The following is a 55,879-nucleotide window of genomic DNA, read 5'->3' as shown; positions in this document are numbered from 1 at the left end:
GGCCAGGGCTGGATCTTCCAGCCCTGGCCCGGCGTTCGGGGACGAGACCTTGCCATCCCGAACCCCCACCCACCCGCAGGGGCTACGCCGGCGGAGGCATCTCCAGCCCGTCCGGCGTTTGAGGACGAGGCCCGGAGGGCCGACAGCGGGGGTCTGGGGGCGCAGCCCCCAGGGATGGGACGTGTAGGGGCGGCGGGGGCGAGGGAAGCGGGGTCAGCGCCCGGCGGTGGACATGCGAAGGGCCCCGAACCAACCCGGTCCGGGGCCGACCCAGCGGAGCGCTACGGCAGCTGCGCCGCCCGCGCCTCCCGCCGATTGTCACGGAAGTTGTTCACTCGACGAGCAGTGGCGAACAGCGGAATCACCGCGCCCATCACCAGCTGAAGCGCGCAACCCGTCTGCAGCAGAAGCTGCCCGCTCGGGGCGTCGAAGGCCCACGCGGCCAGCAGCCCCATCGACACGACGATCCAGGACAGCATCGCCACCGCGAGCCGTCCCCGCGGCTTCGGGTACTCGACCCGGCTCACCATCAGCCACGCGGTCCCCAGAATCGCCAGCAGCGTCGCCACGAAGGGCAGCTCCAGCAGCACGATCGAGACCACCGTCAGTGCCCCGAACGGCGAGGGCATGCCCTGGAACATGCCGTTCGGGACGGTCACACACGAGAACCGGGCGAGTCTCAGCACCACCGCCAGCAGAACGACGATCGCGCCGACCGCAGCCACCCGCTCGTGCGCGTCGTTGGCGACCATGCCGTAGACCAGGACGAAGTACGCCGGGGCCAGGCCGAAGCTGATCAGGTCCGAGAGGTTGTCCAGCTCCGCGCCCATGGGGGAGGAGCGGAGCTTCCTCGCCACCAGGCCGTCGAACAGATCGAAGACCGCCGCGCACAGCATCAGGATGACCGCTGTGGCCGCGCTGTTGCGGGCCATGCCCAGATCGTCACCCGAGAGGTGCGGGATCAGGATGCCGGTGGTGGTGAAGTACACCGCCATGAAGCCGCAGGTCGCGTTACCGAGGGTCAGGGTGTCCGCTATCGACAGGCGGAGCGAAAGAGGCATCTCCTCTTCGTCGACCTCGTCGGCCTCGGGCACCCAGCCCGGCTGAGTCTCAGGATCAATCACGGTCAATGCGAGTCACCCCAGCCACGGTCTTCTGCCCGACCTCGACCGCGACCTCCACGCCCTCGGGCAGGTAGATGTCGACACGGGAGCCGAAGCGGATCAGACCGATACGGTCGCCCTGCTCGACCTTCGTGCCCTGCGGGATGTAGGGGACGATGCGACGGGCCACCGCCCCGGCGATCTGGATCATCTCGATGTCGCCGAGTTCGGTGTCGAAATGCCAGACTACGCGCTCGTTGTTCTCGCTCTCCTTGTTGAACGCCGGAACGAACCCGCCCGGGATGTGCTCGACGGACGTGACCGTGCCGGAGAGCGGCGCGCGGTTGACGTGGACGTTGAGCGGGCTCATGAAGATCGCGACGCGGGTGCGGCCGTCCTTCCACGGCATGATGCTCTGCACCACACCGTCGGCGGGCGAGATGACCCGGCCCTGGGCGATCTCGCGCTCGGGGTCGCGGAAGAACCACAGCATGCCCGCCGCGAGCGCGGTGGCGGGTACGGCCACGGCCTTGGCGACGCCGGAGCGGCGTGCGCGGGCCAGGCTGAGGGCTGCGGTGGCGACGGTCGGGAGAAGCCACGGCGATGCTCCGCGCGCGAGGCGTACGCCGGCCCGGCTGTCGCGTGGTGCAGAGGTTTGGCTGTGGGGCATGGATGACCTTCGTAGCGGATGATGCCGCGCTTCGACGGGGGACGGCGGCTTTCCGGGGATCGTACCGGTCGCGGGCCGCAACTGGGCAAGCCAGGAAGCCGAGTCGGCGGCTGAAGAGTGTTGACGGGGTGTGATCTTCTTCTCGAAGAAAACACCCCGAACCCGGACATCTAGCCCTGGAAGCGATACTCTTCGAGCAACCTGCGACCGATGATCATTTTCTGGATCTCGGCGGTACCTTCACCGATAAGCAGCATCGGAGCCTCTCGGTAGAGGCGCTCGATCTCGTACTCCTTGGAGAAGCCGTAGCCGCCGTGGATCCGGAAAGCATCCTCCACGACCTCCTTGCAGTACTCGGAGGCGAGGTACTTCGCCATCCCAGCCTCAAGGTCGTTTCGTTCTCCGGAGTCCTTTTTGCGTGCCGCGTTCACCATCATGGCATGGGCCGCCTCGACCTTGGTACCCATCTCGGCCAGCTTGAACTGGATCGCCTGGTGCTGGGCGATCGGCTTGCCGAAGGTGTGCCGCTGCTGGGCGTACTGGACACCGAGCTCGAACGCACGCTGAGCGACGCCGCAGCCACGCGCCGCCACATTGACGCGCCCGACCTCGACGCCGTCCATCATTTGGTAAAAACCTCGGCCCGTGACGCCGCCGAGTACACGATTGGCCGGAATGCGCAGGCCGTCCATGATGAGCTCGGTCGTGTCGACGCCCTTGTAGCCCATCTTGTCGATCTTGCCGGGGATGGTGAGGCCCGGGCGGACCTCTCCGAAGCCGGGCTCCTTCTCGACGAGGAAGGTCGTCATCGACTTGTGGGGCGCGGTGCCCTCGGGGTGTCCTTCGTCACTTCGGACGAGGACGGCGACCAGAGACGACGTTCCGCCGTTCGTCAGCCACATCTTCTGGCCGTTCAGGACGTACTCCTCGCCGTCCTTCACCGCCTTCGACGTGATGGCCGACACATCGGAGCCGAGGGCCGGCTCCGACATCGAGAAGGCGCCGCGGATGTCGCCGGCCGCCATGCGCGGCAGGAAGTGGTCCTTCTGCTCCTGCGTGCCGTGCTGCTTGAGCATGTACGCCACGATGAAGTGCGTGTTGATGATGCCGGACACCGACATCCAGCCACGGGCGATCTCCTCGACGCACAGGGCGTAGGTGAGGAGCGACTCGCCCAGGCCGCCGTACTCCTCGGGGATCATCAGGCCGAACAGGCCGAGTTCCTTGAGGCCGTCGACGATCGCTTGCGGGTACTCGTCGCGGTGCTCCAGCTCGGTCGCGACCGGGATGATCTCCTTGTCCACGAAGTCGCGGACGGTGGAGAGGATCTCCTGCTGAATGTCCGTCAGACCGGCGGTCTGGGCGAGGCGCGCCATGGCTACTTCTCCTGCTGCTTCAGTTCGGGACGGCCCGGCTGCTCGCCGCCGCGCTCCTTGATGTACGTCTCGGTCGGCACCATGACCTTGCGGCGGAACACGCACACCAGCGTGCCGTCCTGCTTGTAGCCCTTGGTCTCGACGTAGACGATGCCGCGGTCGTTCTTCGACTTGGACGGCCACTTGTCCAGCACCGTCGTCTGGCCGTAGATCGTGTCGCCGTGGAAGGTCGGCGCCACGTGCTTGAGCGACTCGATCTCCAGGTTGGCGATCGCCTTGCCGGAGATGTCCGGCACGCTCATGCCGAGCAGCAGCGAGTAGATGTAGTTGCCGACGACGACGTTCTTGCCGAAGTCCGTCGTCTTCTCCGCATAGTTCGTGTCCATGTGGAGCGGGTGGTGGTTCATGGTGAGGAGACAGAACAGGTGGTCGTCGTACTCCGTGACCGTCTTGCCCGGCCAGTGCTTGTACGTCGCCCCGACCTCGAACTCCTCGTAGGTGCGTCCGAACTGCATCGCGCTCAGGCCTCCGGGATCTCGAACTTGCTGGTGCGCTGCATGCCGGCGGCGCGGCCCTTGCCGGAGATGACCAGGGCCATCTTGCGGCTGGCCTCGTCGATCATCTCGTCGCCGAGCATCGCGGAGCCCTTCTTGCCGCCCGCCTCGGACGTGTAGTAGTCGTACGCGTCCAGGATCAGCTCGGCGTGGTCGTAGTCCTCCTGGGAGGGCGAGAAGATCTCGTTGGACGCCTCGACCTGGCCCGGGTGCAGCACCCACTTGCCGTCGAAACCGAGGGCCGCGGCACGCTGGGCGACCTCGCGGTAGCCGTCGATGTTGCGGATCTGCAGGTAGGGGCCGTCGATCGCCTGGAGGTTGTTGGCGCGGGCGGCCATCAGGATCTTCATCAGGATGTAGTGGTAGGCGTCTGCCGGGTAGCCGGGCGGCTGCTCGCCCACGACCAGCGACTTCATGTTGATGGACGCCATGAAGTCGGCCGGGCCGAAGATGATCGTCTCGACGCGCTGGGAGGCCGTCGCGATCTCGTTGACGTTGTTCAGGCCCTGGGCGTTCTCGATCTGCGCCTCGATGCCGATCTTGCCGACCTCGAAGCCCATCGTCTTCTCGATCTGGGTGAGAAGGAGGTCGAGCGCGACGATCTGCTCGGCCGTCTGCACCTTCGGCAGCATGATGCAGTCGAGGTTCTGCCCGGCGCCCTCGACGACCGTGACGACGTCGCGGTACGTCCACTCGGTCGTCCAGTCGTTGACGCGCACGACCCTCGTCTTGCCCGTCCAGTCGCCCTCGTTGAGGAACTTGACGATGGTGTGCCGCGCCTCGGGCTTGGCGAGCGGGGCGCACGCGTCCTCCAGGTCGAGGAAGACCTGGTCGGCGGGGAGGCCCTGGGCCTTCTCCAGGAAGCGGGGGTTGCTTCCCGGTACGGCGAGGCAGGAGCGCCGCGGGCGAAGGCGGTTGACCTGCGGGGCGGGCGTGGTCATGCGGGGACCTCCAGGGGGTCGAGCTTGTTCGCTTTCCGGATCTCGTCGACGATGCGGCCGATGATTCCGGTGATGTCGAAGTCCTTCGGGGTGAAGACGGCGGCCACTCCGGCGGCCCTGAGCTGCTCGGCGTCACCATTCGGGATGATGCCACCGGCGATCACCGGTATATCTGTGGCACGGGCCACACGGAGCCGTTCCAGCACGTCCGGGACCAGCTGCGCGTGCGAGCCGGAGAGGATCGACAGGCCGACCGCGTGCACGTCCTCCGCGAGGGCCGCGTCCACGATCTGCTCCGGCGTCAGCCGAATGCCCTGGTAGACCACCTCGAAGCCGGCGTCACGCGCGCGCACCGCGATCTGCTCGGCCCCGTTGGAGTGCCCGTCCAGGCCCGGCTTGCCGACCAGGAAGCGCAGCTTGCCGACGCCCATGTCCTTGGCCGTCAGGTCGACCTTGCGGCGGACCTGCGCCAGGGCCGAGCCCTCCTCGGCGGGGATCGCCACCGGCGCCGACGACACCCCGGTCGGCGCCCGGAACTCGCCGAACACCTCGCGCAGCGCCCCGGCCCACTCGCCGGTCGTGACCCCGGCGCGGGCGCACTCCAGGGTGGCCTCCATCAGGTTGGCGGTGCCCTTCGCGGCCTCCTTCAGCTTCTCCAGCGCCTTGCACGGACGCGGGTGGTTGAAGGGCGGCTGGTAGCGGGTGTCGCGCCAGTTCTGAAGGCCCGCGATCACCCGGGCCTCGACCGCGGGGTCGACCGTCTGGATGGCCGTGTCGAGATCGGCGGTCAGCGGGTTCGGCTCGGTGCCCTCGAAGGCGTTGACACCGATGATCTTCTCCTGGCCGGACTCGATCCGGCCCCGGCGCTCGGCGTGCGAGGAGACCAGCTGGGACTTGAGGTAGCCGGACTCGACGGCGGCCATCGCGCCGCCCATCTCCTGGATGCGGTCGATCTCCGCGAGAGAGGCCTCGACCAGCTCGTCCACCTTCGTCTCGATCACCTTCGAGCCCTCGAAGATGTCCTCGTACTCCAGCAGATCGCTCTCGTACGCCAGCACCTGCTGGATCCGCAGCGACCACTGCTGGTCCCAGGGCCGGGGCAGGCCCAGCGCCTCGTTCCAGGCGGGCAGCTGCACGGCACGCGCGCGGGCGTCCTTCGACAGCGTCACGGCCAGCATCTCCAGCACGATCCGCTGGACGTTGTTCTCCGGCTGCGCCTCGGTCAGCCCGAGGGAGTTGACCTGGACGCCGTACCGGAAGCGGCGCTGCTTGGGGTTCTCGATGCCGTAGCGCTCGCGCGTGACCTGGTCCCAGATCCGCCCGAACGCCCGCATCTTGCACATCTCCTCGATGAAGCGGACGCCCGCGTTCACGAAGAAGGAGATACGGGCCACGACGTCCCCGAACTTCTCGGCGGGGACCTGCCCTGAATCGCGCACGGCATCGAGAACCGCTATCGCGGTGGACATCGCGTACGCGATCTCCTGGACCGGCGTGGCGCCCGCCTCCTGCAGGTGGTAGCTGCAGATGTTGATCGGGTTCCACTTCGGGATCTGGGAGACCGTGTACGCGATCATGTCCGTCGTCAGCCGGAGTGAGGGCCCCGGCGGGAAGACGTGCGTCCCCCGCGACAGGTACTCCTTGACGATGTCGTTCTGGGTCGTGCCCTGGAGCTTGGTGATGTCCGCGCCCTGCTCCTCGGCGACGACCTGGTAGAGCGCCAGCAGCCACATGGCGGTGGCGTTGATCGTCATCGAGGTGTTCATCTGCTCCAGGGGGATGTCCTGGAACAGCCGGCGCATGTCACCGAGATGGGCCACCGGCACGCCGACCCGGCCGACCTCGCCGCGGGCGAGGATGTGGTCGGAGTCGTAGCCGGTCTGGGTCGGCAGGTCGAACGCGACCGACAGACCTGTCTGCCCCTTGGCGAGGTTGCGCCGGTACAGCTCGTTGGACGCCTCGGCCGTGGAGTGACCGGCATAGGTCCGCATGAGCCACGGCCGGTCCTTCTCCCGCTTGCCTTCGGCGGGCTGACGCTCAGTCATCTATGACCTCGGGTGTCTCAGATGTCGCGGATCAGATGTTGCGGAAGCGGTTGATGGCGTCGATGTGCTTGGCGCGCATCTCCTCGTCGCGCACGCCGAGACCTTCCTCGGGGGCGAGGCACAGGACGCCGACCTTGCCCTGGTGGAGGTTGCGGTGCACGTCGTAGGCCGCCTGGCCGGTCTCCTCCAGGGAGTAGACCTTCGACAGCGTCGGGTGGATCTTGCCCTTCGCGATGAGCCGGTTGGCCTCCCAGGCCTCGCGGTAGTTGGCGAAGTGCGAGCCGATGATCCGCTTCAGGGACATCCACAGGTAGCGGTTGTCGTACTCGTGCATGTAGCCCGAGGTCGAGGCGCAGGTGGTGATGGTGCCGCCCTTGCGGGTGACGTAGACGCTCGCGCCGAAGGTCTCGCGGCCCGGGTGCTCGAAGACGATGTCGATGTCCTCGCCGCCGGTGAACTCGCGGATGCGCTTGCCGAAGCGCTTCCACTCCTTCGGGTCCTGGGTCCGCTCGTCCTTCCAGAACTTGTAGCCCTCGGCGCTGCGGTCGATGATCGCCTCGGCGCCCATCGAACGGCAGATGTCCGCCTTCTGCTCGCTGGAGACGACGCAGATCGGGTTGGCGCCACCGGCCAGCGCGAACTGCGTGGCGTAGGAGCCGAGGCCACCGCTCGCACCCCAGATCAGGACGTTGTCGCCCTGCTTCATACCGGCGCCGTTGCGGGAGACCAGCTGCCGGTACGCGGTCGAGTTGACCAGACCCGGAGCGGCGGCCTCCTCCCAGCTGAGGTGATCCGGCTTGGGCATCAGCTGGTTGGACTTGACCAGGGCGATCTCGGCGAGGCCGCCGAAGTTGGTCTCGAAGCCCCAGATGCGCTGCTCGGGGTCGAGCATGGTGTCGTTGTGGCCGTCGCTGGACTCCAGCTCGACGGACAGACAGTGGGCGACGACCTCGTCACCGGGCTTCCAGGAGTTGACGCCCGGGCCGGTGCGCAGGACGACGCCCGCGAGGTCGGAGCCGATGATGTGGTACGGCAGGTCGTGGCGCTTGGTCAGCTCACTGAGCCGGCCGTAGCGCTCGAGGAACCCGAAGGTCGACAGGGGCTCGAAGATCGAGGTCCAGACGGAGTTGTAGTTGACCGAGGAGGCCATGACGGCCACCAGGGCCTCGCCCGGTCCGAGCTCCGGAACCGGAACGTCGTCCAGGTGGATCGACTTGCGCGGGTCCTTGTCGCGGGTCTGCAGGCCCGCGAACATCTCCGTCTCGTCCTTGTGCACGGTGATCGCACGGTACGACTCGGGGAGCGGCAGAGCGGCGAAGTCGGCCGGCGTCGATTCCGGCGACTGGATCGCGTCCAGAATGTCCTTCACGGTCACGGTGTTGCCTCCGGCGGTGAGCACCCTGAGGGAGGGGTGCTGAGGGTTACGTCGGTGCTGCTGAGGGTTTGGGTGGGTGCCGTCGGTTCGGCGGATGGTGCTGTTCGGCAGCGCTTTGTGGCGCGGGAGGTTGCCTGTGACGCAGGCGCCGGGCGCGCAGACCCCGGGAGGGGTTTGCGGGGACAGCCGACGTACGAAAGGTCTCTGCACGCCGGCCGCCCGGACTCCTTCAACGTATGGCACGGCGTGTCACGTGGCAAGGCACCGAGTGCCAGAACTTGCCCTCAGATGAAATCTTTACGTAACAAATGAGCGATGATCGATCAAAGCTACCGACGAGTAGGTGCTAATCGGGCGCTTTCGGCCGCCCGCAGACCCTCCAGGGAGCGTCGGTCCCGTGGAGTGGCGTCGGCCACCCCAGGACCCGGCACGCAGTGCCGAAATCAGTTCGCCCGCGCCCCGAAGGAGCGCGGGCGGTGCCGCAGGAGTGGTCAGGCTCCCAGGCCGAGCAGGGCCACTTGCAGCGGCAGTGCGGGCTCCTCGGGCAGAGCCGGGGGCTCTTCGCCGCGGCCCGTGTGCGTGGGCGGGACGGGGCGCAGGCCCTTGATGCCGTCGGCGGCCCACTTGGCGTCGGTCGCGGGGAGGGACAGGGTCATGCGCCGCCCGTCGGCCAACGTGGCTTCGAGCTTGGTCGGGTCGTTCGCCTGCATGGCAACTCACTTCCGTCGCTCAACCATGAAGCGTGTGCTTCGACATGGAGGACGGACGCGCCCGCGCGATAGTTCCGCCTGCGGGGTCTTCCTGAGGTACCTCTGAGGTTTGCTAGGCCCGCTCCTTCAGTGCCTGCTCGATCGTCCGCATCACCTCGTCGAGCGGCGCGTCGGTCCGGGCCACCGTCACCAGCACCTCGCCCTGCGAGGCCACGGAGGCGGGCGTCGTGCGTGGGGCGGTGTCCCGGCCCGCCCCGATGCCCGTGCCGAACGTCCTCCGTACGATCGCGAAGGCGTGGTCGAGCTGCGCCTCCACGTCGCCCTGGCCGCCCGCGCGCAGCCAGCGCCGCAGGACGTGGTTGTGGGCGGTGACCACGGCGGACGCGGCGACCTCCGCGAGCAGCGGGTCGTCGTTGGCGTCGTCGTCGTGCGCGTGCTCGTCGAAGTGGCCGAGGAGATAGCGGGTGAACAGGCGCTCGTAGCGGGCCACCGACGCGATCTCCGCCTCGCGCAGGGTGGGCACCTCGCGGGTCAGCTTGTAGCGGGCGACCGAGATCTCCGGCCGGGCCGCGTACATCCGCATGACTTCCTTGATGCCACGGCACACCGTGTCGAGCGGGTGCTCATGGGCCGGGGCGGCGTTGAGCACCGCCTCGGCGCGGATCAGGGTGTCGTCGTGGTCCGGGAAGATCGCCTCTTCCTTGGAACGGAAGTGGCGGAAGAAGGTACGGCGGGCGACCCCGGCCGCGGCCGCGATCTCGTCGACGGTGGTCGCCTCGTACCCCTTGGTCGCGAACAGCTCCATCGCCGCTGCCGCCAGTTCGCGGCGCATCTTGAGCCGTTGGGCGGCCGCGCGACTGCCGGCGGCACTTTCCGGCGCGTCGGGCGTGGCTGGTGTACGTGAGGACTTGGCGGGCTGGGACATGACCCGAACGTACTGCATGTGCGCAGCTTGATGCGCATGTACGGGGTTTCCCCCGCCCTCGGCGGGCGGGGGAGGGCCGGGTTCGGCGGGCGGGGCCGAGCCGCGCCGGGTGGCCGGAAGCGGGCTGCCGGGGTCCAGCAGCCCGCCCCACTCCTGACCGCTTCTGAACCAGTCCCCCGGCCGCTCAGCGCCGGGCATATTCGCGGAAGCCGCGGCCCGTCTTGCGGCCGAGGCAGCCCGCGGCCACCAGGTGCTCCAGGAGTGGCGCGGGAGCCAGACCCGGGTCGCGGAACTCGCGGTGCAGGACCTTCTCGATCGCCAGGGAGACGTCGAGACCGACGACGTCCAGCAGCTCGAACGGCCCCATCGGGTAGCCGCCGCCCAGCTTCATCGCGGCGTCGATGTCGTCGAGCGTCGCGTAGTGCTCCTCGACCATCTTGATCGCGTTGTTCAGGTACGGGAACAGCAGCGCGTTCACGATGAACCCGGCACGGTCGCCGCAGTCCACGGCGTGCTTCCTGATCCGGGCGCAGACCTCGCGGACCGTGGAGTGGACGTCGTCGGCGGTGAGCACCGTACGGACGACCTCGACCAGCTTCATCGCCGGCGCGGGGTTGAAGAAGTGCATGCCGATGACGTCCTGCGGACGCGAGGTGGCGCGGGCGCAGGCGACGACGGGCAGCGACGAGGTGGTGGTGGCCAGGACCGCGCCCGGCTTGCAGACCTTGTCCAGCGTCGCGAACAGCTGCTGCTTGATCTCCAGGTCCTCGGCGATGGCCTCGACGGCCAGGTCGACGTCGGCGAACGCGTCGTAGGAACCCGCCGCGGTGATCAGGTCCAGGGTCTGCGCGGCGGCCTCGGCGGTCATCCGACCCTTGTCGACAGAGCGCGAAAGCGACTTGCCGATACGGGCCTTCGCGGCCTGCGCCTTCTCCTCGCTGCGGGCGGCCAGCACGACCTCGTACCCGGCCTTGGCGAAGACCTCCGCGATCCCGGACGCCATGGTGCCGGAGCCCGCGACACCGACCGAGCGGACCGTACGGCCGGGGGTGAGGGCGGCGCCGTCCAGCGGCGTCAGCGCGTCCCGCACCACGGTGGCGCTGCCCGGCGCCTCGTACGTGTAGAAGCCGCGGCCCGACTTACGGCCCGTCAGGCCGGCCTCGCTGAGCTGCTTCAGGATCGGCGCGGGGGCGTGCAGCCGGTCACGGGACTCGGCGTACATGGCCTCCAGGACCCGGCGCGCGGTGTCGATGCCGATCAGGTCGAGCAGGGCCAGCGGCCCCATCGGCAGCCCGCAGCCCAGCCGCATCGCGGCGTCGATGTCCTCGCGGGAGGCGTACTTCGCCTCGTACATCGCGGCCGCCTGGTTGAGGTAGCCGAACAGCAGCCCGTCGGCGACGAACCCGGGCCGGTCGCCGACCGCGACGGGCTCCTTGCCGAGGTCCAGGGCGAGGTTGGTGACCGCGGTGACGGCGGCCGGCGCGGTCAGCACGGACGAGACGACCTCGACCAGGCGCATCGCGGGCGCCGGGTTGAAGAAGTGCAGTCCGAGCACGCGCTCGGGGCGGGCCGAGTCGGCGGCCAGCCGCGTGACCGACAGGGCGTTGGTGCCGGTCGCCAGGATCGTCTCGGGGCGCACGATCCCGTCCAGCTCACGGAAGATCTGCTGCTTGATCTCGTACGACTCCGGCGCCACCTCGATGACCAGGTCCGCGTCGGCCGCGGCCCGCAGGTCCGTGAAGGTGCGGACGCGGGCGAGGGCCTCCGTGCGCTCCTGCTCGGTCAGCCGTCCGCGCTCCACGGCACGGGCGGTCGAGGTCTCCAGCGCGGCGACGGCCTTGGCGGCCACGGCCTCGCTGATGTCGATGCCGATGACCTCGCGACCGGCCTTGGCCAGGATCTCGGCGATGCCGGTGCCCATGGTGCCGAGGCCGACGACGGCGACGGTCCTGAGCGGGGACAGAGAGGTGTCGGACGAGGTGTCGGACAGGGGAGTGGCCATCGCGGGACTCCAGGAATGAGGGTGACGACTGGAACGCCCCCGGGCGCGCCGAGCAGGCGCACCGGGTGCGGAGAGGAGTGAGTGCGGGTGTTGTTGCCGGGCTTCTGGCGCACACGCCCGGTTGCCGTCACCGAGCGCGTGCGCACGCGCGGGGGAACGGCGGGTCCGACCGGCCCTGTCCCGGAGCCGAGTCGTACTGAGGTACTCGAAGTACCGAACCGACAACACTCGCGGCGGCTGCGTCACCAGGCCGCCGCAAGCAAAACTGCGAGTGGGTGACTCGCTCGTATGAGCTTAACCGGTGGGTAACGAGCGCGCCAGACCTCGTCTTTGTGATGTAGGTCCCGTGCGGCGGGCCGCTTGCATACGCTCGGCTTCATGGACGAAGAGTTGCGATCACTCACGGAGCGCTTACGGCAGGAGTCCGGGGCGTCGGCCGCGTACGAGCATCTCGTGGCGAGCGAGGACCCCGACGAACTGGCGAGGGTGCTCACCGCGCCCGGACAGCCGCTGTGGGCCCGGGAGCTGGCCGCGTTCCGGCTGGGTCTCGCGGGCGACCGGCGGGCCTTCGAGTCCCTCGTCCTGCTGCTCAACCACCGCGATCCGGAGCGCTGCGTCTCCGCCGCCCACGCTCTCGCCCGCCTCGGCGACCCGCGCACGGCCCGCGCGGCGGCCGCCCTCGCCACCAACGAACTCCGCGTCGCCTACGCCCTGCTCCCGGTCCGCCTCCTGGTCGAACTGCGCGCCCCCGAGGCCGTACCCGCCCTGATCACCACCCTGGAACGCCGCCTGCGCCCCCACGACCCCTACCGCCGGGTGGCCCTCGCCTGCGTGGAGGGCCTCGGCACCCTCGGCGACTCCCGCGCCAGACGCGTCCTGAACGAGGCCCTGGCCCACCCGGCGCTGGCGGAGGCGGCGGTCCGGGCACTGGCGCGGATTCCGCGTCAGCGGTGAGCCCCCAGCTCCCGCGCGTACCGCACCTCGGGCACCTCGACGCCGTCCACCTCGAAGGGTTCCTCGGCGCCGTCCGCCCGGAAGCCCGCCCGCTCGTAGAAGCGCCGGGCGCGGGTGTTGTCCTTGAGGACCCACAGGAGCATGCGGCGGCGTCCGGCGGCCGTGCACCGGCGTATCGACTCCTGGAGCAGGGCGTGTCCCGTGCCGGCGCCGTACCGTACGGGGTCCACGTAGAGGGCGTACAACTCGGCGTCCTCGGTGTGCGCTTCGCCGTTGCGGTACGGGCCGTGGCAGGCCCAGCCGACGACCCTGTCCTCCTCCTCCGCGACCAGGTTCACCACCCCGCGGCCCGCCCCCGTGAAGTGGACGCGGCGGCGCTCGGCGTCCTGGGCCACGTCCATGGCGTCCAGGTACGACTGCGGCATGAGCCCCTGATAGGCGCTGCGCCAGCCGCCGACCCGGATCTCGGCGACGCGGTCGCAGTCGGCCAGACGCATACGGCGGATTCCGATTCGGTGATCGTCGTTCATGGCGGCACCCTAGAAGCTGCCCGCCCCGGTCGTCCTCCTTTTAGCCGCCAGGAGGTCGGACCGCCGGGCGGCCAGGGGCTCAGTGCCGGAAACCGATCAGCTGGTGCAGTTCCGCCCCGCGGGCCGAAGTCGCCGCCACCTTGGAGGTCAACGGCTTCGGGTCGGGCCTGGCCTCGCACACCGCGTCGACCGCGCCCGTGCCGCGCGGCACGGTGCCGTCGGTCAGATAGGCCGCGAGATGTCTGTCCAGACAGGGGTTGCCGCCCAGCGTGATGCCGTGGTTGCCGCCGCCGCGCTCGACCACCAGGCTGGAGCGGGCCAGCTGCCGGTGCACCGTGACGGCGCCCTGGTACGGGGTGGCCGCGTCACCGGTGGACTGGAACAGCAGCACCGGTGCCACCTTGCTGTTGGCGACGCTCACCGAGGGCAGCGAGGTCTTCGGCCAGAACGCGCACGGCGCGTTGTACCAGGCGTTGTTCCAGGTCATGAACGGTGCCTTCGCGTACACGGCCCAGTTGTCCGCCCGCCACCGGTGCCAGTCGCGGGACCAGGCGGCGTCCCGGCACTGCACGGAGGTGTAGATGCTGTAGCCGTTCTCGTCGGACGCGTCCGAGGCGCCGAACTTGTCGTACGCCTTGATCAGCGGACCGGCGTCCTTGCTGTTCGCGTACGCCGCGAACGCCTGGGCGAGGTAGGGCCAGTAGCCGTTGAAGTAGCCGCCGGGAAGGAAGGTGTCCTCCAGCTCGGACGCGCCGACCTTGCCGCCGGCCGGAGCGTTGCCCAGGGCCGTCCGCATCGCGTACCACTTGGCCTCGACCCTGGAGGGGTCGGCGCCGAGCCGGTACGTCCTGTCGTGCCGGGCGACCCACGCCAGGAAGGCGCGGTGCCGGTCGTCGAAGGCGATGTCCTGCGCGAGGTTGGCGTCGTACCAGACGCCGGTGGGGTCGACGACCGAGTCCAGGGCCGCGCGCCGCACCCGCTGCGGGAAGAGCTTGGCGTAGACCGTGCCGAGGTAGGTGCCGTACGAGTAGCCGAAGTAGTTGATCTGCCGTGCGCCGAGGGCCGCGCGGATCAGGTCCATGTCGCGCACGGCGCTGACGGTGTTGACGTACGGCAGCACGTCCGCGTACTTCTCACCGCAGGCCCGCGCGAAGGACTTGGCCCGCTGGAGGTTGGCCCGCTCGATCCGAAGGGTGCGGGGCACGGAGTCCGGGCGGACGGGGGCGAAGTAGCCGGGGTCGCAGTTGAGGGCGGGCTTGCTCCTGCCGACCCCGCGGGGGTCGAAGCCGATGACGTCGTACTGCGCCGCCACCTCCTTGGGCAGTGCGGCGGCGACGAACCCGGCGAGCGTGAGACCGCTGCCGCCGGGGCCGCCCGGGTTGACCAGCAGCGGGCCCTGGTACTTCTTCGCCGTGTGCGGGACGCGGGACAGCGCGAGGGTGATGCGCCGGCCGTGCGGGTCGGCGTGGTCGAGGGGCACGTCGAGGGACGCGCACTGGAGGGTCGGGTACTTGGTGGTGCCGCACTTCTTCCAGGCCAGGGGGACGGCCTGAGTGGTCGCCGTGGCGGCGGGGGCGGCCGTCACGCTTCCGGCCAGGACGACGGCGGCGCCGCACAGCAGGGCTGCGCGTTTTCCCATGGGGTCCTCCCAGGACGGAGCGTTCCGGACCGCGAAAGGCCACGGTCCTGGCCGCATTCATCCCGGAACGGACGCCTGGAAGAACACATTCTGATCAGACTTGACCCTATTGGATCGCAGATGCCCTCCAATGCGCCTCGGACCTCCAGTGCCCTCAGAGCAGGGAGAGCTGGGTCGGTTCGGACGGCGTCTGCCCTGTCGGCGCCGGTTCGGGCTCGCGGATCCGGCGCGGCATCCCCGCGCGCGTGGGCCCGATGCCGTACTCCTGCGCCAGATCGTGGACCTGACGGGTGATGCGGCGCTGGTACCACTTGGGTGCGTAGGCGCCGTCCGCGTACAGCCGCTCGTAGCGGCGCACCAGATGCGGGTGCTCGCGGCCGAGCCAGGCCATGAACCACTCGCGCGCCCCCGGCCGCAGATGCAGCACCAGCGGGGTGACCGAGGTCGCCCCGGAGGCGGCTATCGCCCGCACGGTGGCCCGCAGTTGGGCCGGCTGGTCGCTCAGGAACGGGATCACCGGAGCCATCAGCACCCCGCACCCGAGCCCGTGCTCGGCCAGGGTCCGTACGACGTCCAGGCGCCGCTCGGGCGCGGGCGTGCCCGGCTCCACGGTGCGCCACAGCTCGGGGTCGACGAAGCCGACCGAGACGGAGATGCCGACGTCGGTCACCTCGGCGGACTGCTTCAGCAGCTCCAGGTCGCGCAGGATCAGCGTGCCCTTGGTCAGGATCGAGTACGGGTTGGCGTGGTCGCGCAGGGCGGCGAGGATGCCCGGCATCAGCCGGTAGCGGCCCTCGGCCCGCTGGTAGCAGTCGACGTTCGTGCCCATCGCTATGTGATCGCCCTGCCAGCGGCGCGAGGAGAGCTGGCGGCGCAGCAGCTCCGGCGCGTTCACCTTGACCACGATCTGGGAGTCGAAGCCGAGGCCCGTGTCCAAGTCGAGATAGCTGTGGGTCTTGCGGGCGAAGCAGTACACGCACGCGTGCGAGCAGCCCCGGTAGGGGTTGACCGTCCACTCGAAGGGCATGCGCGAGGCGCCCGGCACCCGGTTGACGATGGAGCGGGCCCGGATCTCGTGGAACGTGATCCCGGCGAACTCGGGCGTGTCGAAGGTGCGGGTGACCACGGCGTCCGCGCCGAACAGCGCGGAGTCGGCCCGGCTGTGGTCGGACTCCAGGGTGAGGTTCTCCCAGCGCATGGTGCCTCCTCGGTAGCACTGACCCCAGAATAGAACACACGTTCCCTTGATCGTGCGACCTGTTTCCCCGCTTCGTTTCCGATCGCTGCGCGACCGCTTCCGTGAGCTGATCGGGACCCCGATTTGGGCGCTGTGGCGGCGGGGTGGTTGGCTTGCTCCAACCCCCGAGAAATCAGGTCCTGGAGGAAGTCAATGGCGCAGGTCGAGGCCACTACGGAGCGGGTCGTCGCGGCGGACGCGGAGAAGGTGTTCGACGCCCTCGCCGACTACAGCGGCACGCGGGAGACGGTCCTGCCCGAGCACTTCAGTGAGTACGAGGTGCGCGAGGGCGGCGACGGCGAGGGCACCCTCGTCCACTGGAAGCTGCAGGCCACCAGCAAGCGCGTACGCGACTGCCTCCTGGAGGTCAGCGAGCCCACCGACGGCGAGCTCGTCGAGAAGGACCGCAACTCCTCCATGGTCACCACCTGGCGCGTCACCCCGGCCGGCGAGGGCAGGTCCCGGGTCGTCGTCACCACCACCTGGCAGGGCGCGGGCGGCATCGGCGGCTTCTTCGAGAAGACCTTCGCGCCCAAGGGCCTCGGCCGTATCTACGACGCGCTGCTCGCCAACCTCGCCACCGAGATCGAGAAGTAAGTCCCCGGTGTACGGGGGCCCTTGGCCCCCTCACCGGTTCGGGTGGATCTCGGCCGTGTCCGGGACGGCACCGTAACTCGCCGTGCTTGCTCGTAGTTGTCGCCTAATGCGGGAATTGTGAGCAGGTACGGCGAGGGGAGCGGTCCGTGGGCGGCGCGACTTTGGTGCAGGACGAGACCGTCACCGCACCTCCTCCACCGGCTCCGCCCCAGGACGCCGAGCCCCGATTGAGTCCGCGCCGGGTGCGCCTGGTCTTCTTCGGGCTGATGCTCGCGCTGCTGCTGGCCGCGCTGGAGCAGATGATCGTCGCCACCGCGCTGCCGAAGATCGTCGGCGAGCTGCACGGCCTGGACAGGATGTCCTGGGCGATCACCGCCTACCTGCTCACCGCCACCGTCGGACTGCCGGTCTACGGCAAGCTCGGCGACCTCCTCGGCCGCAAGGGCGTCTTCCAGTTCGCGATCGTCGTCTTCGTCGTCGGCTCCGCGCTCGCCGGACGGGCCGAGACCATGGACCAGCTGATCGCCTACCGCGCGGTCCAGGGCGTCGGCGCCGGCGGGCTCATGATCGGCGTCCAGGCGATCATCGCCGACATCGTCCCGGCCCGGGAGCGCGGCCGCTTCATGGGCCTGATCGGCGCCGCGTTCGGCCTCGCCTCGGTCGCCGGACCCCTGCTGGGCGGCTACTTCACCGACCACCTCTCCTGGCGCTGGTGCTTCTACGTCAACGTCCCCTTCGGCCTGCTCACCCTGGCCGTCGTCGCCGTCGTGCTGAAGCTGCCCAAACCGAAGGCCAGGGCCCGGCTCGACGTCCTCGGCGCCCTGCTGCTCGCCGCCGCCTCCACCTGCCTGGTGCTGCTGACCAGTTGGGGCGGCACCGAGTACGCCTGGGACTCCCGCGTCATCCTCGGCCTCGGCGCCGGAGCGGCCCTCGCCACCGTCCTCTTCCTCGTCGCCGAGCACCACGCCGCCGAACCCCTCATCCCGCTCAGGCTGTTCAGGGACTCCGTCTTCAACGTCACCGGACTCGTCGGCCTGGTGATCGGCGTCGCCCTGTTCGGCGCCGCCAGCTATCTGCCGACCTACCTCCAGATGGTCGACGGGGCCACGGCCACCGAGTCGGGCCTGCTGATGCTGCCCATGATGGGCGGCATCGTCGGAGCCTCCATCGTCTGCGGCCAACTCATCAGCCTCACCGGCCGCTACAAGATCTACACCGTGCTCGGCAGCGCGCTCTCGGCCGTCGGCATGTGGCTGCTGTCCCGCCTCGAAGTGGACACGCCCCGGCTGCACTACAGCCTCTGGATGGCCGTACTCGGCGCCGGCATCGGCATGGTGATGCCGGTCCTGATCCTCGCCGTGCAGAACTCCGTGCGCCCCACCGACCTGGGCACCGCCACCAGCGCCAACAACTACTTCCGGCAGATCGGCGGCAGCGTCGGCGCCGCGGTCTTCGGCACCCTCTTCGCCGACCGGCTCGCCGACGCCCTGGCCGAACGCCTGCCCACGCGCGCGGGCGCCGAGCTGCCCGAGCCCGAGTCCATCACCCCGCAGCTCGTCCACACCCTGCCCTCGGCGCTGCGTGACGACTACATCCAGGCCTATGCCGACGCCATGCCGAGGATCTTCCTCTACCTCGTGCCGGTGCTCGTCCTCGGGCTGCTCATCGCCTTCTTCCTCAAGGAGAAACCCCTGGTGTCCCACAACGCCCCGGCCCCGGAGACGGACGCGGCGCCGGTGAACCCCTCGATTCCGCAGGCCCGTTCGCAGTACGCCGCCGAAGTCCCCGTCCGCGGCACGGTGCAGCATCCCGATGGGACGTACGTGCGCCACGCGGCGCTCACGCTCATCGACATCACCGGGCAGCAGGTCGGGCGCGGCGCGAGCGGCGAGGACGGGCGGTACGCGCTGGCGACGCCGGGCCCCGGCTCGTACGTCATGATCGCGGCGGCGGGCGGCCACCAGCCGCAGGCCGTCTCCGTGACCGTCGGCGACGGCCCCGTCGAACTGGACATCGTCCTCGGCGGCGCCGGACGCCTCGCCGGCCGGGTCCTCACCCCGGACGGCACCCCCGTGGACGCCACCGTCACCCTCACCGACGTGCACGGCGAGGTCGTCGCCACCACCCGCAGCGGAAGCGAGGGCGGCTATGTCATCACCGAACTCGTCGCCGGCGAGTACACCCTCGCCGCGAGCGCGGCCGCGTTCCGCCCGGCCGCCGTCCCCGTCACCGTCAAGGCCGCGCGGGAGACCCGCCAGGACATCGAACTCGCCGGCGGCGCCCTGCTGCGCGGCACCGTGCGGGCGGGTGGCGGACGCCCCGTCGAGGACGCGCGCGTGACCCTCCTCGACGTGGCGGGCAACGTCCTGGACACCCTCACCACGGGACCGGACGGCACGTTCCGCTTCGTCGACCTGGCCACCGGCGAGTACACGGTCATCGCCACCGGTTACCCGCCGGTCGCCACCGTGCTCCAGGTCGCCGGAGGCGGCCGTACGGAACGCGATCTTCAGCTCGGGCACGAGGACTGAGCCGACGACCGGGACCCGGGCCTGTCCTGCGCGGATGCCGTCCGGACAGGCCCGTCGGCCGGTGCGCGAACCGACGTGAACCCGTCTCATCAATTCCCGTATTGCGGCACATCACCTCGGCGGGGAGCCGTACGGTGGTGGGGGCGCGCAGATCTTGCGGAGCCTTGGGGAGAGAGGGCCTTGGCCATGAACCGTGGCACCGAGACGGACGGCGCGGTGGCGGAACAAGCCGCGTCCGGACGCATCCCGCTGGCCGTGGTCGTGGTCGACCGCGAAGGCCTCGTCTCGCACTGGAGCTCCGGCGCACGCCGTCTGTTCGGCGCCGCCAAGGAAGAGGCGATCGGACACCCGGCCGTCGACCTCCTGCCCGTCTCCGGAGTCCTGCCCGAGGACGACGACGTCTCGCCGTACGGCGCCTACGCGGCCTACGACGGTCTCGGCCACGATCTCGAATCCTCCCTGGACGGGCGGCTGTACTACCCGGCGGCCGGCCGCGCCCGGCTCACCGTGCCGGAGCGAAGCGAGATGGGGGACACCCCGCCCGAAGGGTGGGGGAGAGACCGAGTCGACGTGCTGTGGTGGGCGTACCCGCTGGTGGGGCCCGGCTCCGAGCGGCTGCTCGTGCTCGGCGCCGACGTCGGCCGGCTCCAGGAGGACGCCCGGGAGCAGCGCGGGGCGGACCGCCACGGGGACACCGGCTACGAGCGTGTCGCGCCCGGGTTCGCCCTGCACACCGACTTCCCCGGCGCCGACGAACTCGCCCGCAGACTCCCCGAGATCCTGCCCAGCATGAGCGTCGACGAAAGCGCCCGCATCGTCGGCCAGATCCTCGAACTCGGCTATCCGGTCCTGGAGTTCAGCCAGAACGACCGGGTGCCCGTCACCCCCGACTGGGGCGTGCCCCGCCGTGTGGAGCGCAGGGCGCGCCGGGAGCGGGCCGCCAGAGCCGCCGCGCAGGGCCTGCCGTCGGCGCCCGACGACCCCGACGAAGCAGAGGACCTCGAATACGCGGCCGTACGCGAGCGGCTGGAGTTCCTCAACGAGGTCAGCGGTCGCATCGGCACCTCCCTCGATCTGTCGCGGACCATCATCGAGGTCAGCAAGGCCGTCGTGCCCCGCTTCACCGACGTCGCCGGCACCTATCTGCGCGAACAGGTCGTCGCCGGTGAGGGGTTCCCCGAGGGCGTGCCGGACACGACCACCATGTGGCACCGGGTCGCCGTCGAGCACACCGACGAACCCGGCCGCTGGGACGACGTCGTGCCGGTCGGCGAGGCCATGCCCTTTCCCGCGCACACCCCGTTCTTCCAGTGCATGACCACCGGCGACCCCGTGCTCGTGCCGCGCATCAGCGAGGAGATGGGCCATGCCATCGCCTCCCAGTTCGAGAAGCGCGACATCAGGCCGCTCATCACCGGCCGCTCCATGCTGGTCGTGCCCCTCAAGGCCCGCGACGTCGTCCTCGGCTTCATGATCCTGCTGCGCCACCCCGAACGGCCCGTCTTCAACGACATGGACCGTGTGACCGGTGCCGAACTCGCCGCCCGCGCGGGCCTCGTGCTCGACAACGCGCGCATGTACACGTACCAGGAGTCCGTCGCCGAGGCCCTCCAGGACAGCATGCTGCCGCACATCCCGCCGCGCATGGCGGGCTGCGACATCGCCACCCGCTATCTGCCGGGCACCCTCCTCGGCCGCGTCGGCGGTGACTGGTTCGACTCCGTGAAACTGCCCGGCGCCCGCACCGCCCTCGTCGTCGGCGACGTCATGGGCCACGGCCTCAACTCGGCGGCCATGATGGGGCAGTTGCGCACGGCCGTGCAGACCATGGCCGCCCTGGACCTGCCGCCCGCCCGGCTGCTGCGCAACCTCGACGACCTCGCCCAGCGCCTCGGCGACACCTACCTCGCGACCTGTCTCTACGCCGTCTACGACCCCATCGCGAGCGAGATCCAGATCGCCAACGCCGGTCATATCCCGCCCGTTCTGGTCCGCGCCGACGGCGGACACAGCGAGCTGCTCGACCTGCCCACGGGAGCGCCGATCGGCGTCGGCGGAGTGCCGTTCGAGGCGGTACGCGTGCGCGTGGAGCCCGGCGACCGGATCGTGATGTGCACCGACGGACTGGTCGAGGTGCGCGGCGAGGACATCGGTGTCGGCCTCGCGACCCTCTGCGAGTCCGCCGCCCACCCGGCCGCCTCCATGGACGACGCCTGCGACACCATCATCCGCGCCCTCAACACACGCGGTGGCCGCAAGGACGACGTCGCCCTGCTCATGGCCCGGCTCAACGGCATCGCCCTGCAGGACGTCGCCGAGTGGCGGCTCGCCCTCGACCCGGTGGAGGTGGGCCGGGCCCGCGCCGTCGTCCGGGAACAGCTGCACGACTGGGGCCTGGAGAGGCTCGCCGACAGCGCCGAGCTGATGGTCAGCGAGCTCGTCACCAACGCCCTGCGGCACTCCCACACCCGCCCGGTCGAACTGCGCCTCGTCCGCGGCGACACGCTGCTGTGCGAGGTGGACGACGACGACCACGATCTGCCGACCCTGCTCAACGCAGGACCCGCCGACGAGTCCGGGCGCGGACTGCGCGTCGTCAGCGTGCTCGCCCGCGAGTGGGGCACCAGCCGGACGGCCACCGGCAAGGCGGTCTGGTTCGAACTCACGCTCCCGCGCCGCTGACCCGACGGCCCCGAAGGGCGTACGGCGGCGTAAGGAGTCTCGAATGCCGAGTGAAGGTGTGCGCCGCGCGCTTGTGGCCGAAACCAGGCCGCGATAGACCGTACTCGCCCGTCACTTCACGACGGGCCGGCATCGCAACCTGGGGAGTCGGGCATGAGCGTGACGAGTCGATACCGGGAGGCCTGGGAGGGCTTCTGGCGTGAAGCATCCGAGGAGCCGGGGGCGGTGTTCTGGGACGCGGAGCCGGCGCTCACCGTCGGCCGCCATCTGGCCCTCTTCGAGGCGCACCTCACCGATCCCGGCCTCGCGATGGTGGACCTGGGCTGCGGCAACGGCACCCAGACCCGTTTCCTCGCCGAACGCTTTCCCCGTCTGGTCGGCGCCGACCTGTCCGCCGCGGCCCTCGACCACGCCCGCCGCGCCGACCCCGCCGGACAGGCCACGTACCGGCTGTTCGACGCCGTGGAGAAGACCGAGGCCGAGACGCTGCACGCCGAACTCGGCGACGCCAACGTCTATATGCGGGGCGTCCTGCACCAGGCCGAGCCCGACGACCGGCAGGCGATGGTGAACGGGATCGCCACGCTGGTCGGCGAGCGCGGCCGGGCCTTCCTCGTCGAACTCTCCGAGTCCGCCAAACCCGTCCTGATGGGCCTCGCGCAGAGCCCGTCGGGCCCGCCGCCCAAGCTCGCCCCCATCTTCCGGCACGGCATCGCCCCGGGCGAGGTGGCCGACGAGTCGGTGACCGAGTACCTGCGCGCCGCCGGGCTCACCGTCCTCGCGGGCGGCGAACTGCCGCTGATCACCACGGAGTACGGGCCCGACGGCACGCGGATCGAACTGCCGTCGAAGTGGGTGGTGGCGGGTCGGGCCCCCAACTAGCCGTCGTTGGCGCTCAGTTGATTCTGCGTCTCTTGCGGTACGCCGCCCAGCCTGTGGTGGAGGTGCCGGTGCCGCCCGTGGAGGAAGCCGCCGCCGTCGCCGGTGCCGCCGCCCGTCGTGCCCGTGCCGGAGCCGCCGGGGGCCACGGCGATGACCGCGTAGGTGTCGGCGGCGGTTGCCGGGCAGCGCGACGGGCTCGTCCGCCCACTCGGCCGTGGCGCTGGTCGACGTGGAGGACGGGGTGCTGCTCGGGTACGGGCCGTGTACGCCGCTGGTGATCGACATCCTGGTGGACCGCGTTCTCCAAACATGAGAAAAGTTCACGGTTGCAGTATCTGGTGGCCCCGCAGTCCTCTGGGCTACCGTCGGTAACCCCCGCTGTAGCGGCGGCATCTCGTGTGTCTCCCGCCCCTTGCGCACCTCCGACGGAAGGCAGCCCATGGAGAACCCGTCAGCACCCGGCGCGATCACCCGCCGCCGTGCCCTCACCGTCGCCGGCGGGGTCGTCGCCGGTGCCGCCCTCGCCCAGGCGACGTTCCCGGCCTTCGCGGCCTCGGCCGGCTCCTCGGACGCGGACGCCATCGTCGTCGGCCACGGCCTCGCGGGACTGGTGGCCACGGCCGAACTGGCGGCGGCGGGGCGCAAGGTGCTGCTGCTGGACCAGGAACCGGAGGCGAGTCTCGGCGGGCAGGCGTTCTGGTCCTTCGGCGGGCTGTTCTTCGTGAACTCCGACGAACAGCGGCTGATGGGCGTCAAGGACACCCGCGACCTGGCCTGGCAGGACTGGCTGGGCACGGCCGGCTTCGACCGGGGCATCGACGATCCGAAGGGGCAGGACCACTGGGCCTACAAGTGGGCCGAGGCGTACGTCGACTTCGCCTCCGAGGAGAAGCGGGCCTGGCTGGCCGGGCTCGGCATGCAGTGGTTCCCCATCGTCGGCTGGGCCGAGCGCGGCGGCGGACTCGCGGATGGGCACGGCAACTCGGTGCCGCGCTTCCATGTCACGTGGGGCACCGGTCCCGCCGTGGTCGAGCCGTTCGAGAAGAAGGTCCGGGCGGCCGTGGCGGACAAGCTGGTCACCTTCAGGTTCCGGCACCGGGTGGACGAGCTGATCGTCACGGGCGGGGCCGTCACCGGCGTACGCGGCGCCGTCCTGGAACCCAGCGACGCCGCGCGCGGCAAGCCCAGCTCCCGTACGGTCGTCGGCGAGTTCGAACTCGGCGCGCCCGTCGTCATCGTCACCTCCGGCGGCATCGGCGCCAACCACGACCTGGTGCGGCGGAACTGGCCCGCCCGGCTCGGCACCCCGCCCAGGTCCATGGTCACCGGCGTCCCCGCGCACGTGGACGGCCGCATGCTGGCGATCACCGAGAAGGCGGGCGGACGGATCGTCAACCCCGACCGGATGTGGCACTACACCGAAGGCCTGAAGAACTACGACCCGATCTGGCCCGGCCACGGCATCCGCATCCTGCCCGGCCCGTCCTCGATGTGGTTCGACGCCACCGGCAAGCGCTTCTCCAGCCCCGACATCCCGGGCTACGACACGCTGCACACCCTGAAGTCGATCACCGACAGCGGGCACGAGTACTCCTGGTTCGTCACCACCCAGAAGATCATCGCCAAGGAGTTCGCGCTCTCCGGATCCGAGCAGAACCCGGACCTCACCGAGAAGAACATCTGGAAGCTGCTGTCCCGCATCTGGCAGACCCCGGAGCCGATCGAGCGGTTCAAGGAGAAGGGCGAGGACTTCGTCGTCGCCAAGACCCTGCCCGAACTCGTCGCCGGCATGAACAGGCTCACCGGTGACCACCTGATCGAACTCGCCGCCCTGCAACGGCAGATCGAGGCCCGCGACCGCGAGATCGACAACCCCTACACCAAGGACGCCCAGGTCATGGGCATCCGCAACGCGCTCGCCTACCCGGGGGACACCCTCAGCCGTACGGCCGCCATCCACAAGATCCTGGACTCGGGCGCCGGGCCCCTGATCGCCGTACGTCTGAACATCCTCACCCGCAAGACCCTCGGCGGCCTCCAGACCGACCTCTCCGGCCGCGTCCTGGACGCCACCGGCACCCCGATCTCCGGGCTGTACGCCGCCGGAGAGGTCGCCGGATTCGGCGGAGGCGGCGTGCACGGCTACCGCTCGCTGGAGGGCACCTTCCTCGGCGGCTGCCTCTTCTCGGGCCGTACGGCGGGACGGGCCGCGGCCGCGGCCACCGCGACCTGAGAGCGGGCCTCACGGTTCGGTCGGTACGCACAGCACGGGCGTGCCCGCCAGACGCAGCGGCGTGTGGGGTGGCGCCCACGGGTGCCGGCCGAGAACGGCCGTCATCTCAGGGCTCCTCGTGGCCGGGCACGAGGGCGGGGTCGGCCACCTCCGGGCGCTCCGCCCAGAAGGCCGGTGCCCGCAGGCGCCACACGACCATGAGGACCACGCCCGCGAGGGTGATGCCGATGCCGATGACCAGCGGCGGGCCGAGTCCGAACCAGGAGACGCCGCTGTAGGAGTTCGCGGGGTCCGACATGTCGCCGATCGACTCGACCAGCAGCCAGACCAGCAGCCCGGCGCCGACCAGCGGGCCGAGACCGATGAGCAGGAAGTTGCGCACGCTCTCGGTGAGATGACGGCGGTAGTACACCGCGCAGGCCACGCCCGTGAGCGCGTAGTAGAACGCGATCAGCAGCGACAGCGCGGTCAGCGAGTCGAACAGGGCGTTCTCGCTGATCTGGCGGACCACGACGTACCAGGCGATGGCGATGGCCGCGACCCACCAGGTGCTCACGTCGGGTGTGCGGAACCGGGCGTGGATGTGCGCGAAGTGCGCCGGCAGCGCGTGCCGGCGGGCCATGGACAGCGCGGTGCGCGAGGCGGGGATGATCGTCGTCTGGGTCGAGGCGAGGCCGGAGGTCGAGACCGCCAGCAGGACGACCCAGTCCCAGGCACCCATGGCCTCGTCGGCGAGCAGCGCGAAGATGAACTCCTCCTCCTCGGCGTTCTCCGCCAGGTACGCCGGTCCCGCGTAGGCCACGACCGCGTAGGCGACCGACACGTACGTCACCAGCAGGATGATCGTCGACCACACGGCAGCCCTACCGGGAGCGGTGGCGGAGTTCTCGACCTCCTCGGTGAGGTTCACCGCCGACTCCCAGCCCCAGTAGATGAACACGCCCAGCAGCAGACCCGCCGTCAGTTCGGCGCCGCCCGCCCCGAACGGATCCAGCCAGCCGAACGCCGGATCGACGGAGTCGAGCGAACCGGTGTCGGCGTAGACCCGGTAGATCGCCACCACGGCGAACGCGAGCAGACAGGCGACCTGCGCGAGGATCAGGATGTTCTGCACCTTGGCCGACACCTCGGTGCCGATGACGCACACGGCCGTCATCACCAGGATGAGCAGCACCGTCAGCGTCTCGCGCACCAGCTCGTTGTCGACCCAGCTGTCGAGACCGAACGCGAGCAGCGCGAACGTCACCGCGACGTCCGCGAGCGAGCCGACCACCAGGACCCCGGTCATGGTGATGGCCCAGCCGCCGAGCCAGCCGGCCCACGGGCCCATCGCCCGGGTGACCCAGGAGAACGTCGTCCCGCAGTCCTGGTCGACCCGGTTGAGGTAGTAGAACGCCGACGCGATCAGCAGCATCGGGACGAACGAGGCGAGCATGACGCCCGGGGCGTACACACCGACGAGCGCCACCACCGGACCGATCGCCGCGGCCAGCGAGTACGCCGGCGAGGTGGAGTTGAGCCCGATGACGAGGGCGTCGACGAACCCGATCGCGTCGGCCTTCAGCCCTTCGGGCGGGCGGGTGTCCTCGGTGGCCTCGGCCATGCTGCCTCACTTCGGTCGTACGTGACCCCATGAAACAGGCAACCGTGGAGCCCGCCCCGCCTTTGGTGTGCGCTCGCGGGGTGTATCACCCGTGTGCCCAACGCCCGGACAGGTCAGCCTTCGGCCGGGCTCGGTGCCGCCGCCAGGGCCGCCAGCGCCTCCGCGTCGCGCGGACCGGGCGAGGAGTCGTCCAGCAGACCCTGCGCGCGCAGGAACTGGGCCGCCGCGACACCCCAGGGCAGCCGCAGCCCGGCCTGCTGGAGGAGATCGGCGCGGGCCAGCATGGTGGGCGCCGGTCCGGTGCGGACACCGGACGGGGTCAGCAGCGCCGCGTCGTCCGCCCAGCGCAGGGCCAGGTCGACGTCGTGCGTGGCCATCACCACCGTGGTGCCGCCCGCGCGAAGCCCGTCCAAGGTGGCGAGGAGACGCTCCTGGCCATCGGGGTCGAGCCCGGCGGTCGGTTCGTCGAGGATCAGCACACGGGGCCGCATCGCGACGGCGCCCGCGATGGCGGTGCGCTTGCGCTGCCCGTACGACAGCAGATGCGTGGGCCGGTCGGCCAGCGCGGTGATGTCCAGGGCGGTGAGCGCCTCGTCGACCCGCGCGCGTACCTCGGCGTCGGGCAGGCCCAGGTTCAGCGGGCCGAAGGAGACGTCCTGCGCGACGGAGGCGGCGAACAGCTGGTCGTCGGGGTCCTGCACCACCAGCTGCACGGTCGTCCGCAGCCCGGTCAGGCCCTTGCGGTCGTACGTGACCGGCGCACCCGCCACGGTCAACCGGCCGTCGTGTGGGCGCAGTCCACCGCTGAGCAGCCGCATCAGCGTGGTCTTGCCGCTGCCGTTGCGGCCGAGCAGCGCGAGCGCGCGCCCCTCGTGGACGTCGAAGTCGAGGCCGCTGAGGACGACGGGCCCGTCCTCGTAGGCGTAGGACGCGCCCCGCAGGGCTACCAGGGCGGTGGGCTCGCTCATGGCAGGGCCCTTTCCAGTACGAGGGTGAGGGCGGCCAGCGCGGCGAGGAGCACGCAACTGGCGGCCGTGAAGCGGACGGAGACCCGGGCCTCGGGCACCAGGACGCGCAGGGTGCCGTCGTAGCCGCGCCCGGCGAGCCCGGCCTGGAGCCGGGTGGCCCGGTCGAAGGCCCGCACGAAGGCGGTGGCCCCGAGCCCGGCCAGGGACCGCCACTCCGCGGCCCTGCTGGTGTGCCCGAGCCGAGCGGCCTGGGCCTGACGGATACGGCGCACGGAGTCCAGGAGCAGGAAGCTCATCCGGTACGTCACCAGGGCGACGTCCACGACGGGCGCGGGCACCCCGGCCCGTACCAGGCGGGGCAGCAGATCGGACATCGGCGTGGTGAAGGCGAACAGCAGCACGCCCAACGAGGCCGCCGAGGTGCGCAGCAGCAACTCCCCGGCGCGCAGCGGGCCCTCCGCGGCGAGGGACACGAAGCCGTCCGGCCCGCCGACCTGGACGAGCAGGGTGAGCGCGCCGGTCACACAGAAGCCGAGCGGCACACGGTAGGCCCGCCACAGCCGTCGCGCGGGCACGCCCGCCGGACCCAGCAGTACGGCGAGCGCGGTGACCAGGACCAGCGCGGCGCCCGGCCAGGGCGGCAGCGAGATGGCGAGCACGGTGAGGCCGAGCCCGAGCACGGCCTTGTCCACGGGGTGACGGCGGCGCCAGCGACTGCTGTGCGCCGCCGCGTCGATCGGCAGCACGAGAGGTCAGGACCTCTCGGCCGTGGACTCCTCGGCGGTCGCGCCGGCCGCGCTCTCCGCGCCGCCGACCCGCTCCAGCGCCCGCTCCTCGCCCTGCCGCCGACCCCGGCGCAGACCGAAGTAGTAGGCGAGGACCCCGGCGCCGAGGGCGGCCTGGAGGGCGAAGAGCGCCGACTCGATCTCACCGGACGGCGGCTCGTACAGCGGCGAGAACCACGGCTCGTAGTCCGGCTCGATCTCGGTGATCGCGGTCTCCGCCTCGGCGTCGGCACCCGCGAACGGCTCCTCCTTGTGGTCGCCGAGGCCGAGGGCCAGCGGCAGCACGGCGAGGGCGGCCACGACGACCAGCAGCAGAATGTTGATCTTCGTGTTCCTGCTCATCGGGCCACCGCCTCGGTCTCGGTCCCGCTCTCGGTCCGGGACTGCTTCCTGGCCAGGAGCACGCCCAGCCGGGTCAGTTCGCCCTTGCTGGACTGCACCAGCAGCCGCATCACGAGCACCGTGAGCAGTCCCTCGCTCACCGCGAGGGGGATCTGGGTGACGGCGAAGATGGAGCCGAACTTGCCGAGCGCGCCCAGGAATCCGCTGCTCGGGTCGGGGAAGGCGAGGGCCAGCTGGACACTGGTCACGCAGTAGGTGGACAGGTCGGCGAGGAAGGCGCCGAAGAACACGGCGACCATGAGCGGCACGTCGTAGCGCCGCAGCAGCTTGTAGATCGCGTATCCGGCCCAGGGGCCGACGATCGCCATCGAGAAGACGTTGGCGCCGAGCGTCGTCAGACCGCCGTGCGCGAGCAGCAGCGCCTGGAAGAGCAGGGTGATGGTGCCCAGCACCGCCATGATCGGCGGCCGGAACAGGATGGCGCCCAGACCGGTGCCCGTGGGATGCGAGCAACTGCCCGTCACCGAGGGCAGCTTCAGCGCGGACAGGACGAACGTGAAGGCTCCGGAGGCGCCGAGGAGCAGCGTGCTCTCCGGGTGCTCCTTGACCTCACGGGTGAGTGAACGGACGCCGTGGACGACGAAGGGCGCGGACGCGACGCCCCAGGCGACCGCGTGCGCCGGAGGCAGGAAACCCTCGGCTATGTGCATGGCTCAGCAGACCCTCTCCAGCACCTCGTGGATGGTTGACGCGCCCTGGTCGGTCTCCTGGCTTACGGGTACCACCGCCCGTGCTCCGCCTTCCCGGGTCCCGAAGGACCCAGTGGCTGCCCGTGAGGGCCGGAGCCGGACTTCCCGATTCACAGTGGCGAGGGCCGCACCGGCATCACACCGGGTTTCCCGTTCACCAAGGCGTGGTGACAGTAGTGCCCGGACCGGGTGGCTGACAAGCGCGCCCAGGGGGCGTGAAAGGGGCGCTACGGGAGGGGCCGACGCGCGTACACCTCGATCTCGATCTTCATACGAGGGTCGGCGAGACCGCACCTGAGCATGGTGGCGGCCGGCCGGACCTCACCGAAGCAGCGGCGCAGAACCGGCCAGCAGGGCTCGAAGTCCGCACGGTCGGGGAGCAGATACCGCACTCGCACCACATCCGAGAAAGCGCATCCCGCCTCGGCCAGCGCGGCCCCGATATTGCGCAGGCACTGCTCCGCCTGTTCCACCACGTCGTCGGAGATCGTCATCGTGCCGTAGTCGAACCCGGTCGTCCCGGACACATGCACCCAGTCACCGTCGACCACGGCACGGGCATAGCCGATCTGCTCCTCGAAGGTCGAGCCGCTGAGGATCGCACGTCGCTCTGTCATGCGCCGCACGCTAGGTGACCAGCGCAGATACGTCTAATACTGCAGAGGGCATGACCTGATATCCCTGGGCGTATGAACCGACCGGAACTGCCCCTGCCCCAACTGCACGCGTTCGTCGTGCTCGCCGAGGAACTCCACTTCGGCCACGCCGCCGCCCGTCTCGGTATCGCCCAGCCACCGCTGAGCCAGCAGATCAGACGCCTGGAGGACAAGGTCGGCCACGCCCTGTTCCACCGCGCGCCAGGAGGCGTCACGCTCACCCCGGCCGGCCGTGAACTGCTCCCCGCCGCCCGGCGCGCCCTCACCGACGTCACGGACGGCCTGGCCGCGGCCCGCGCCGTCGGCAGCGGCCGGGCCGGCACCCTGCGCCTCGGCTTCGCCGCCTCCCTCGCCCTCACCGTGCTGCCCGGCCTGCTGCGCACCTTCCGGGACCGGTTCCCCGGCGTACGTCTGGACATCCACGAGATGACCACCGCGCCGCAGATCGCCGCCCTGCACGACAGGGCCATCGATGTCGGCCTCCTGCGCGAACCTCCCGCCGACCAGCCGGAGCTCGGCTTCACAACCGTGCTCAGCGAGCCGTTCGTGGCCGTCCTGCCGTCCGCCCATCCGCTGGCCGCGCAACGGACCGTACAGCTCGCGCAGTTGGCGGACTCGCCCTTCGTGCTGCTGCCGCGCGCGGTCGGCCCGCAGCTGTACGACCGGATCACCGGCCTGTGCGCCGAAGCCGGCTTCACGCCTCGGACCGTCCAGCACGCCGTGGAGTGGCAGACCGTGTGCGCCCTGGTGCAGACCGGCCTCGGCGTCTCCCTGGCACCGGCGAGCATCCGCCGTATCCGCCTCAAAGGCGTCGCCTTCCGCAGGATCGAGCCCGGCGACGCCCGCACGCGCGTGGCCGTCGCCTGGCGCGCGGGCGACCCGAACCCGCTGGTCGCACACCTGCTGGCAGCGGTCAGCCAGGATCGGCCGGACCGGCTCCAGTGATGCCCGTCACCGCGCGCGAGGCCGGCCCCCGCGCGGTCGGCGAGGGGCGGCGGAGCGCAGGAGCCGGAACAGACGGGTGCGGTGCGGGACGCGGGCCCGGACGGTCCTTTCGAGCGCGTCGCAGTCCGACCACGCGGCGTCGGCGGCCGCGCTGTCGGGTCTGCGGCCCGCGTACTCGACCTCGTTGACCAGGGTCGCCAGGTCCGGCAGGCGCCGCCCCACGGTGCCGCCCACGTGCCGCGCGCCGAACGCGGCGATCTCCTGCGCGGTGTGCGCTCCCGTGGCGGGAAGGCCGATCTCCGTGAGGCGGTCCTCGATCTGCCGCCAGGCCCCGAGGACCCGGTGCCGCGCGTCCGGCCCGTTGCGCCGTCCGCTGCGCCGCCTGTACGGCAGCCACAGCGCGTACAGCACATACGCCGTGGCGAGGAGCAGCACCGCGAGCGGGACGGTGAGCCACAGCGGCGGCATACCGGCACCGGAGCCACCCCCGGCGGGGGCCGCCTCCGCGGGCGTGCGCGGGGGCGTCGACGGCGGCGTCGGCCTGGTGCTCTCCCGGTCCCCCTGCTGACGCTCCTCCGGCTCCGCAGCCGACGCGGCGCCGGAGCGGCCCTGCGCCGCCTCCCCGGGCGTCGGCTGGAACGGCACCCAGCCGACCCCGGCGAACCTGACTTCCGGCCAGGCCAGCACGTCCTGTCCCCGGACCTGCCAGGTGCCGGAACCGGTCCGGGTACCCGGGCGGAAGCCCACGGCCACCCGGGTGGGCAGGCCCAGGGTGCGGGCCAGGACCGCGAACGAGGCGGCGAACTGCTCGGACGTGCCGCGCCCGCCGTCCGCCAGGAAGAACTCCAGGCTCCGGTAGGTGTGTCCGGGCAGCGCCCCCGGGTCGAGCCGGTAGGTCGCACGCAGCCAGTCGGCCAGGCGGACGGCCCGCTCGTAGGGGTGGGTGGCGCCCCGGGTGACCCGTTCGGCGATGGTCCTGAAGGACCGTACGGAAGGGATCGGTTGCCCGGCCGCGTCCACGGCGGGAAGGGCCACCCGGGCCGGGTCGTGGGCGGTGGCCGCGTACCGCAGCCGGTCGGCGTGGTACTCGGGCCGGCGGGAGGTCACGGTGTAGGTGAAGCCGCTCGGGACGGCGGTGCCCGTGGAGAGCATCCCGCTGTCCGGGTCGACGGACAGGGAGGTGCCCTCGGGCGCGGTCACGGACGAGGGCCGGTCGGCGGCGGGCAGCCAGATGCCGGGCAACGACCGCACGGTGACACGCTGTTCGAGCGTCTTGGCCCGCCCTGCCGCATCCTGGTCGGTGCCCTTCTCCTGCGGGACCCGGCCGCCGGTACGGGTCAGCCCGGCGCTGCTGGTCCACGTCGTCCCGTCGTACCGGTCGAGGACCGCCAGCCGGTAGTTGCCGGGGGCCGCGCCCGAGGTCCGTACGGTGAAGACCTGCTCGTCGCCGTTGCGGAGCCAGGCCGCGACCTGGTCCAACGGGCTGACGGACCGCGGCCGTTCGGTCGGCGGTGTGACCGCCTCCCGCAGGTCGTACGGAGAGCCGAGGCCGGGAAGGTGCGGGCCCAGCAGCGCCGCGACGCCGCCGAGCGCGGCCACGGCCGGGAGCCGGAGCGCCATCGCCCGCAGCGGAAGCCGGCCCCGTGAACGCACCAGCACCAGCAGCGCGGCGGCCCCGGCCAGCGCGCCCGCCGCCGGGTACGACGAGCCCGGGCCGTCCGCGCCGAGCACCAGGGAGAGGCCGAAGGCGAGGACCGCGGGGAGGGCGGGGAGCAGCGGGGCGCGGGTCCGCAGGGCGAGCTCCGCGCCGACCGCGGTGGCTGCCCAGACGACGGCGTGCGGCAGCACCAGCAACTCCTTGGCGCCGGGCGCGGGCAGGATGGTGGAGAGCAGCGCGTGCGGCGCGTCGAGCAGCGCGGACCACGCGGCGCGCAGTGCGGCCGCGCCGGGCAGACCGTCGCTCACCTCGTGGAAGAGCGTCGCACTGACGACGACGGCCCACGCGACGACGGTCAGCAGCGCGGACGGCCACAACGGCAGGGTGGGGCGGTCGGCGCGTTCCTCGCGTCGGGGCCGGCGCCGCAGCAGACCCGACAGCACCGCCGACAGGACGACCGGGGCCAACACGGCCACCGCCAGCACCGGAAGCAGCTCGGACGGCGGGAAGACCCGGGCGAACCCGTACCCCGAGGCACCGGACAGCGCGGCCACCGGCAGCAGCGACCACAGCCGTCGCGCCCGGTCCGCCTCCTGCGGCCCTTCCGGCTTCCCGGCGACACCGCCGGTCCGCTCGGGTACGTCGCTCCGCGGCGCCGGGACGGCCACCGGGGCCGTGGTGCTCATCGCACGGCCTCCCGGCGCCATCCGGCGAGCAGTTCGTCCAGCGAGGCGACCCGCAACTGCGGAACGTCGGAGCCAGGTCCGGCCCCGACTTCGTCGCCCGTGCCCTGCGCGACGGCCCCGGCGCGCACCACCGTCACCCGGTCGAAGCGGCCCCGTACGCCCTCGACGGCGCCCAGCCCCCTGCTGTCGCCCGTGCCGGTGACCACGACCAGCGTCCCGTTGTTCCCTCGCCCACCGCCCGGGCGGCCTTCGAACGCGGCGGCCAGGGACGTCAGGTCCGAGCGGCGCACCACCGCCAGCGCGTCCAGCAGCGCCTCGCCGTCGTCGCCCGAGCCTTCGGTGTGCAGCAGCGGCCCCGCCTCGCCGACGAGGTGCACGGGGAAGTGGGAGCGGGCGGCCGCGTACGCGACGGAGGCCGCGCAGTCCACGGCCAGCTCGAAGTCGTCCTCCGAGGCGTAGGCGCGACGGCGGCCGTCCAGCACGAGCGTGGTGTGCGGCAGCGAGACGTCGACCATCTGGCGGACCATCAGCGTGCCGGTGCGGGCCGTCGACCGCCAGTGGACGCGGCGCAGGTCGTCGCCGAGCACGTACTCGCGCAGCGCGTGGAAGGTCAGCGAGCCGTCGTCGGCGGCGTCGGAGGCCGGCCCCTCCACATGGTGCGCCCGCCCCGACGGCAGCACGGGCAGTGGGCAGATCCGGGGCCGTACGAGCAGCGTGTCCTCGGCGCCGTACGGGCGCATACGGCGGGCGAGGCCGAGCGGATCGGTGCGTTCCAGGCGCAGCGGGCCCACCGGGACGCGGCCGCGACGGGCGGTGGGCAGCGCGTACCGCGACTCGTGGGCCGCGCCCGGCCGCAGCGGCGGGACGTCGACGGGGATGTCCCGGTCACCGCACCGGTCGACGGCACGCAGGCCCCGTCGGGTGCGGCCCCCGGTGTTGACGAGGGTGACGACGCCCTCGGCGGGATCGCCCCGGCTCACCCGGCCCGGCGTGATCCGCCGCTCGGCGCCCAGCCGGGGCGCGGGAAGCGCCCACACGACGGCGACCGCGACCGAGAGCAGACAGGTCACGCCGAGCGCCGCGAGCTCGCCGTACCCGAGGCCGTAGCCGGTAGCGGTGAGTACGGCGCCCGCGGCCAGCGTGCCCCACCCGGTGCCCGACAGCATCAGAGGCGCGCCCCGCTGTTCAACTCCACCGTGGCCAGAACCTCTTCGATCACGTCCGCACCGCTGCGTCCGCTCAGCTCGGCCTCCGGCGTGAGGATCAGCCGGTGCGCGAGAACCGGACCGGCCAGCGCCTTCACGTCCTCCGGGAACGCGTACGGCCGGGACTGCGAGGCCGCCCGCACCCGCACCGCGCGCAGCAGCGCGACGGAGCCGCGCGGCGAGGCACCGAGGCGTACGTCGGGAACGGCACGGGTCGCCGTCACCACCCGCACGATGTAGTCGTACAGCGCGTCGGCCACCTGTACCTCGGCGGCGGCCAGCGCTATGAGTTCCGCGATCTCCTGTGCGGTGGCCACCGGGGTCAGCGACTCGGGGTCGGCGCCCGTTTCCTTGAGCACCGCGACCTCGGAGGCGTGGTCGGGGTAGCCGACGGTGATCCGCATCAGAAAGCGGTCGAGTTGGGCTTCCGGCAGCGGGTAAGTGCCGCCCATGTCCACCGAGTTCTGGGTCGCGAGCACCATGAACGGGCGGGGCACCGGGTGCGTGGTGCCGTCCGCGGTGACCCGGCGCTCCTCCATCACCTCCAGCAGCGCCGACTGCGTCTTGGGGGAGGCCCGGTTGATCTCGTCGCCCAGCACGATGTTCGCGAAGACCGGGCCGGGGAGGAACTCGAACTCACCGGTGTTCTGCCGGTAGACGGTCACGCCGGTGATGTCGGAGGGCAACAGGTCCGGCGTGAACTGCACCCGTGCGAAGTCGGCCTCGATGGAGGCGGCGAGGCAACGGGCGAGGGTCGTCTTGCCGGTGCCGGGGACGTCCTCGACGAGGAGGTGGCCCTCGGCGAACAGGCAGGTCAGAGCCAGCTCGATGGTGTCGCGCTTGCCCTTGACGACGCGTTCGACGTTGTCGGCGAGGGCGTGGAAGCACTTGGCCAGGCGGGCGGTGCCGTCGGTGGGGGGAGGGGTCATTCACATTCCCAGACGTCGGGGTTGGAGCGGGAGTTCACGAAGAGGTCAGAGGTGTAACCGGTGAGGTCCTTGTCGATGTCGGGATGGTGGAAGGTGTGGTGGGCCCAGACATCGGTCGTCTCACCGTTGTAGGTCTGTTCCTGGCCGTGCACCTTGCAGTGGACGGTGGTGAACTGGGTGCCGTGGTGGCCGTCCTTGTTACCGGGGATCTCGCCCGGCCGTCCGCTACCAACGGTGGTGGGCAACGAGCGGATCCCTATGGGGGTGTTGTTGGCTGTGTTGTTCACGATGGCCATCTGCCGAGAGGGCGGGGTCAGGTCGATCCACCCGGACGCTGCCGCGCCCGACCCTGCGGCGTTGCCCGCCATCACCGCCACTGCGGTGCGTGTGCCGTTCTTCATGTTCCTGTACGTGTGACCGAGCGTGGCGGTCTCCGCCGTCCCGCCGGGTCCGTTGAGCGTGTACGTCACCGAGCCGTCGGCGTCCTGGGGCGGCTGCCAGGTCACGGTGCCGCCGTGTCCGCCCTGGGCGGGAGTGAACCTGACGTTCCGCGGCGCCCCCGGCGCGACACACGGCCGCGCGAACGCGGACCGTGCCGACTCCTTGTCCGGCCTCCCCCCGCCGTACTCCGCGACCACCGTGAAGCTGTACTGCTTCTCGCACGAGCCGCCCCTCACCTCGAAGACGAACGGGCCGTCGGGTCCGACCTCGTCCGGGGTGACGGTCTGGTCCGGGGCCGCGCCCTTGAGGACGTAGCGCTGCGGCGTGGCGCCCAGCGCCTCGGCGAAGGTGATGCGGATGGCGCCCGACCGCGACTCCGCCTGCGGTGCTCCCGGCGCCCCGGGCTCGGGTGCCGGCGCTGTCGGCCCGGGCGGTCCGGACGCTCCTGCGGACGGGGCGCCGGAGGCACCGACGGAGGGCGCGCCGGGTCCGGGAGCCGTCGCGCCCGGGACAACCGCGCCCGGCGGAACCTGCCCGGCCGGGGCGCCCGTCGGGACGCCGTTCTCGACCGGCTCGTCCCCGGGCTTGCGCGCCGACGGGGCCTGCGTCCCGTACTTGCCGATCCGCCTGACCTCGCCGTCGGCGTCGATCACCGCGGCGGCGGCGCCGTCCGGGTCGTTCACCCACAACAGGTCGTCCTGTACGAAGAGTTGGAGCTCACCGGGCCCGTCGGTGATCGGTATGGGTTCGGCGAGCGCGGATGCCGCCGTGTCGTACACGAGCAGCCTGCCGGTGGACTCGTCGGGCAAGTAGACACGTGTGCCGAGCAGTTGGGGTGCTCCCAGCACATGGCCGTCCGTCGGTACGCGGAAGCGCACGGTGTGCCTGCTGTGGACGTCCACCACGACCAGGTCCCCGGTGCGGGCGGCCAGCACCGGCACCGCCGAGCCCTCGGTGCCCGAAGGGACCAGCACGTCCGCGGGATCCGCCCCGGCGAACGCGCCGCCGAGAGCGAAGGCGCCCCGCACGCCCGTGGCCGACAGCACCTTCGCCGTGGCGGCGGTCCCGTCGGTCACCACGGGTCGGCCGCCCGCCACGGTCAGCGTCAGATCGTGGCCCGGGTCGGCCACCTTGACGGCGGCGCCCTTCAGGCCCTCGACGAACGGCACCACCGTGCCGGACTCCGGCAGCGGCACCCACAGCGTGCCCTCCCCGTCCACCACGGCGGCGCCCGGCTTCCCGTCCAGTGGCACGGGCGGGGTCTCGGCCTTCGTCAGCGCCGGGTCGATCCGCTGGACGGTTCCCCGCGCGGGGTCGACGACATACGCGTACGCGCCGCCGGAGACGAGCTGAAGCCCCGCCGCACCGTAGTCCGTCGACTGGGCGGTGGTGAGCTGCGCGGCGTCGATCCGCACGACCCGGCCGGTGCGTTCGTCCAGCACCAGCGTGGTCCTGCCGTCCTGTGCGACCGAGACCGGGTGGCCCGCCGTCCCGGCCGGGAGCGTGGCCTTGCCGTCCACCTCGCCGGTCAGCCCGTGCGCGTGCACGACCTCGCCCTTCGGGCCGCTGGCCAGCCAGGCACCGACATCCGCGAGCTTCGGCCGGGTGGCGGACGCGCCGGCCCCGACGGCCAGCGAGGTGCCGATGAGCGTGCCGGCCGCGCAGACCGCCAGGTAGCCGGTGAGGTGATTGCCGGTCGGCCGCATCCTCGCTCCCCCATGCTGATAGCCAACTCTGCGTTGTCGAAGGTTAGTTGACGCGACGCAGAGGTGTCAGCGGCAACACAGGCCACTCGGCCGCCGTTTCAGGGGAAGCGGCGGCCGAATGATCAGGTGCGGTGACTCAGCAGTTGGCGACCCACTTGTGGGAGGCGATGTTGTCGTTCAGGGACTTGCCGTCGCCGCCGTCCGCGCCTCCGTTGTTCGGGAAGCGGTAGTGGACGATGTTCTCCAGGTACTCGCCCCTGTCGAGGCAGAAGTGGGCGCCCTTCTGGTTGGGGCGGTAGTAGAGCCAGACGTCATGCGTCTTGCCGTTGTTGAAGACGGAACTCGCCTCGTTGCGCATGCCGTTGCAGTTGTCCCAGTTGGACTCGTTCCCCTCCCACTTGCAGTGCAGGCCGCCCTTCTTCTCGTGCTCCCACGCGTGGAGGAAGCCGTCCGGGGCCGCCTGGACCCGCGTCGACGGCGCGGCGGCCGGCGACGAGTACCACTCGGGGTTCGCATGCGCGGCGCCGGGCAGCGCGGTCAGCGTCGCGGCGGCGAGCCCCACGGTTGCCAGCGCGGAGGCGATTTTGGTCCTCATGACGGTTTCTCCTTGGTCGTGTTGTCGTGCCGGTCGTGGCCACGCCGACGCTGGCAGTGCGTCTCGGCGGCTGGCAACGAACCACCGCCCGATGGGATGCTGGGACGCGCAAACGTGTGGTGACCTTGCACTTCAGTCGGCCCGCCGGGACGCCGGTGGGACAGTGGGACGGCGCGGTACGACGGAGTGCGCCGAGGGGGAAGACCGAAATGGGATCGCAGCCCGTGGAGTTCGACGAGTTCGCGGCCTGTCTACGGGCGCTCAAGGAACGGGCGGACCTCAGCTACGACGCGCTGGCCCGCAGGACCCGAATAGGCAGGTCCAGCCTGCACCGGTACTGCTCCGGCTCGCACGTCCCGCAGGACTACGGGGCGGCCCATCGCTTCGCCACGGCCTGCGGGGCGTCGCCGGAGGAACTGCGCCGATTACACCGGCTCTGGGCCCTGGCGGACGCCGCGCGGGAGCCCGACCGCGGCGTGGACGCGGATCCGGCACCCGCCGCCCCGGACCCTGACCCAGAGCCGGACTCATCCTCGGACTCTGCTCCAGAGCCGGACTCATCCTCGGACTCTGCTCCAGAGCCGGACTCACCCTCGGACCCTGCTCCAGAGCCGGACCCAGCCCCGGACGCCGTGCCCACCCTTCGTCCGCGCCAGCACCTCAGGAAGTCGCCGGCCCTCGTGGCCCTCGCGCTCGTCCTGGCTTTGGGAGCCACTGCGTGGGGCATCGCCGCCGTCTCCGGAACCGGGCCCGTTGGCGGCGCCGACGACGACCAACGCCCGCTGTTCTCGGCGGAGTGCGCCGGACCGGTGCGTCTCGGGCAGCGCGGTGCCTGCGTACGGGAGGTGCAGCGGCTGCTGGCCAGGGCCGGGGCCGAGATGGACGTCGACGGTGACTTCGGCCCGCAGACGCTGCGTCGGGTGACCGCCTTCCAGGCGCTGTCGCGGATCGACGCCGACGGAGTGGTCGGCGAGGAGACGAAGAACGCGCTCTACGCACCGAGGAGCCGGATGGAGACGTGGCCGCCCGGGAAGGTGCGGCAGCGGGTCCGGAAGGTGTTCCGTGAGGCGCCCGACGACGCGGTCGCGCTCGCCGACTGCCAGTCGTTCCTCGATCCGTTCCACATCGTGCCGAACACCGACGGCACCCGTAACTGGGGCGTCTTCCAGATCTCGGATGCCGCGCTGCGCAAACTCGGCGGCACACCGCGCGACGCGATGGACCCGGAGTGGAACATCCGGGCCGCCCACCGCCTGTGGAGCCGCACGAAGGGCTTCGGCGACTGGCCGCACTGCGACCGCGCGTCCTCCCCCGAGTCCGTCGGACCGGCTCTGGTGTCGAGGGTGAACGGTCGGGCGTCGGACAAGGACGGCTCCGCGCCCCCGTCGTCCTCCGTATCCCCTTCGTCCTCCTCATCCCCTTCGTCCGCGGACATCGTCTGCCCGGTTCCGGGCCAGCGTTTCAAGACGCCCCACCACGACCGCGTCTACCTCGTCGGCCCCGGCAACCGCCTGTACTACGTCCCCGACGCGACCGTCTACTTCAACCTCTGGGACGACTGGAACGGCGTCGCCGTCGTCAGCGACCGTGTCTTCGCGGACTGCGCCTGGGACGAGGCCCACGAGTTGGCCAACGGCCTCCTGGCCAGGGTGAGCGGAGGCTCACGCGCCTACATCTGGGACGCGTGGTACGGCTACCGCCTGATCACGGACCGGACCGTCTTCGAGAAGTACGGCTTCTCGGAGACGAAGATCCAGACACGCCCCTCCCTGTCCCCGATCAGCGGCGACAGCAGGTGGCACTGAGGGCGCGGGGTCACACGTACCCGCGCAGCGCCTTGTGGGCGCCGTACGCCTCGATGAAGCCCTGGACCGCCTCCAGGTCGTCGGCGAAACCGGCGGACCGCCACTTCGCCTTGCTGCCGTCGAGGTAGCGCAGGTCGACCCAGGTGGAGACGGCCGCCGAGGAACTGGAACTGGCCACGCGGATCCTCATGTCGGCCAGGTCCTGGAAGGCGACGACCGCCAGTGGTTTGCGTTCACTGATGTACTCGACGGCCCCGTCCGGCGTGATCACGAGCAGGGGATCCGGATCGTGCGACGTCCCGCGGAAGAGACCGGACAGCTTGCCCCGCCGCTTGGTGAACACACGCCAGTCGGCGGGCACCGGGCCTCGGCGCGCCTGCCACAGGACCGTTCGCGGATCCGTCATGGCACCTCCGCAGGACAGGGAACTCCGCCCAGGAGAAATTCTCCGCTCGGGACCGGACGGACGCCACTGCGCCCGCCTGGCAGGCGTTCGTCCCGTCGCTCTCCGCCTCGTAGGAAGTTCCCGCACCGGCGCGTAACGTGAGGCCTCATGAAGATCCTGATCAGTGCCGACATGGAGGGCGCCACCGGGGTGACCTGGCCGGCCGACGTGCTGCCCGGGACGCCGCAGTGGGAGCGGTGCCGGGGGATGTTCACCTCGGACGTCGACGCCGCCGTGCTGGGGTTCTTCGACGGCGGCGCCGACGAGGTCGTCATCAACGAGGCGCACTGGACGATGCGCAATCTGCTGCTCGAACGGCTCGACGAGCGGGCGGAGATGATCACCGGCCGGCACAAGACGCTGTCCATGGTCGAGGGCGTGCAGCACGGCGACGTGGACGGCATCGCCTTCGTCGGCTACCACGCGGGCGCCGGCATGGAAGGGGTCCTCGCGCACACGTATCTCGCCAACTCCATCACCGGGGTGTGGCTGAACGACGTACGGGCGAGCGAGGGCCTGCTGAACGCGCACGTCGTCGCCGAGTACGGCGTGCCCGTGGTGCTCGTCACCGGGGACGACCTGGCCTGCGAGGACGCGCTCGGGTACGCGCCCGAGGCGCTGAAGGTCGCCGTCAAGGACCATGTCTCGCGGTACGCCGCGGTGTGCCGTACGCCCGCCAGGACCGCCGCCGACATCCGCGCCGCGGCCAAGGATGCGGCCGCGCTGGCGGTGCGCGGGGTACCGGTGAGCGACGGGCCGTTCACCCTGGCCCTGGAGTTCGACGCCGAGCACCTCGCGATGGCGGCCACCGTCGTCCCCGGCGTCGAACGTGTCGGCGAGCGAAAGGTGGCGTACACCAGCGAGCGCATGTACGAGGGAATCCGTACCTTCAAGGCGGTCACCACGATCGTCTCGGCCGCGGTGGAGGAGCAGTATGGCTGACCAGCAGGCACTCGACGAGGTCGTGACGTTCACCTCCGACCTCATCCGGATCGACACCACCAACCGGGGCGGCGGCGACTGCCAGGAGCGGCCCGCCGCCGAGTACGCCGCCGCACGGCTCGCCGAGGCGGGCCTGGAACCCACGATGCTGGAGCGCACCAAGGGCCGTACGAACGTCGTCGCCCGCTTCGAGGGCACCGACCCGTCGGCGGACGCGCTGCTCGTCCACGGGCATCTGGACGTGGTGCCCGCGCAGGCGGCCGAGTGGAGCGTGCATCCCTTCTCCGGCGAGATCCGCGACGGCGTGGTCTGGGGCCGGGGCGCGGTCGACATGAAGAACATGGACGCGATGATCCTGTCCGTCGTCCGGGCCTGGGCCCGGCAGGGCGTACGGCCCCGCCGGGACGTCGTGATCGCGTTCACCGCCGACGAGGAGGCGAGCGCCGAGGACGGTTCGGGCTTCCTCGCCGATCAGCACGCGGGCCTCTTCGAGGGCTGCACCGAGGGCTTCAGCGAGTCCGGCGCGTTCACCGTCCACGACGGCGGCGGCCGGCAGCTCTACCCGATCGCGGCGGGGGAGCGCGGCACCGGCTGGATCAAGCTCACCGCACGCGGGAGGGCCGCGCACGGCTCCCGGCCCAACCGGGAGAACGCGGTGACCCGCCTCGCCGCCGCCGTCACCCGCATCGGCGCCCACGAGTGGCCGCTGCGGCTGACCCCGACGGTCAGTGCCGGACTCACCGAACTCGCCGCGCTGTACGGCCTGGAGGCCGACCTGGACGACGTGGACCGGCTGCTGGACAAGCTCGGCCCGGCGGCGGGGCTCGTCGAGGCGACCGTCCGCAACAGCGCCAACCCGACGATGCTGGCGGCCGGTTACAAGGTCAACGTGATCCCGGGGGAGGCCGTGGCGTACGTCGACGGCCGCTATCTCCCCGGCCTGGAGGACGAGTTCCGCGCCACCCTCGACGAACTCACCGGCCCGGACGTGGACTGGGAGTTCCACCATCGCGAGGTCGCCCTCCAGTCCCCGGTGGACTCGCCGACGTACGCGAGGATGCGGGCCGCCGTCGAGGAGTTCGCGCCCGAGGGGCATGTGGTGCCGTACTGCATGCCCGGTGGCACCGACGCCAAGCAGTTCTCCCGGCTCGGCATCACGGGCTACGGCTTCTCCCCGCTGAAGCTGCCGGAGGGCTACGACTACGGGGCGATGTTCCACGGCGTCGACGAGCGGGTGCCGGTCGAGGCGCTGCACTTCGGTGTGCGGGTCCTCGACCGCTTCCTGCGGACGGCCTAGGCGAGGTGGGGGAGACGGTGCGGACACTGGCGTACGGTTCCTGGCCCTCGCCCATCGACGCGGCCCTCGCCGCCACGCACGACGGGCACCCCGAGTGGGTGGGCTTCGTCGGCGACGAGGCCTGGTGGACCGAGCCGCGGCCCACGGAGGGCGGCCGGCGCACCCTCGTGCGGCGCCGGGCCGACGGTATGGAGGAGGCGGTGCTGCCCGCCCCGTGGGACGTGCGCAGCAGGGTCGTCGAGTACGGCGGACAGCCCTGGGCGGGCGTCGAGGTTGACGGCCGGCCGCTCGTCGTGTTCGTCGATTTCGCCGATCAGCGGCTCTACCGGTACGAGGAGGGCGGCGAGCCACGTCCGCTCACCCCTGTCTCGCCGGTGGGCGGCGGGCTGCGCTGGGCGGAGCCGCAGGTGCGGCTCGAACGCGGCGAGGTGTGGTGCGTGCTGGAGGAGTTCACCGGCGACGGGCCCACCGACGTGCGGCGCGTCCTGGCCGCCGTTCCGCTGGACGGCTCGGCCGCCGAGGACCGGGACGGCGTACGCGAACTCACCGACGACCGGCACCGGTTCGTCACCGGACCGCGGATCGCGCCGGACGGGCGGCGGGTGGCCTGGCTCGCCTGGGACCATCCGCGCATGCCGTGGGACGGCACGCAACTGCTGGTCGCCGACGTCGGCGCCGACGGCACGCCCGGCGCCCCGCGCACCGTCGCCGGTGGCCCCGAGGAGTCGATCACGCAGGTCGACTGGGCGCCCGACGGCCGGCTGCTGTACGTGAGCGACCGCAGCGGCTGGTGGAACCTCTACCGCGACGGCGTACCCCTGTGCCCGCGCGAGGAGGAGTTCGGCGGGCCGCTGTGGAAGCCGGGCCTGCGCTGGTTCGCCCCGCTGGCGGGCGGACTCGTCGCCGTCGTGCACGGCCGCGGGGCGACGGCCCTCGGGGTGCTGGACCCCGAGACCGGCGAGATCGTCGACGCGGCCGGCCCCTGGACCGAGTTCGAGGCCACGCTCGCGGTGTACGGCGAGAGGATCGTCGCCGTGGGGGCCAGTCCGCGCAGCGCGCACGAGGTCGTCGAACTCGACACCTGCACGGGCCGCGCCCGCGTCATCGGAGCCGCCCACGACGACGCCGTGGACCCCGCCTACTACCCCGAGCCGCAGATCCGCACCTTCACCGGACCCGCCGGGGACGAGATCCACGCCCACGTCTACCCGCCGCACAACCCCGGCTGCGTCGCCCCCGCCGACACACCACCCCCGTTCGTCGTCTGGGCCCACGGCGGCCCCACCTCGCGGGCGCCCCTCGTCCTCGACCTGGCCATCGCCTACTTCACCTCGCGCGGCATCGGCGTCGCCGAGGTCAACTACGGCGGCTCCACCGGGTACGGCAGGGCGTACCGCGACCGGCTGCGCGAGCAGTGGGGCGTGGTCGACGTCGAGGACTGCGCGGCCGTCGCGCGCGCCCTCGCCGACGAGGGCACCGCCGACCGGGACCGGCTCGCCATCCGCGGCGGCAGCGCGGGCGGCTGGACCGCGGCGGCGTCGCTCACCGCCACCGACGTCTACGCCTGCGGCACGATCCTCTACCCCATCCTCGACCTGGCCGGCTGGGGCACGGGGGAGACCCATGACTTCGAGTCCCGGTACCTGGAGTCGCTGGTCGGCCCCCTCGCCGAGGTCCCGGCACGCTACGCCGAGCGCTCGCCCGCCGCGCACGCCGACCGGCTCACCGTGCCGTTCCTGCTGCTCCAGGGACTGGACGACGTGATCTGCCCGCCCACCCAGTGCGAGCGGTTCCTCGCCCGCATGGAGGGACGGCGGGTGCCGCACGCCTACATCCCCTTCGAGGGCGAGGGCCACGGATTCCGCCGGGCGGAGACGATGATCCGCGTCCTGGAGTCCGAACTCTCCCTGTACGCCCAGGTCTTCGGGCTGAACCCGCCCGGGATCCCGACGCTGGAGCTCACCGGATGACCGAGCCCGTACGGCCTCTGGTGCGCCCGTCCCGCCTCGTCCCCGGCGCCCGCGTGGCCGTCGTCGCGCCCAGCGGGCCCGTCTCCGAGGAGCGGCTGGAGGCCGGGCTCGACGTGCTGCGCGGCTGGGACCTCGACCCGGTGGTGGCGCCCCATGTGCTGGACCGGCACGGCGAGTTCGGCTACCTCGCGGGGACGGACGCGGACCGCGCCGCCGATCTCCAGCGCGCCTGGTGCGATCCGTCCGTGGACGCCGTGCTGTGCGCCCGGGGCGGCTACGGGGCCCAGCGCATGGCCGACCTCCTCGACTGGGCGGCGATGCGGGCGGCCGGGCCGAAGGTGTTCGTCGGGTTCAGCGACATCACGGTGCTGCATCAGGCCTTCGCCACCCGGCTGGGCCTGGTCACCCTGCACGGACCGGCGGCGGCCGGTGTCGACTTCGTCAAGAACGCCCGGGCGCAGGACCACCTGAAGGCCACGCTCTTCCGTCCGGAGACGGTCCGCGTGATCCCTTCCCGCGGCACGGCCATGGTTCCCGGACGGGCCCGTGGCGTCACCCTCGGCGGCTGCCTCAGCATGCTCACCTCCGATCTCGGCACCCCGCACGCCCGCACCGGTGCGCGCGACGGGCTGGTGCTGCTGGAGGACATCGGCGAGCAGCCTTACCGCATCGACCGGATGCTGACCCAGCTCCTGCGCACGGGATGGCTCGACGGGGTCGCCGGGATCGCGCTCGGGTCCTGGGCGGGATGCGGCCCCTACGACACGGTGCGTCCGGTCCTGCTGGACCGGCTCGGTGGCCTCGGTGTGCCCGTCGTCGAGGAGTTCGGCTTCGGGCACTGCGAGGGCGCGCTGACGATCCCCTTCGGGGTGGACGCTGAACTCGACGCCGACGCAGGAGAGTTGACCCTCGACGAGCCGGCCCTGCGCTGACCCTGTTCACTGAACCTCCGTCAAGAAACCCTCTTCCCGGTGATTGACCCCGCCTGACACGTGTCACACCATGACAACCGGCCAGTACTTACTGGTCGGTAAAAAGGGCTGTCTCCAACGTGCCTCAGTGTGGAGGTCTTCGTGACCCGACGTGCGCCCAGACTCCGAACCCCACTCGCTCTCGTGCTCGGCGCCACGCTCACCGCCCCCCTCGCGCTCCCCGCCCCGACCGCCGCCGCGACCGGCCGGTTCACCGTCACCGCCCTGAAGTTCACCGTCCAGGCGGGCGAGCGCACCTGCACCGTCGACGCCGACCTGTACCGGCCCGCGGGCGTGGACCGCGCCCACCCGGCCCCCGCCGTCCTCGCCACCAACGGCTTCGGCGGCAGCAAGTCCGACGGCTCGACCGACGCCATCGGCAAGGCCTTCGCCCAGCGCGGCTACGCCTCCCTCGTCTACTCCGGGCTCGGCTTCGGCAGGTCCGGCTGTCTGATCTCCCTCGACGACCCCGCCATCGACGGCGTCGCCGCCGCCCGACTGATCGACTTCCTGGGCGGCAGCCGCGCCGCCGACGACGGCACGAAGGCCGACTTCGTCACCCTCGACGCCCCGGGCGACCCCCGCGTCGGCATGCTCGGCGGCTCCTACGGCGGCGCCATCCAGCTCGCCACGGCCGCCGTCGACCGACGCCTCGACGCGCTCGTACCGATGATCACCTGGAACGACCTCGCGTACGCCCTCGACCCGAACAACGCGATACCCGGCGGCAGCGTGCCAGGTGCCTTCAAATGGCAGTGGGCCAACGGCTTCTACCTCATCGGCGAAGGCCAGCCCCTGCTCCAGCCGAGCCTCGACCCCTCCCGCATCAACTCCCTGGCCTGCCTGCACTTCGTCACCAAGGCCTGCGACACCGTCCGCACCCTCAACTCCGGCCGCTACCCGGCCAAGCAGACCGCCGAGCTCCTCGCCTACGCGCGCAGCGTCTCGCCGGTGACGTACCTGCACCGCGTCAAGGCACCCACCCTCCTCGTCCAGGGGCAGGCCGACAGCCTCTTCAACCTCAACGAGGCCACAGCGACGTACAAGACGCTCAAGGCCCAGGGAACGCCGACGAAGATGATCTGGCAGTCCTGGGGCCACAGCGGCGGCCTCACCGACCCGGCCGCCGGTGAACTCAACCTCGGTCAGGGCAACCTGGAGACGAGCTACGTCGGCCGGCGCATCCTCGCCTGGTTCGACCGCTACCTGGGCAAGAGGAACGTCGACACCGGACCCGCCTTCGCCTACCACCGCGACTGGATCACCGACCCGAACGGCACCTACGCCACCGCCGACCGCGTCCCCGCCCCCAGCCGTACGCTCTACCTCTCCGGCGACGGCAAGCTCGTCGACAACCGCCGCAAGGTGGCCCGAGGCAGCCGCACGTACACCAACTGGCTCGTCCCCACCAGCCACTCCGAGAGCTCGCTCGCGGGAACCATCGGCATCCCGGACCCGGCGCCGTACGACACCCCGGGCACCTACCTCGGCTGGACCAGCGAGCCGCTCACCCGCACCACCGACGTCGTCGGCGCGCCCCGGGCCACGCTCAAGGTCGTCTCCCCGAAGGCCGAGCGGACCCAGCACTCCGGGGACGCCGCCGACAAACTCGTCCTGTTCGCCAAGCTGTACGACCTCGCGCCCGACGGCACGAAGACGCTGGTGCACCGGCTCGTCGCACCGGTCCGCGTGCCCGACGTCACCAAGAGCTTCACCGTGACCCTGCCGGGGATCGTGCACCGGTACGAGAAGGGGCACCGACTGCGGTTCGTGATCGCCGCGAGCGACGACGCGTACTTCGGGAACCGGGGGATCAAGCCGGTGACCGTGGTCAGCGCGCCCGAGGACACGGGGGTGATCCAGCTGCCGGTGACCGGCTGAGCGCTCCACGGGTGCGCTCACCGTGCGTGATCGCGCCCCCGGGAGCATCCTGGTCCTATGCCCGCGAAGACGACGTCGCAGAGCGGCAGGAAGTCCGGCCCGCCGCTGACCCCCAAGGGAATCAGCGTGCTGGTGCTGCTCGCCGTCGCCCTGGTCTTCATCTTCGAGAACACCCGCGAGACCGAGATCCGCCTGCTGGTGCCCCTGGTCACGATGCCGCTGTGGCTGGCACTGCTCGCCGTAGGTCTCATCGGGGCGCTGGTCGGTGCGTACTTCATGGGCCGGCGTCGATAGCGGCCCGTCGTAGGCTGGCGCCATGCCGCACCCCGCGACCCGCTATCTCGCCGAAGGCCCCCGCGTGGGCATACGTCACTTCACCTACGAGGACAGCCGCGAGTTCACGGCGCGGGTCCGGGAGAGCAAGGACCTGCACCATCCGTGGCTCTTCCCACCGGACGGCGGCGCCGCGTACGCCGCCTATGCCGGGCGGCTGATCGAGGATCCGAGCAAGGCGGGGTTCCTGGTCTGCGCGAAGGACGACGGCGGCGGCATCGCCGGGTACATCAACATCAACAACATCGTCCAGGGCGCCTTCCAGAGCGGGGCCCTCGGCTACGGCGCCTTCGCCCACGCCGCCGGGCGCGGCCTGATGCGGGAGGGCCTCGACCTGGTCGTGGACCACGCCTTCGGGCCGATGCGGCTGCACCGGCTGGAGATCAACGTCCAGCCGGCCAACACCGCCTCGATCGCCCTCGCCCGCGCCTGCGGGTTCCGCCTGGAGGGCTTCTCCCCGGACATGCTCTTCATCGACGGTGCCTGGCGCGATCACGAGCGGTGGGCGATCACCGCCGAGATGCGGGCTTGAAATTGATCTTCATGGTGTCGAGGTCCGTCACGGTCGACCTCAGCTCGCGGAAGCCGTAGCCCAGCTCGCGCAGGGCACTCTCCGCCCGGTCCTCGGCGATCGCACCGGCCATCTCCTCGCCGTCCGCCGCGTCGGACACGACGACATAGCGCATCGAGAAGTGCTTCAGCGGGGACGGCTCGTAGGACAGCGACCCCTCCTGCGTGAACCGCATGCTCGTCATACCGTGCTCGGCGGCCTCGGCGATCAGCCGTGCCCGGGCCTCGTCGGTGAGTGCGTCCCACGTGCCCCGGACGATCACCCGGTAGGTGTGCTGCTCGCTCATGCTCCCGTTCCCATGGCCGCTCCCGTCGCCGTTCCGCTGCATTGGCGTTGAGCGCCGACTCTACGTCGACCAGGATGGAGCGCATGCGGAATATCGTCGTGCTCGACGCCCCCTCCAACCTGGGCCTGCGCCCACCCGCTCCCGGCACCGTGCCCGGCTGCTACAAGCTCGCGGGCGCCCTGCGCGAGCAGCGGATCGTCCAGCGGCTGCGGGCGCTGGAGGGCGGGGTGGTGGTGCCGCCGAGGTACGACCGGGGGGACTGGCAGGAGGGCGACGGCGTGTTCAACGCGGCTGCCCTCGCCGCCTACACCCGCACACTCGCCGACCGCATCGAGCACCATGTGCGCGCCGGTGACTTCCCCCTCGTCCTGGGCGGCGACTGCTCCATCAACCTGGGCGCCGCCCTCGCGCTGCGCCGCATCGGCCGGCACGGGCTGGCCGTCCTGGACGCCTCGCCCGACTTCCGGCACCCCGGCAACTGCGACCATGTCGGCGCGGCGGGCGGCGAGGAGGTCGCCCTGGCCACCGGGCGCGGGCAGGAGGACCTGACGAACCTGGAGGGGCTCAGGCCCTATCTGCGGGACGAGGACGTGCGCTACTTCGGCATCCGCGACTGCTTCGAGGAGGACCGGGCCGAGCTCGCCGACCTGAAGATCCCCGTGGTCACCGTCGGCGACCTGCGCGAATGGGGCGCCGAGTCACTCGCGTCCGTCACCCGGCAGGCCTTCGAGATCCCGGAACTGGACGGCTTCTGGGTCCACTTGGACGCCGACGTCCTCGACCCGTCCGTCATGCCCGCCGTCGACAGCCCCGACCCGGACGGGCTCACCCCCGACGAACTCGTCGCGCTGCTACGCCCCTTGCTGGCCTCCGCGTACTGCGTAGGGCTCAACGTCACCATCTACGACCCCGACCTGGACCCGCAGGGCACGGCCGGGGCGCTGCTGGCCGACATCGTCGTGTCGGCCCTGGATCAGCCCGATCAGCCCTGACGGTCCACGTACTCGTAGATCGCCCCGTCCGGATGCATGGCGATCAGATTGCGGCCCACCGGCGTCGCCACCGGCCCCGCGATGACGTGCGCGCCCAGTTCGGTGAGCACCTGGTGGGCCTCCTCGACGTCCTTGACCGCGATCGTCGCCGCGACCTTGCGCAGCACCTCCAGCTCGGCCTCCGGGCCGCTCATCAGCAGAAAGCAGCCGACCGCGGCCACCTGGACGCCACCGCGTTCGAAACGCAGGGCCTGGCCGCCCGCCAGCCGTTCGTAGAAGGGGACTGCCCTCTCCAGGTCGTCGACGCACACGCGCAGCGTGGTTCCCAGGATGTCCATACGGACGAGCCTAGTTGGGGGCACCCGGCTCGGGAGATCGTTTCACGCGATCCCCTCACTCCCGGTGGACGGGCTCACGTGCCGGTACGGACCGTGACGGAGCGCGTTACGCGCACCCCCGTACGGGTACCCGGGGCCCATGGACCGCTTGGATCATCTTGAGCACCTGGACAGGCAACTGGTCGACGAGCTGGCGCAGGTGGCACGCGAGACCGTGCGGGACGAGCTGCGCGAGCAGACCCGCAGGCAGCGCCGTCGGGCCATGCTCTACGCCGGCTCCGGCGCCGTCGCCCTGTACGCGGGCGCGGCTCTCGCGCTCGCCCTCGGGCTGGGCCTCGCCACCGGACTGCCGGACTGGGCCGCCGCGCTGATCACCGCGGCGATCCTCGGCGTGGTGGCGTACGTGCTGCGCGGCGCGGCACGCCCGTCGGCGTCCCGGCCGGCGACGGAGCAGTCGACGGCGCCGGACGCCGCCCATGGACACCACCTCGGCGGCGGCGCGCCGCCCGCGCCGCCCGGCGGACTCGGCCTGCCGTACCCGCCGAAGCCGGCCGGCCCGCCCGACGTGGCGCCGGACGCGGCCGGACCGCGGCCGCCGCACCCGGACGACATCGACCCCGAGCAGCCGCACCACCGGGCGTGATGCCGGTGCGCAGGCCGCGGGAGGGGGCCCTGCCGAAACGCGGCAGGGCCGTCGTCGTGACCGGGGCCAGCGGCGGCGTCGGCCGGGCAGCGGCCCGGGCCTTCGCCGCGCGCGGCGACCGGGTCGCCCTGCTCGCCCGGGGACGCGAGGGTCTCGCAGCGGCGGCGGACGAGGTCCAGCGCGCCGGGGGCGAGGCCCTGGTCGTCACCGTGGACATGGCCGACGCCAAGGCCGTCGAGGACGCCGCCCAGAAGGTCGTCGACGCCTTCGGGCACATCGACGTCTGGGTCAACAACGCCTTCGCCGGGATCTTCGCGCCGTTCACCGAGATCACCCCGGACGAGTTCCGGCGGGTGACCGAAGTGACGTACCTGGGCTATGTGTTCGGCACCCGGGCCGCCCTGCGGCACATGCTGCCGCGCGACCGGGGCACGATCGTGCAGGTCGGCTCCGCGCTCGCCTACCGCGGGGTTCCGCTGCAGTCGGCGTACTGCGGGGCGAAGCACGCGATCCAGGGGTTCAACGAGTCACTGCGGTGCGAGCTGCTCCGCGACGGGAGCCGGGTGCGGACGACGATGGTGCAGATGCCCGCCCTCAACACCCCGCAGTTCGACTGGGTACTGAGCCGGATGCCGGGACGGGCCCGGCCGGTGGCCCCGGTGTACCAGCCGGAGGTGGCCGCGCGGGCGATCGTGCACGCCGCCGGGCACGCGCGGCGCCGGGAGTACTGGGTCGGGGGGGCGACGGTGGCGACGCTGATGGCCAACGCCGTCGTCCCCGGCTTCCTGGACCGGTATCTGGCGCGGACCGGGTTCGACGCGCAGCGCGACGAGGGTGAGCGGGAGGGGCCGGCGAATCTGTGGACGCCGGCGGATGGGGCGCACGGGCGGGACTTTGGCGCGCATGGGCGTTTCGACGAGGAGTCACATGCGGGGAGTTCTCAGGAGTGGGCGTCCCGTAATCGTGGTCGGGTGGGGTGGGTTGTCGCGATCGGGGCGGGAACGCTTGCCGCGCGGGCGCTGAAGCGCCGGTTGGCTGGTCCGGCCTCTCGTTGAGCGCTCCGAGGAAGGTGCCGCGATGTGTCGCCGGTCGTCTGCCGCGCCGTCGTGGCCGGCCGCGCCCGCGCGGCGGAGCCGCACATTCATACAGCCCGCGCCCCTGGGGGCGCTGCCGTGAGGCCGCCTGGTCAGGCGACCCGGAACTCCTGTACCTCCTCCGCCCTCAGCGCGAGTCCGTGGCCCATCCCCTGGGTCGGGGTGATCGTGCCGCCCCTGGGGTCCAGGGCGCCGTCGAAGAACATGTCCTCCACGCGGACGTGGTCGTGGAACCACTCGATGTGCCGCAGATTGGGGAGCGCGGCGGCCGCGGCGGCGTGGGCGTGGGGCGCGCAGTGGGCCGAGACCTCCAGGCCGTGGGCCTGGGCCAGGGCGGCGGCGCGCAGGAACTCGGTGAGGCCGCCGCAGCGGGTCGCGTCGATCTGGAGGCAGTCGACCGCGCCCGCGGCGATCATGCGGGCGAAGTACGGGAGGTCGTAGCCGTACTCGCCGGCCGTGACGTCGCACGGCAGGGTGTCGCGGAGGAGACGCAGGCCGGTGAGGTCGTCCGAGGAGACCGGTTCCTCGAACCAGGTGACACCGTGCTCGGCGAGGGCGTGGCCGACCCGGATCGCCTGTTTGCGGGTGTAGGCGCCGTTGGCGTCGACGTACAACTCCGCCTCGGGGCCGATCACTTGACGTGCCGCCCGGACCCGGGAGACGTCACGCAGGGTCGCGCGGCCCCGGTCCTCGCCGATCTTTATCTTCACGCGCGGGATGTGCTGACCGTGCACCCAGCCGTTCAACTGCGCGGCCAGATGCGTGTCGTGGTACGTCGTGAAGCCTCCGCTGCCGTAGACGGGGACCTGTTCGCGGCACCTGCCCAGCAGCCGGGCCAGGGGCAGTTCGAGGAGGCGGGCCTTGAGGTCCCACAGGGCGATGTCCAGGGCCGAGATCGCGCACGCGGCGATGCCCGGGCGGCCCGCGTTGCGGATCGCCCGAACCATCGCCTCGTGCGCGGCCGGGATGTCCAGGGCCTCGCGGCCCTCGACGAGAGGGGCGAGATGGTCGCGCAGGAAGTCGCCGACCGCGGCCGGGCCGTACGTCCAGCCGGTGCCGGTCGCGTCGCCCGCCGTCACCTCGGCGATCACCACGGTCGTGGAGTTCCAGGCCAGGGTGCCGTCCGCCTCGGGGGCGTCGGTGGGCACCGTGTAGACGGAGACGACGGGGAGATGGAGTTTCATCGCGTGGGTCCGCCCCTCGTCACGGCTGGAGCTGCGGCAGCACCTTCGTCCGGTAGAAATCGAAGAAGCCGCGCTGGTCGGGGCCGATCTGACCGACGTAGACGCGGTCGAAGCCCGCCTCGGCGAAGGAGTTCAACTCGGCCACGTGCTCGTCGACGTCGTCGCCGCACACCGTGTTCTCGCTCACCATCTGCTCGGTGACCAGCGGCGCGAGCTGCTCGAAGTGGCGCGGTGAGGGCAGGATCTGGGCCATCTCGCCGGGCAGCAGCTGGTTGGACCACAGCCGGCGTACCGTGCGCACGGCCTCGTCGCGGTCGGTGCCGTAGCAGACCTTCGTGCCGCCCATCACCGGCTTGCCGTGGCCACCGCCCTTGCGGAACCGGGTGACCATCTCCTCGTCCGGCATCATCGTGATGAAGCCGTCGCCGACGCGTGCCGCGAGGGCGGTCGCCGCCGGGCCGAAGCCGGAGACGTCGATCTGGACGGGTTCGTCGGGGACCGTGTAGAGGCGGGCGTTCTCCACCCGGTAGTGGGTGCCGTAGTGGCTGATCTCCTCGCCGGTGAACAGCCGGCGCATGATCAGGATCGCCTCCTCCAGCATCTCCAGGCGGACGCTCGCGGGCGGCCACACATGGCCGAGGACGTGTTCGTTGAGAGCCTCGCCCGAGCCGACGCCGAGCCGGAAACGACCGTTCGTCATCACCGCGGAGGTCGCCGCGGCCTGCGCCACCACCGCCGGGTGGATCCGCGCGGTCGGGCAGGTCACGGCCGTCTCCACGGGCAGCGACACCGCCTCCGAGATCGCGCCGATCACCGACCACACGAAGGGGCTCTCGCCCTGCGCGTCGTTCCACGGGTGGTAGTGGTCCGATATCCACAGCGACTGGAATCCGGCCTGTTCCGCCATCCTCGCCTGCTCGACGAGTTCGGCGGGACGGAACTCCTCGCAGGCCAGGAAGTAGCCGTACTCGGGCATGGGGGGCACCTCCGGAACTGCCGCGTGGGTCGGCGGCGGGGACGGGTCGCCGTCCGGGTACCCGGCGGCCCCGCGGGAAACCGGGCCGGAGGTGGGATGTACGGCCGGCGTGCGGGAGACCGGCGCTGCCCGCGGGCGACGTTTGGGGGCCTTGGCCAGGGGGACGCGGAAGGCTCCCGAGGTACGCGACAGCCCCGGAGGCACACCGTGAGTCGACCCCGCATCGTGATCGTCGGCGCCGGATTCGCCGGGTACCGGGCGGCCCGCACGCTCTCCCGGCTCGCCCGGGACAAGGCCGACATCACCCTGCTGAACCCGACCGACTACTTCCTGTATCTGCCCCTGCTGCCCCAGGTCGCCGCCGGCATCCTGGAACCGCGCCGGGTGACCGTCTCCCTCTCCGGCACCCTGCCCCACGTACGGCTCGTGCTGGGCGAGGCCGACTCGGTCGACCTCGACGGTCACACCGTCCACTACACCGGGCCCGAGGGCGACGCCGGCAGCCTGCCCTTCGACCGGCTGATCCTCGCCGCGGGCAGCGTCAACAAGCTGCTGCCCATCCCCGGCGTCGCCGAGCACGCGCACGGCTTCCGCGGCCTGCCCGAGGCGCTGTACCTGCGGGACCACGTGACCCGGCAGGTGGAGCTCGCGGCCGCCGCCGACGACCCCGGGAGCTGCGCCGCGCGGTGCACCTTCGTCGTGGTGGGTGCCGGGTACACCGGTACGGAGGTCGCCGCGCAGGGGCAGCTGTTCACCGACGCCCAGGTGCGCAAACACCCGCTGCGGGCCGGTATGCGGCCGCGCTGGCTGCTGCTCGACATCGCCGAGCGCGTGCTGCCCGAACTGGACCCGAGGCTCTCCCGCACCGCCGACCGGGTGCTGCGCGAGCGGGGCGTGGAGGTACGGATGGGCACCTCGGTGAAGGAGGCCACGCACGGCGGGGTGCTGCTGACCGACGGCGAGTTCGTCGACACCCGCACCCTGGTGTGGTGCGTCGGCGTACGGCCCGATCCGCTCGCCGAGTCCCTCGGCCTGCCCCTGGAGCGGGGCCGGCTCCTCGTGGACCCGCACCTCCAGGTGCCGGGCCGGCCCGAGGTGTTCGCCGCCGGGGACGGGGCCGCCGTGCCCGACCTGGAGAAGCCCGGCGAGTACACGCCGATGACCGCCCAGCACGCCTGGCGGCAGGGCAAGACCGTGGCCCACAACGTCGCCGCGTCCCTGGGGCACGGCGAGCGGCGCCCCTATCGCCACCGCGACATGGGCTTCGTCGTGGACCTCGGCGGCGTCAAGGCGGCCGCCAACCCGCTCGGCATCCACCTCTCCGGCGTGGCGGCGGGCGCCGTCACCCGCGGCTACCACCTCGCCGCGATGCCCGGCAACCGCGTCCGCGTCGCCGCCGACTGGCTCCTTGACGCCGTACTCCCGCGCCAGGCCGTCCAGTTGGGGCTGGTGCGCTCATGGTCGGTGCCGCTGGACACCGCCTCGCCGGAGCTGGCGCGCACGCCGGGCCGTCCGGAGAAGGCACCCGCCCCCTCGGCGGGACCGAACCCCGGGCCGTCCGGACGTGAGCCCGAGCCCGCGCAGAGGCGGCAGCCGAGCACCGACCCGGCGAAGACCCGGCCTGGCGGGGAGCCCGCGACGAATCAGCCCGGTGGTGAGCCCGCCAAGGACGAGCTCGGCGGTGTGTCGGCCAAGGACCGGGCTGCCGGTGAGTCCGCGAAGAATCAGCCTGGCGGTGAGCCCGCCAAGGACGAGCTCGGCGGTGTGTCGGCCAAGGACCGGGCTGCCGGTGAGTCCGCGAAGAATCAGCCTGGCGGTGAGCCCGCCAAGGACGAGCTCGGCGGTGTGTCGGCCAAGGACCGGGCTGCCGGTGAGTCCGCGAAGAATCAGCCTGGCGG

50 protein-coding genes and 1 riboswitch are annotated in these 55,879 nt (G+C 71.6%); of the genes, 20 read left to right on the top strand and 30 right to left on the bottom strand.

Features of this window, described 5'->3' with window-relative positions; translation table 11 throughout:
- Positions 1-281 precede the first annotated feature (281 nt).
- The 10 genes from pssA to ACFZBP_RS02620 all read right to left on the bottom strand — a co-directional run bounded on the left by pssA (position 282) and on the right by ACFZBP_RS02620 (position 11,701).
- A complete protein-coding gene (gene pssA, locus ACFZBP_RS02665) occupies positions 282-1,094 on the bottom strand; it encodes a CDP-diacylglycerol--serine O-phosphatidyltransferase (protein WP_391410327.1) in 813 nt (270 codons plus the stop codon).
- Positions 1,095-1,116: 22 nt separating this feature from the next.
- Entirely contained in the window at positions 1,117-1,773 is a 657-nt protein-coding gene (locus tag ACFZBP_RS02660) for a phosphatidylserine decarboxylase (protein WP_048579466.1), read from the bottom strand.
- 170 nt (positions 1,774-1,943) lie between these two features.
- Positions 1,944-3,149, bottom strand: coding sequence for an acyl-CoA dehydrogenase family protein (locus tag ACFZBP_RS02655; RefSeq protein ID WP_383449368.1), 1,206 nt, complete (start codon positions 3,147-3,149; stop codon positions 1,944-1,946).
- Between the two features lie 2 nt (positions 3,150-3,151).
- Positions 3,152-3,664 (bottom strand): MaoC family dehydratase, encoded by a 513-nt coding sequence (locus ACFZBP_RS02650; protein ID WP_062716551.1) that lies wholly within the window; start codon positions 3,662-3,664, stop codon positions 3,152-3,154.
- Positions 3,665-3,669: 5 nt separating this feature from the next.
- Positions 3,670-4,644 (bottom strand): aldolase/citrate lyase family protein, encoded by a 975-nt coding sequence (locus ACFZBP_RS02645; RefSeq protein ID WP_391409474.1) that lies wholly within the window; start codon positions 4,642-4,644, stop codon positions 3,670-3,672.
- Positions 4,641-6,689, bottom strand: a complete 2,049-nt coding sequence (locus ACFZBP_RS02640) for a methylmalonyl-CoA mutase family protein (RefSeq protein WP_391409473.1) — start codon at positions 6,687-6,689, stop codon at positions 4,641-4,643. The genes ACFZBP_RS02645 and ACFZBP_RS02640 overlap by 4 nt, the downstream gene beginning before the upstream one ends.
- Positions 6,690-6,720: 31 nt before the next feature.
- On the bottom strand, positions 6,721-8,064 hold the full coding sequence (gene ccrA, locus ACFZBP_RS02635; protein ID WP_391409472.1) for a crotonyl-CoA carboxylase/reductase: 1,344 nt from the start codon (positions 8,062-8,064) through the stop codon (positions 6,721-6,723).
- 491 nt (positions 8,065-8,555) lie between these two features.
- On the bottom strand, positions 8,556-8,774 hold the full coding sequence (locus ACFZBP_RS02630) for a hypothetical protein (RefSeq protein WP_391409471.1): 219 nt from the start codon (positions 8,772-8,774) through the stop codon (positions 8,556-8,558).
- Between the two features lie 112 nt (positions 8,775-8,886).
- The gene (locus tag ACFZBP_RS02625; protein WP_383449364.1) at positions 8,887-9,699 is read right to left on the bottom strand and encodes a TetR family transcriptional regulator; all 813 of its coding nucleotides are present in this window, start codon (positions 9,697-9,699) and stop codon (positions 8,887-8,889) included.
- 184 nt (positions 9,700-9,883) lie between these two features.
- A complete protein-coding gene (locus ACFZBP_RS02620; RefSeq protein WP_383449363.1) occupies positions 9,884-11,701 on the bottom strand; it encodes a 3-hydroxyacyl-CoA dehydrogenase family protein in 1,818 nt (605 codons plus the stop codon).
- Positions 11,702-12,079: 378 nt separating this feature from the next.
- Between ACFZBP_RS02620 and ACFZBP_RS02615 the strand changes: the two genes are divergently transcribed.
- Entirely contained in the window at positions 12,080-12,655 is a 576-nt protein-coding gene (locus ACFZBP_RS02615; RefSeq protein WP_391409470.1) for an adenylosuccinate lyase, read from the top strand.
- On the opposite strand, the gene ACFZBP_RS02610 is transcribed toward ACFZBP_RS02615, so the two are convergent.
- From ACFZBP_RS02610 to ACFZBP_RS02600, 3 genes are all read right to left on the bottom strand, one after another.
- The gene (locus ACFZBP_RS02610; protein ID WP_391409469.1) at positions 12,646-13,185 is read right to left on the bottom strand and encodes a GNAT family N-acetyltransferase; all 540 of its coding nucleotides are present in this window, start codon (positions 13,183-13,185) and stop codon (positions 12,646-12,648) included. The genes ACFZBP_RS02615 and ACFZBP_RS02610 overlap by 10 nt on opposite strands.
- A gap of 79 nt (positions 13,186-13,264) precedes the next feature.
- Positions 13,265-14,824 (bottom strand): alpha/beta fold hydrolase, encoded by a 1,560-nt coding sequence (locus ACFZBP_RS02605; RefSeq protein ID WP_391409468.1) that lies wholly within the window; start codon positions 14,822-14,824, stop codon positions 13,265-13,267.
- A 154-nt stretch (positions 14,825-14,978) separates the two neighbouring features.
- The gene (locus ACFZBP_RS02600) at positions 14,979-16,022 is read right to left on the bottom strand and encodes an Rv2578c family radical SAM protein (protein ID WP_391409467.1); all 1,044 of its coding nucleotides are present in this window, start codon (positions 16,020-16,022) and stop codon (positions 14,979-14,981) included.
- 192 nt (positions 16,023-16,214) lie between these two features.
- Here ACFZBP_RS02600 and ACFZBP_RS02595 point away from each other — a divergent pair, with 192 nt between their 5' ends.
- The 4 genes from ACFZBP_RS02595 (at position 16,215) to ACFZBP_RS02580 (ending at position 22,753) form a co-directional block, all read left to right on the top strand.
- Entirely contained in the window at positions 16,215-16,658 is a 444-nt protein-coding gene (locus ACFZBP_RS02595) for an SRPBCC family protein (protein WP_383449350.1), read from the top strand.
- A 146-nt stretch (positions 16,659-16,804) separates the two neighbouring features.
- Positions 16,805-19,189, top strand: a complete 2,385-nt coding sequence (locus ACFZBP_RS02590; protein WP_391409466.1) for a DHA2 family efflux MFS transporter permease subunit — start codon at positions 16,805-16,807, stop codon at positions 19,187-19,189.
- A gap of 186 nt (positions 19,190-19,375) precedes the next feature.
- Complete coding sequence (locus tag ACFZBP_RS02585) at positions 19,376-21,871, top strand: SpoIIE family protein phosphatase (protein WP_391409465.1); 2,496 nt, start codon at positions 19,376-19,378, stop codon at positions 21,869-21,871.
- Positions 21,872-22,024: 153 nt separating this feature from the next.
- Positions 22,025-22,753 carry a methyltransferase domain-containing protein gene (locus tag ACFZBP_RS02580; protein ID WP_391409464.1) on the top strand — a complete coding sequence of 243 codons (729 nt, stop codon included), beginning with the start codon at positions 22,025-22,027 and terminating at the stop codon, positions 22,751-22,753.
- Here the strand turns inward: ACFZBP_RS02580 and ACFZBP_RS02575 are convergent.
- The gene (locus ACFZBP_RS02575) at positions 22,750-22,899 is read right to left on the bottom strand and encodes a hypothetical protein (RefSeq protein ID WP_391409463.1); all 150 of its coding nucleotides are present in this window, start codon (positions 22,897-22,899) and stop codon (positions 22,750-22,752) included. The two genes, ACFZBP_RS02580 and ACFZBP_RS02575, sit on opposite strands and share 4 nt — an antisense overlap.
- A 29-nt stretch (positions 22,900-22,928) precedes the next feature.
- On the opposite strand from ACFZBP_RS02575, the gene ACFZBP_RS02570 reads away from it, so the two are divergent.
- Together ACFZBP_RS02570 and ACFZBP_RS02565 are read left to right on the top strand one after the other, a co-directional pair.
- Positions 22,929-23,066: a hypothetical protein gene (locus ACFZBP_RS02570; protein ID WP_391409462.1), complete on the top strand. Its 138-nt coding sequence runs from the start codon at positions 22,929-22,931 to the stop codon at positions 23,064-23,066.
- A gap of 126 nt (positions 23,067-23,192) precedes the next feature.
- Positions 23,193-24,986 (top strand): FAD-binding dehydrogenase, encoded by a 1,794-nt coding sequence (locus ACFZBP_RS02565; RefSeq protein WP_391409461.1) that lies wholly within the window; start codon positions 23,193-23,195, stop codon positions 24,984-24,986.
- 106 nt (positions 24,987-25,092) lie between these two features.
- Here the strand turns inward: ACFZBP_RS02565 and ACFZBP_RS02560 are convergent, their stop codons facing one another.
- The 6 genes from ACFZBP_RS02560 to ACFZBP_RS02535 all read right to left on the bottom strand — a co-directional run bounded on the left by ACFZBP_RS02560 (position 25,093) and on the right by ACFZBP_RS02535 (position 30,050).
- Positions 25,093-26,589: an amino acid permease gene (locus ACFZBP_RS02560; protein WP_391409460.1), complete on the bottom strand. Its 1,497-nt coding sequence runs from the start codon at positions 26,587-26,589 to the stop codon at positions 25,093-25,095.
- Positions 26,590-26,702: 113 nt separating this feature from the next.
- The gene (locus tag ACFZBP_RS02555) at positions 26,703-27,557 is read right to left on the bottom strand and encodes an ATP-binding cassette domain-containing protein (RefSeq protein ID WP_383449344.1); all 855 of its coding nucleotides are present in this window, start codon (positions 27,555-27,557) and stop codon (positions 26,703-26,705) included.
- Entirely contained in the window at positions 27,554-28,303 is a 750-nt protein-coding gene (cbiQ, locus tag ACFZBP_RS02550; protein WP_383449343.1) for a cobalt ECF transporter T component CbiQ, read from the bottom strand. The genes ACFZBP_RS02555 and cbiQ overlap by 4 nt, the downstream gene beginning before the upstream one ends.
- A 6-nt stretch (positions 28,304-28,309) precedes the next feature.
- Positions 28,310-28,684 carry an energy-coupling factor ABC transporter substrate-binding protein gene (locus ACFZBP_RS02545; protein WP_391409459.1) on the bottom strand — a complete coding sequence of 125 codons (375 nt, stop codon included), beginning with the start codon at positions 28,682-28,684 and terminating at the stop codon, positions 28,310-28,312.
- Positions 28,681-29,394: an energy-coupling factor ABC transporter permease gene (locus ACFZBP_RS02540; protein ID WP_391409458.1), complete on the bottom strand. Its 714-nt coding sequence runs from the start codon at positions 29,392-29,394 to the stop codon at positions 28,681-28,683. The genes ACFZBP_RS02545 and ACFZBP_RS02540 overlap by 4 nt, the downstream gene beginning before the upstream one ends.
- 29 nt (positions 29,395-29,423) lie before the next feature.
- A riboswitch (cobalamin riboswitch) is annotated at positions 29,424-29,632 on the bottom strand.
- Positions 29,633-29,660: 28 nt separating this feature from the next.
- Positions 29,661-30,050: a Rid family hydrolase gene (locus tag ACFZBP_RS02535; RefSeq protein ID WP_391409457.1), complete on the bottom strand. Its 390-nt coding sequence runs from the start codon at positions 30,048-30,050 to the stop codon at positions 29,661-29,663.
- A 72-nt stretch (positions 30,051-30,122) separates the two neighbouring features.
- Between ACFZBP_RS02535 and ACFZBP_RS02530 the strand changes: the two genes are divergently transcribed.
- On the top strand, positions 30,123-31,034 hold the full coding sequence (locus tag ACFZBP_RS02530; RefSeq protein WP_391409456.1) for a LysR substrate-binding domain-containing protein: 912 nt from the start codon (positions 30,123-30,125) through the stop codon (positions 31,032-31,034).
- A gap of 6 nt (positions 31,035-31,040) precedes the next feature.
- Here ACFZBP_RS02530 and ACFZBP_RS02525 read toward each other — a convergent pair whose 3' ends face one another.
- The 5 genes from ACFZBP_RS02525 to ACFZBP_RS02505 form a co-directional block, all read right to left on the bottom strand.
- A complete protein-coding gene (locus tag ACFZBP_RS02525; RefSeq protein WP_391409455.1) occupies positions 31,041-33,377 on the bottom strand; it encodes a transglutaminaseTgpA domain-containing protein in 2,337 nt (778 codons plus the stop codon).
- Positions 33,374-34,543: a DUF58 domain-containing protein gene (locus ACFZBP_RS02520; protein WP_391409454.1), complete on the bottom strand. Its 1,170-nt coding sequence runs from the start codon at positions 34,541-34,543 to the stop codon at positions 33,374-33,376. The genes ACFZBP_RS02525 and ACFZBP_RS02520 overlap by 4 nt, the downstream gene beginning before the upstream one ends.
- Entirely contained in the window at positions 34,543-35,511 is a 969-nt protein-coding gene (locus ACFZBP_RS02515) for an AAA family ATPase (protein ID WP_391409453.1), read from the bottom strand. The genes ACFZBP_RS02520 and ACFZBP_RS02515 overlap by 1 nt, the downstream gene beginning before the upstream one ends.
- The gene (locus ACFZBP_RS02510) at positions 35,508-37,658 is read right to left on the bottom strand and encodes a hypothetical protein (protein ID WP_391409452.1); all 2,151 of its coding nucleotides are present in this window, start codon (positions 37,656-37,658) and stop codon (positions 35,508-35,510) included. The genes ACFZBP_RS02515 and ACFZBP_RS02510 overlap by 4 nt, the downstream gene beginning before the upstream one ends.
- A gap of 136 nt (positions 37,659-37,794) precedes the next feature.
- Positions 37,795-38,253 (bottom strand): peptidase inhibitor family I36 protein, encoded by a 459-nt coding sequence (locus ACFZBP_RS02505; protein WP_391409451.1) that lies wholly within the window; start codon positions 38,251-38,253, stop codon positions 37,795-37,797.
- Between the two features lie 209 nt (positions 38,254-38,462).
- Here ACFZBP_RS02505 and ACFZBP_RS02500 point away from each other — a divergent pair, with 209 nt between their 5' ends.
- The gene (locus tag ACFZBP_RS02500; RefSeq protein ID WP_391409450.1) at positions 38,463-40,058 is read left to right on the top strand and encodes a helix-turn-helix domain-containing protein; all 1,596 of its coding nucleotides are present in this window, start codon (positions 38,463-38,465) and stop codon (positions 40,056-40,058) included.
- Positions 40,059-40,068: 10 nt separating this feature from the next.
- Here the strand turns inward: ACFZBP_RS02500 and ACFZBP_RS02495 are convergent, their stop codons facing one another.
- A complete protein-coding gene (locus ACFZBP_RS02495; RefSeq protein WP_391409449.1) occupies positions 40,069-40,464 on the bottom strand; it encodes a hypothetical protein in 396 nt (131 codons plus the stop codon).
- A gap of 147 nt (positions 40,465-40,611) precedes the next feature.
- Between ACFZBP_RS02495 and ACFZBP_RS02490 the strand changes: the two genes are divergently transcribed.
- The 7 genes from ACFZBP_RS02490 (at position 40,612) to ACFZBP_RS02460 (ending at position 48,429) form a co-directional block, all read left to right on the top strand.
- Positions 40,612-41,445 (top strand): M55 family metallopeptidase, encoded by an 834-nt coding sequence (locus tag ACFZBP_RS02490; RefSeq protein ID WP_391409448.1) that lies wholly within the window; start codon positions 40,612-40,614, stop codon positions 41,443-41,445.
- Positions 41,438-42,742: a M20/M25/M40 family metallo-hydrolase gene (locus ACFZBP_RS02485; RefSeq protein WP_383449330.1), complete on the top strand. Its 1,305-nt coding sequence runs from the start codon at positions 41,438-41,440 to the stop codon at positions 42,740-42,742. Before ACFZBP_RS02490 ends, ACFZBP_RS02485 begins: the two co-directional genes overlap by 8 nt.
- A gap of 5 nt (positions 42,743-42,747) precedes the next feature.
- Entirely contained in the window at positions 42,748-44,712 is a 1,965-nt protein-coding gene (locus ACFZBP_RS02480) for a prolyl oligopeptidase family serine peptidase (protein WP_391409447.1), read from the top strand.
- Positions 44,709-45,644, top strand: a complete 936-nt coding sequence (locus ACFZBP_RS02475; RefSeq protein ID WP_391409446.1) for an LD-carboxypeptidase — start codon at positions 44,709-44,711, stop codon at positions 45,642-45,644. The genes ACFZBP_RS02480 and ACFZBP_RS02475 overlap by 4 nt, the downstream gene beginning before the upstream one ends.
- 141 nt (positions 45,645-45,785) lie before the next feature.
- Positions 45,786-47,564 carry a CocE/NonD family hydrolase gene (locus ACFZBP_RS02470; protein WP_391409445.1) on the top strand — a complete coding sequence of 593 codons (1,779 nt, stop codon included), beginning with the start codon at positions 45,786-45,788 and terminating at the stop codon, positions 47,562-47,564.
- A 57-nt stretch (positions 47,565-47,621) separates the two neighbouring features.
- Positions 47,622-47,858 (top strand): DUF1049 domain-containing protein, encoded by a 237-nt coding sequence (locus tag ACFZBP_RS02465; RefSeq protein WP_383449326.1) that lies wholly within the window; start codon positions 47,622-47,624, stop codon positions 47,856-47,858.
- Between the two features lie 22 nt (positions 47,859-47,880).
- On the top strand, positions 47,881-48,429 hold the full coding sequence (locus tag ACFZBP_RS02460) for a GNAT family N-acetyltransferase (RefSeq protein ID WP_383449325.1): 549 nt from the start codon (positions 47,881-47,883) through the stop codon (positions 48,427-48,429).
- Here the strand turns inward: ACFZBP_RS02460 and ACFZBP_RS02455 are convergent.
- Positions 48,407-48,754 (bottom strand): DUF6204 family protein, encoded by a 348-nt coding sequence (locus ACFZBP_RS02455; protein WP_391409444.1) that lies wholly within the window; start codon positions 48,752-48,754, stop codon positions 48,407-48,409. The two genes, ACFZBP_RS02460 and ACFZBP_RS02455, sit on opposite strands and share 23 nt — an antisense overlap.
- An 83-nt stretch (positions 48,755-48,837) precedes the next feature.
- Between ACFZBP_RS02455 and ACFZBP_RS02450 the strand changes: the two genes are divergently transcribed.
- On the top strand, positions 48,838-49,746 hold the full coding sequence (locus ACFZBP_RS02450; RefSeq protein WP_383449323.1) for an arginase family protein: 909 nt from the start codon (positions 48,838-48,840) through the stop codon (positions 49,744-49,746).
- Here ACFZBP_RS02450 and ACFZBP_RS02445 read toward each other — a convergent pair.
- Complete coding sequence (locus ACFZBP_RS02445) at positions 49,737-50,084, bottom strand: VOC family protein (protein WP_383449322.1); 348 nt, start codon at positions 50,082-50,084, stop codon at positions 49,737-49,739. The genes ACFZBP_RS02450 and ACFZBP_RS02445 overlap by 10 nt on opposite strands.
- A 139-nt stretch (positions 50,085-50,223) precedes the next feature.
- Between ACFZBP_RS02445 and ACFZBP_RS02440 the strand changes: the two genes are divergently transcribed.
- Positions 50,224-50,727: a phage holin family protein gene (locus ACFZBP_RS02440; protein WP_391409442.1), complete on the top strand. Its 504-nt coding sequence runs from the start codon at positions 50,224-50,226 to the stop codon at positions 50,725-50,727.
- Positions 50,727-51,782 (top strand): SDR family oxidoreductase, encoded by a 1,056-nt coding sequence (locus ACFZBP_RS02435; RefSeq protein ID WP_391409440.1) that lies wholly within the window; start codon positions 50,727-50,729, stop codon positions 51,780-51,782. The genes ACFZBP_RS02440 and ACFZBP_RS02435 overlap by 1 nt, the downstream gene beginning before the upstream one ends.
- A 131-nt stretch (positions 51,783-51,913) precedes the next feature.
- Here the strand turns inward: ACFZBP_RS02435 and ACFZBP_RS02430 are convergent, their stop codons facing one another.
- Complete coding sequence (locus ACFZBP_RS02430) at positions 51,914-53,005, bottom strand: enolase C-terminal domain-like protein (protein ID WP_391409438.1); 1,092 nt, start codon at positions 53,003-53,005, stop codon at positions 51,914-51,916.
- 19 nt (positions 53,006-53,024) lie between these two features.
- On the bottom strand, positions 53,025-53,981 hold the full coding sequence (locus ACFZBP_RS02425; RefSeq protein ID WP_391409436.1) for a TIGR03557 family F420-dependent LLM class oxidoreductase: 957 nt from the start codon (positions 53,979-53,981) through the stop codon (positions 53,025-53,027).
- Between the two features lie 207 nt (positions 53,982-54,188).
- On the opposite strand from ACFZBP_RS02425, the gene ACFZBP_RS02420 reads away from it, so the two are divergent.
- Positions 54,189-55,879: FAD-dependent oxidoreductase (locus ACFZBP_RS02420; protein ID WP_391409434.1), on the top strand; the 1,691-nt coding region annotated here is incomplete at its 3' end.

Origin of the sequence: Streptomyces sp. NPDC008086 (assembly GCF_042957325.1) — a bacterium.
Lineage (GTDB): Bacteria > Actinomycetota > Actinomycetes > Streptomycetales > Streptomycetaceae > Streptomyces.
Note: the sequence above shows the minus strand (reverse complement) of the source record. Positions and strands in the feature narration are given on the sequence as shown.

Bases quoted from the DNA above. Each gene is read 5' to 3' on its own strand.
- ACFZBP_RS02660 (WP_048579466.1), bottom strand. From the start codon at position 1,773: ATGCCCCACAGCCAAACCTCTGCACCACGCGACAGCCGGGCCGGCGTA.
- ACFZBP_RS02655 (WP_383449368.1), bottom strand. From the start codon at position 3,149: ATGGCGCGCCTCGCCCAGACCGCCGGTCTGACGGACATTCAGCAGGAG.
- ACFZBP_RS02650 (WP_062716551.1), bottom strand. From the start codon at position 3,664: ATGCAGTTCGGACGCACCTACGAGGAGTTCGAGGTCGGGGCGACGTAC.
- ACFZBP_RS02645 (WP_391409474.1), bottom strand. From the start codon at position 4,644: ATGACCACGCCCGCCCCGCAGGTCAACCGCCTTCGCCCGCGGCGCTCC.
- ACFZBP_RS02640 (WP_391409473.1), bottom strand. From the start codon at position 6,689: ATGACTGAGCGTCAGCCCGCCGAAGGCAAGCGGGAGAAGGACCGGCCG.
- ACFZBP_RS02630 (WP_391409471.1), bottom strand. From the start codon at position 8,774: ATGCAGGCGAACGACCCGACCAAGCTCGAAGCCACGTTGGCCGACGGG.
- ACFZBP_RS02625 (WP_383449364.1), bottom strand. From the start codon at position 9,699: ATGTCCCAGCCCGCCAAGTCCTCACGTACACCAGCCACGCCCGACGCG.
- ACFZBP_RS02620 (WP_383449363.1), bottom strand. From the start codon at position 11,701: ATGGCCACTCCCCTGTCCGACACCTCGTCCGACACCTCTCTGTCCCCG.
- ACFZBP_RS02615 (WP_391409470.1), top strand. From the start codon at position 12,080: ATGGACGAAGAGTTGCGATCACTCACGGAGCGCTTACGGCAGGAGTCC.
- ACFZBP_RS02610 (WP_391409469.1), bottom strand. From the start codon at position 13,185: ATGAACGACGATCACCGAATCGGAATCCGCCGTATGCGTCTGGCCGAC.
- ACFZBP_RS02605 (WP_391409468.1), bottom strand. From the start codon at position 14,824: ATGGGAAAACGCGCAGCCCTGCTGTGCGGCGCCGCCGTCGTCCTGGCC.
- ACFZBP_RS02600 (WP_391409467.1), bottom strand. From the start codon at position 16,022: ATGCGCTGGGAGAACCTCACCCTGGAGTCCGACCACAGCCGGGCCGAC.
- ACFZBP_RS02595 (WP_383449350.1), top strand. From the start codon at position 16,215: ATGGCGCAGGTCGAGGCCACTACGGAGCGGGTCGTCGCGGCGGACGCG.
- ACFZBP_RS02585 (WP_391409465.1), top strand. From the start codon at position 19,376: ATGAACCGTGGCACCGAGACGGACGGCGCGGTGGCGGAACAAGCCGCG.
- ACFZBP_RS02580 (WP_391409464.1), top strand. From the start codon at position 22,025: ATGAGCGTGACGAGTCGATACCGGGAGGCCTGGGAGGGCTTCTGGCGT.
- ACFZBP_RS02565 (WP_391409461.1), top strand. From the start codon at position 23,193: ATGGAGAACCCGTCAGCACCCGGCGCGATCACCCGCCGCCGTGCCCTC.
- ACFZBP_RS02560 (WP_391409460.1), bottom strand. From the start codon at position 26,589: ATGGCCGAGGCCACCGAGGACACCCGCCCGCCCGAAGGGCTGAAGGCC.
- ACFZBP_RS02555 (WP_383449344.1), bottom strand. From the start codon at position 27,557: ATGAGCGAGCCCACCGCCCTGGTAGCCCTGCGGGGCGCGTCCTACGCC.
- ACFZBP_RS02545 (WP_391409459.1), bottom strand. From the start codon at position 28,684: ATGAGCAGGAACACGAAGATCAACATTCTGCTGCTGGTCGTCGTGGCC.
- ACFZBP_RS02540 (WP_391409458.1), bottom strand. From the start codon at position 29,394: ATGCACATAGCCGAGGGTTTCCTGCCTCCGGCGCACGCGGTCGCCTGG.
- ACFZBP_RS02535 (WP_391409457.1), bottom strand. From the start codon at position 30,050: ATGACAGAGCGACGTGCGATCCTCAGCGGCTCGACCTTCGAGGAGCAG.
- ACFZBP_RS02530 (WP_391409456.1), top strand. From the start codon at position 30,123: ATGAACCGACCGGAACTGCCCCTGCCCCAACTGCACGCGTTCGTCGTG.
- ACFZBP_RS02525 (WP_391409455.1), bottom strand. From the start codon at position 33,377: ATGAGCACCACGGCCCCGGTGGCCGTCCCGGCGCCGCGGAGCGACGTA.
- ACFZBP_RS02520 (WP_391409454.1), bottom strand. From the start codon at position 34,543: ATGCTGTCGGGCACCGGGTGGGGCACGCTGGCCGCGGGCGCCGTACTC.
- ACFZBP_RS02515 (WP_391409453.1), bottom strand. From the start codon at position 35,511: ATGACCCCTCCCCCCACCGACGGCACCGCCCGCCTGGCCAAGTGCTTC.
- ACFZBP_RS02510 (WP_391409452.1), bottom strand. From the start codon at position 37,658: ATGCGGCCGACCGGCAATCACCTCACCGGCTACCTGGCGGTCTGCGCG.
- ACFZBP_RS02505 (WP_391409451.1), bottom strand. From the start codon at position 38,253: ATGAGGACCAAAATCGCCTCCGCGCTGGCAACCGTGGGGCTCGCCGCC.
- ACFZBP_RS02500 (WP_391409450.1), top strand. From the start codon at position 38,463: ATGGGATCGCAGCCCGTGGAGTTCGACGAGTTCGCGGCCTGTCTACGG.
- ACFZBP_RS02495 (WP_391409449.1), bottom strand. From the start codon at position 40,464: ATGACGGATCCGCGAACGGTCCTGTGGCAGGCGCGCCGAGGCCCGGTG.
- ACFZBP_RS02490 (WP_391409448.1), top strand. From the start codon at position 40,612: ATGAAGATCCTGATCAGTGCCGACATGGAGGGCGCCACCGGGGTGACC.
- ACFZBP_RS02485 (WP_383449330.1), top strand. From the start codon at position 41,438: ATGGCTGACCAGCAGGCACTCGACGAGGTCGTGACGTTCACCTCCGAC.
- ACFZBP_RS02475 (WP_391409446.1), top strand. From the start codon at position 44,709: ATGACCGAGCCCGTACGGCCTCTGGTGCGCCCGTCCCGCCTCGTCCCC.
- ACFZBP_RS02465 (WP_383449326.1), top strand. From the start codon at position 47,622: ATGCCCGCGAAGACGACGTCGCAGAGCGGCAGGAAGTCCGGCCCGCCG.
- ACFZBP_RS02460 (WP_383449325.1), top strand. From the start codon at position 47,881: ATGCCGCACCCCGCGACCCGCTATCTCGCCGAAGGCCCCCGCGTGGGC.
- ACFZBP_RS02455 (WP_391409444.1), bottom strand. From the start codon at position 48,754: ATGAGCGAGCAGCACACCTACCGGGTGATCGTCCGGGGCACGTGGGAC.
- ACFZBP_RS02450 (WP_383449323.1), top strand. From the start codon at position 48,838: ATGCGGAATATCGTCGTGCTCGACGCCCCCTCCAACCTGGGCCTGCGC.
- ACFZBP_RS02445 (WP_383449322.1), bottom strand. From the start codon at position 50,084: ATGGACATCCTGGGAACCACGCTGCGCGTGTGCGTCGACGACCTGGAG.
- ACFZBP_RS02440 (WP_391409442.1), top strand. From the start codon at position 50,224: ATGGACCGCTTGGATCATCTTGAGCACCTGGACAGGCAACTGGTCGAC.
- ACFZBP_RS02435 (WP_391409440.1), top strand. From the start codon at position 50,727: ATGCCGGTGCGCAGGCCGCGGGAGGGGGCCCTGCCGAAACGCGGCAGG.
- ACFZBP_RS02430 (WP_391409438.1), bottom strand. From the start codon at position 53,005: ATGAAACTCCATCTCCCCGTCGTCTCCGTCTACACGGTGCCCACCGAC.
- ACFZBP_RS02425 (WP_391409436.1), bottom strand. From the start codon at position 53,981: ATGCCCGAGTACGGCTACTTCCTGGCCTGCGAGGAGTTCCGTCCCGCC.